At 70.0% G+C, this 54694-nt stretch carries 51 protein-coding genes and 2 tRNA genes (1 of these 53 cut by a window edge); 26 read left to right on the top strand and 27 right to left on the bottom strand.

The window, feature by feature from the left end:
- Nucleotides 1-899: the 3' portion of an MFS transporter gene (locus CIW48_RS02375; RefSeq protein ID WP_149308737.1), read on the top strand. Its footprint begins 409 nt before the window's first position; only the last 899 of its 1308 coding nucleotides appear in the window; its start codon lies off the left edge, out of view; its stop codon occupies nt 897-899.
- A 13-nt stretch (nt 900-912) separates the two neighbouring features.
- Here CIW48_RS02375 and CIW48_RS02370 read toward each other — a convergent pair whose 3' ends face one another.
- Nucleotides 913-1566, bottom strand: coding sequence for a GntR family transcriptional regulator (locus CIW48_RS02370; RefSeq protein ID WP_149308735.1), 654 nt, complete (start codon nt 1564-1566; stop codon nt 913-915).
- Between the two features lie 116 nt (nt 1567-1682).
- On the opposite strand from CIW48_RS02370, the gene tcuA reads away from it, so the two are divergent.
- The 3 genes from tcuA (at nt 1683) to CIW48_RS02355 (ending at nt 7078) form a co-directional block, all read left to right on the top strand.
- Nucleotides 1683-3179, top strand: coding sequence for an FAD-dependent tricarballylate dehydrogenase TcuA (gene tcuA / locus CIW48_RS02365; RefSeq protein ID WP_149308733.1), 1497 nt, complete (start codon nt 1683-1685; stop codon nt 3177-3179).
- 130 nt (nt 3180-3309) lie between these two features.
- Nucleotides 3310-6474: a double-strand break repair protein AddB gene (gene addB / locus CIW48_RS02360; RefSeq protein ID WP_149308731.1), complete on the top strand. Its 3165-nt coding sequence runs from the start codon at nt 3310-3312 to the stop codon at nt 6472-6474.
- 109 nt (nt 6475-6583) lie between these two features.
- Nucleotides 6584-7078, top strand: a complete 495-nt coding sequence (locus tag CIW48_RS02355; protein ID WP_173009156.1) for a VOC family protein — start codon at nt 6584-6586, stop codon at nt 7076-7078.
- 199 nt (nt 7079-7277) lie between these two features.
- Here the strand turns inward: CIW48_RS02355 and CIW48_RS02350 are convergent, their stop codons facing one another.
- From CIW48_RS02350 to CIW48_RS02335, 4 genes are all read right to left on the bottom strand, one after another.
- Nucleotides 7278-8507, bottom strand: a complete 1230-nt coding sequence (locus CIW48_RS02350; RefSeq protein ID WP_091774887.1) for an acyl-CoA dehydrogenase — start codon at nt 8505-8507, stop codon at nt 7278-7280.
- A gap of 112 nt (nt 8508-8619) precedes the next feature.
- Nucleotides 8620-9549 carry an AEC family transporter gene (locus CIW48_RS02345; RefSeq protein ID WP_149308729.1) on the bottom strand — a complete coding sequence of 310 codons (930 nt, stop codon included), beginning with the start codon at nt 9547-9549 and terminating at the stop codon, nt 8620-8622.
- Between the two features lie 121 nt (nt 9550-9670).
- Nucleotides 9671-10150, bottom strand: coding sequence for a hypothetical protein (locus CIW48_RS02340; RefSeq protein ID WP_149308727.1), 480 nt, complete (start codon nt 10148-10150; stop codon nt 9671-9673).
- Between the two features lie 93 nt (nt 10151-10243).
- Nucleotides 10244-11446 carry an aminotransferase class V-fold PLP-dependent enzyme gene (locus tag CIW48_RS02335; RefSeq protein ID WP_149308725.1) on the bottom strand — a complete coding sequence of 401 codons (1203 nt, stop codon included), beginning with the start codon at nt 11444-11446 and terminating at the stop codon, nt 10244-10246.
- A 107-nt stretch (nt 11447-11553) separates the two neighbouring features.
- Between CIW48_RS02335 and CIW48_RS02330 the strand changes: the two genes are divergently transcribed.
- The gene (locus CIW48_RS02330; RefSeq protein WP_149308723.1) at nt 11554-12072 is read left to right on the top strand and encodes a TspO/MBR family protein; all 519 of its coding nucleotides are present in this window, start codon (nt 11554-11556) and stop codon (nt 12070-12072) included.
- 15 nt (nt 12073-12087) lie between these two features.
- Here CIW48_RS02330 and CIW48_RS02325 read toward each other — a convergent pair whose 3' ends face one another.
- The 4 genes from CIW48_RS02325 to CIW48_RS02310 form a co-directional block, all read right to left on the bottom strand.
- Nucleotides 12088-12615, bottom strand: coding sequence for a phosphate-starvation-inducible PsiE family protein (locus CIW48_RS02325; RefSeq protein WP_091775672.1), 528 nt, complete (start codon nt 12613-12615; stop codon nt 12088-12090).
- Between the two features lie 117 nt (nt 12616-12732).
- The gene (locus CIW48_RS02320; protein ID WP_091774876.1) at nt 12733-13290 is read right to left on the bottom strand and encodes a DUF4337 domain-containing protein; all 558 of its coding nucleotides are present in this window, start codon (nt 13288-13290) and stop codon (nt 12733-12735) included.
- A 231-nt stretch (nt 13291-13521) separates the two neighbouring features.
- On the bottom strand, nt 13522-16659 hold the full coding sequence (locus CIW48_RS02315; RefSeq protein ID WP_149308721.1) for an efflux RND transporter permease subunit: 3138 nt from the start codon (nt 16657-16659) through the stop codon (nt 13522-13524).
- A 9-nt stretch (nt 16660-16668) separates the two neighbouring features.
- Nucleotides 16669-17952, bottom strand: coding sequence for an efflux RND transporter periplasmic adaptor subunit (locus CIW48_RS02310; protein ID WP_149308719.1), 1284 nt, complete (start codon nt 17950-17952; stop codon nt 16669-16671).
- A gap of 176 nt (nt 17953-18128) precedes the next feature.
- Between CIW48_RS02310 and CIW48_RS02305 the strand changes: the two genes are divergently transcribed.
- Entirely contained in the window at nt 18129-18311 is a 183-nt protein-coding gene (locus CIW48_RS02305) for a hypothetical protein (RefSeq protein WP_091774868.1), read from the top strand.
- A gap of 115 nt (nt 18312-18426) precedes the next feature.
- Here the strand turns inward: CIW48_RS02305 and CIW48_RS02300 are convergent, their stop codons facing one another.
- The 3 genes from CIW48_RS02300 to CIW48_RS02290 all read right to left on the bottom strand — a co-directional run bounded on the left by CIW48_RS02300 (nt 18427) and on the right by CIW48_RS02290 (nt 21752).
- Nucleotides 18427-19461, bottom strand: coding sequence for a glycosyltransferase (locus CIW48_RS02300; RefSeq protein ID WP_149308716.1), 1035 nt, complete (start codon nt 19459-19461; stop codon nt 18427-18429).
- Complete coding sequence (locus tag CIW48_RS02295) at nt 19458-20552, bottom strand: glycosyltransferase (RefSeq protein WP_149308714.1); 1095 nt, start codon at nt 20550-20552, stop codon at nt 19458-19460. Before CIW48_RS02295 ends, CIW48_RS02300 begins: the two co-directional genes overlap by 4 nt.
- Before the next feature lie 105 nt (nt 20553-20657).
- Entirely contained in the window at nt 20658-21752 is a 1095-nt protein-coding gene (locus CIW48_RS02290) for a glycosyltransferase family 4 protein (RefSeq protein ID WP_149308712.1), read from the bottom strand.
- Between the two features lie 334 nt (nt 21753-22086).
- On the opposite strand from CIW48_RS02290, the gene CIW48_RS02285 reads away from it, so the two are divergent.
- Together CIW48_RS02285 and CIW48_RS02280 are read left to right on the top strand one after the other, a co-directional pair.
- Nucleotides 22087-23067, top strand: a complete 981-nt coding sequence (locus CIW48_RS02285) for an SPFH domain-containing protein (protein WP_149308710.1) — start codon at nt 22087-22089, stop codon at nt 23065-23067.
- A 6-nt stretch (nt 23068-23073) separates the two neighbouring features.
- Complete coding sequence (locus tag CIW48_RS02280) at nt 23074-23529, top strand: NfeD family protein (protein ID WP_149308708.1); 456 nt, start codon at nt 23074-23076, stop codon at nt 23527-23529.
- 21 nt (nt 23530-23550) lie between these two features.
- Here the strand turns inward: CIW48_RS02280 and CIW48_RS02275 are convergent, their stop codons facing one another.
- Together CIW48_RS02275 and CIW48_RS02270 are read right to left on the bottom strand one after the other, a co-directional pair.
- Nucleotides 23551-23922: a DUF393 domain-containing protein gene (locus CIW48_RS02275; RefSeq protein WP_149308706.1), complete on the bottom strand. Its 372-nt coding sequence runs from the start codon at nt 23920-23922 to the stop codon at nt 23551-23553.
- Between the two features lie 75 nt (nt 23923-23997).
- Nucleotides 23998-26877, bottom strand: coding sequence for a phosphoenolpyruvate carboxylase (locus CIW48_RS02270; protein ID WP_149308704.1), 2880 nt, complete (start codon nt 26875-26877; stop codon nt 23998-24000).
- 129 nt (nt 26878-27006) lie between these two features.
- Here CIW48_RS02270 and CIW48_RS02265 point away from each other — a divergent pair, with 129 nt between their 5' ends.
- Together CIW48_RS02265 and CIW48_RS02260 are read left to right on the top strand one after the other, a co-directional pair.
- Nucleotides 27007-27309, top strand: coding sequence for a hypothetical protein (locus CIW48_RS02265; protein WP_149308702.1), 303 nt, complete (start codon nt 27007-27009; stop codon nt 27307-27309).
- The gene (locus CIW48_RS02260) at nt 27306-27992 is read left to right on the top strand and encodes a hypothetical protein (protein WP_149308700.1); all 687 of its coding nucleotides are present in this window, start codon (nt 27306-27308) and stop codon (nt 27990-27992) included. Before CIW48_RS02265 ends, CIW48_RS02260 begins: the two co-directional genes overlap by 4 nt.
- Before the next feature lie 3 nt (nt 27993-27995).
- Here the strand turns inward: CIW48_RS02260 and CIW48_RS02255 are convergent, their stop codons facing one another.
- Nucleotides 27996-28355 carry a helix-hairpin-helix domain-containing protein gene (locus CIW48_RS02255; protein WP_149308698.1) on the bottom strand — a complete coding sequence of 120 codons (360 nt, stop codon included), beginning with the start codon at nt 28353-28355 and terminating at the stop codon, nt 27996-27998.
- A 225-nt stretch (nt 28356-28580) separates the two neighbouring features.
- Between CIW48_RS02255 and rpmF the strand changes: the two genes are divergently transcribed.
- Nucleotides 28581-28769 carry a 50S ribosomal protein L32 gene (gene rpmF / locus CIW48_RS02250; protein ID WP_003601373.1) on the top strand — a complete coding sequence of 63 codons (189 nt, stop codon included), beginning with the start codon at nt 28581-28583 and terminating at the stop codon, nt 28767-28769.
- Nucleotides 28770-28788: 19 nt separating this feature from the next.
- Here rpmF and CIW48_RS02245 read toward each other — a convergent pair whose 3' ends face one another.
- Nucleotides 28789-29091: a hypothetical protein gene (locus tag CIW48_RS02245; RefSeq protein WP_149308696.1), complete on the bottom strand. Its 303-nt coding sequence runs from the start codon at nt 29089-29091 to the stop codon at nt 28789-28791.
- 95 nt (nt 29092-29186) lie between these two features.
- On the bottom strand, nt 29187-29777 hold the full coding sequence (gene phaR, locus CIW48_RS02240; RefSeq protein ID WP_149308694.1) for a polyhydroxyalkanoate synthesis repressor PhaR: 591 nt from the start codon (nt 29775-29777) through the stop codon (nt 29187-29189).
- Between the two features lie 325 nt (nt 29778-30102).
- Between phaR and CIW48_RS02235 the strand changes: the two genes are divergently transcribed.
- The 4 genes from CIW48_RS02235 (at nt 30103) to CIW48_RS02220 (ending at nt 33289) form a co-directional block, all read left to right on the top strand.
- Nucleotides 30103-31287, top strand: a complete 1185-nt coding sequence (locus CIW48_RS02235) for an acetyl-CoA C-acetyltransferase (protein ID WP_149308692.1) — start codon at nt 30103-30105, stop codon at nt 31285-31287.
- A gap of 114 nt (nt 31288-31401) precedes the next feature.
- On the top strand, nt 31402-32130 hold the full coding sequence (gene phbB / locus CIW48_RS02230; RefSeq protein ID WP_149308690.1) for an acetoacetyl-CoA reductase: 729 nt from the start codon (nt 31402-31404) through the stop codon (nt 32128-32130).
- Between the two features lie 403 nt (nt 32131-32533).
- Nucleotides 32534-33028: a hypothetical protein gene (locus tag CIW48_RS02225; protein ID WP_149308688.1), complete on the top strand. Its 495-nt coding sequence runs from the start codon at nt 32534-32536 to the stop codon at nt 33026-33028.
- A gap of 21 nt (nt 33029-33049) precedes the next feature.
- The gene (locus tag CIW48_RS02220; RefSeq protein WP_149308686.1) at nt 33050-33289 is read left to right on the top strand and encodes a hypothetical protein; all 240 of its coding nucleotides are present in this window, start codon (nt 33050-33052) and stop codon (nt 33287-33289) included.
- 168 nt (nt 33290-33457) lie between these two features.
- Here the strand turns inward: CIW48_RS02220 and CIW48_RS02215 are convergent, their stop codons facing one another.
- Complete coding sequence (locus tag CIW48_RS02215) at nt 33458-34684, bottom strand: glycerophosphodiester phosphodiesterase family protein (RefSeq protein ID WP_149308684.1); 1227 nt, start codon at nt 34682-34684, stop codon at nt 33458-33460.
- Nucleotides 34685-34781: 97 nt separating this feature from the next.
- Here CIW48_RS02215 and CIW48_RS02210 point away from each other — a divergent pair, with 97 nt between their 5' ends.
- Entirely contained in the window at nt 34782-35696 is a 915-nt protein-coding gene (locus CIW48_RS02210; protein WP_149308682.1) for an EamA family transporter, read from the top strand.
- On the opposite strand, the gene CIW48_RS02205 is transcribed toward CIW48_RS02210, so the two are convergent.
- On the bottom strand, nt 35693-36121 hold the full coding sequence (locus CIW48_RS02205; RefSeq protein ID WP_091774812.1) for a cupin domain-containing protein: 429 nt from the start codon (nt 36119-36121) through the stop codon (nt 35693-35695). The two genes, CIW48_RS02210 and CIW48_RS02205, sit on opposite strands and share 4 nt — an antisense overlap.
- Before the next feature lie 100 nt (nt 36122-36221).
- On the opposite strand from CIW48_RS02205, the gene CIW48_RS02200 reads away from it, so the two are divergent.
- Complete coding sequence (locus tag CIW48_RS02200) at nt 36222-36845, top strand: ribonuclease D (RefSeq protein ID WP_149308680.1); 624 nt, start codon at nt 36222-36224, stop codon at nt 36843-36845.
- Nucleotides 36846-37006: 161 nt separating this feature from the next.
- On the opposite strand, the gene CIW48_RS02195 is transcribed toward CIW48_RS02200, so the two are convergent.
- Together CIW48_RS02195 and glnA are read right to left on the bottom strand one after the other, a co-directional pair.
- The gene (locus CIW48_RS02195; RefSeq protein ID WP_149308678.1) at nt 37007-37645 is read right to left on the bottom strand and encodes a VOC family protein; all 639 of its coding nucleotides are present in this window, start codon (nt 37643-37645) and stop codon (nt 37007-37009) included.
- A 219-nt stretch (nt 37646-37864) separates the two neighbouring features.
- Nucleotides 37865-39274 carry a type I glutamate--ammonia ligase gene (gene glnA / locus CIW48_RS02190; protein ID WP_149308676.1) on the bottom strand — a complete coding sequence of 470 codons (1410 nt, stop codon included), beginning with the start codon at nt 39272-39274 and terminating at the stop codon, nt 37865-37867.
- 336 nt (nt 39275-39610) lie between these two features.
- Between glnA and CIW48_RS02185 the strand changes: the two genes are divergently transcribed.
- On the top strand, nt 39611-40645 hold the full coding sequence (locus tag CIW48_RS02185) for a glutamine synthetase beta-grasp domain-containing protein (RefSeq protein WP_012322031.1): 1035 nt from the start codon (nt 39611-39613) through the stop codon (nt 40643-40645).
- A gap of 298 nt (nt 40646-40943) precedes the next feature.
- Here CIW48_RS02185 and CIW48_RS02180 read toward each other — a convergent pair whose 3' ends face one another.
- Complete coding sequence (locus CIW48_RS02180; protein ID WP_149308674.1) at nt 40944-41123, bottom strand: DUF2735 domain-containing protein; 180 nt, start codon at nt 41121-41123, stop codon at nt 40944-40946.
- Between the two features lie 184 nt (nt 41124-41307).
- Nucleotides 41308-41646, bottom strand: coding sequence for a P-II family nitrogen regulator (locus CIW48_RS02175; RefSeq protein ID WP_003600526.1), 339 nt, complete (start codon nt 41644-41646; stop codon nt 41308-41310).
- 194 nt (nt 41647-41840) lie between these two features.
- Here CIW48_RS02175 and CIW48_RS02170 point away from each other — a divergent pair, with 194 nt between their 5' ends.
- On the top strand, nt 41841-43343 hold the full coding sequence (locus CIW48_RS02170) for an NAD(P)H-hydrate dehydratase (RefSeq protein ID WP_149308672.1): 1503 nt from the start codon (nt 41841-41843) through the stop codon (nt 43341-43343).
- Here the strand turns inward: CIW48_RS02170 and CIW48_RS02165 are convergent.
- Nucleotides 43336-44838 carry a multicopper oxidase family protein gene (locus CIW48_RS02165; protein WP_149308670.1) on the bottom strand — a complete coding sequence of 501 codons (1503 nt, stop codon included), beginning with the start codon at nt 44836-44838 and terminating at the stop codon, nt 43336-43338. The genes CIW48_RS02170 and CIW48_RS02165 overlap by 8 nt on opposite strands.
- A gap of 148 nt (nt 44839-44986) precedes the next feature.
- On the opposite strand from CIW48_RS02165, the gene CIW48_RS02160 reads away from it, so the two are divergent.
- The 7 genes from CIW48_RS02160 to CIW48_RS02130 all read left to right on the top strand — a co-directional run bounded on the left by CIW48_RS02160 (nt 44987) and on the right by CIW48_RS02130 (nt 52439).
- Nucleotides 44987-45071, top strand: a tRNA-Leu gene (locus CIW48_RS02160).
- 131 nt (nt 45072-45202) lie between these two features.
- Entirely contained in the window at nt 45203-46624 is a 1422-nt protein-coding gene (gene tig / locus CIW48_RS02155; RefSeq protein WP_149308668.1) for a trigger factor, read from the top strand.
- Between the two features lie 126 nt (nt 46625-46750).
- Entirely contained in the window at nt 46751-47377 is a 627-nt protein-coding gene (locus CIW48_RS02150; RefSeq protein WP_012322036.1) for an ATP-dependent Clp protease proteolytic subunit, read from the top strand.
- Nucleotides 47378-47561: 184 nt separating this feature from the next.
- Entirely contained in the window at nt 47562-48833 is a 1272-nt protein-coding gene (clpX, locus tag CIW48_RS02145) for an ATP-dependent Clp protease ATP-binding subunit ClpX (protein ID WP_091712519.1), read from the top strand.
- 248 nt (nt 48834-49081) lie between these two features.
- On the top strand, nt 49082-51508 hold the full coding sequence (lon, locus tag CIW48_RS02140) for an endopeptidase La (RefSeq protein WP_149308666.1): 2427 nt from the start codon (nt 49082-49084) through the stop codon (nt 51506-51508).
- Nucleotides 51509-51579: 71 nt separating this feature from the next.
- Nucleotides 51580-52302: an aspartate/glutamate racemase family protein gene (locus CIW48_RS02135; RefSeq protein ID WP_149308664.1), complete on the top strand. Its 723-nt coding sequence runs from the start codon at nt 51580-51582 to the stop codon at nt 52300-52302.
- Nucleotides 52303-52363: 61 nt separating this feature from the next.
- Nucleotides 52364-52439 (top strand) — tRNA-Val (locus tag CIW48_RS02130).
- 156 nt (nt 52440-52595) lie between these two features.
- Here the strand turns inward: CIW48_RS02130 and CIW48_RS33775 are convergent.
- The 3 genes from CIW48_RS33775 to CIW48_RS02115 all read right to left on the bottom strand — a co-directional run.
- Nucleotides 52596-52916 (bottom strand): hypothetical protein, encoded by a 321-nt coding sequence (locus CIW48_RS33775; RefSeq protein ID WP_246695098.1) that lies wholly within the window; start codon nt 52914-52916, stop codon nt 52596-52598.
- A 278-nt stretch (nt 52917-53194) separates the two neighbouring features.
- Nucleotides 53195-54208, bottom strand: coding sequence for an SDR family oxidoreductase (locus tag CIW48_RS02120; RefSeq protein ID WP_149308662.1), 1014 nt, complete (start codon nt 54206-54208; stop codon nt 53195-53197).
- A gap of 128 nt (nt 54209-54336) precedes the next feature.
- A partial coding sequence (locus CIW48_RS02115) for a cupin domain-containing protein (RefSeq protein WP_149308660.1) occupies nt 54337-54694 on the bottom strand: 358 nt, incomplete at its 5' end.

Below are 54694 nucleotides of genomic sequence, written 5' to 3'. Positions count from 1 at the left end.
TCGGCGGCGTCTCGATTTACCTGTTCGAGATCGCCACGCCCGGGCGGCGCGGCTTCTACACGTCGTTCCAGTCGGCGAGCCAGCAGGTAGCGATCATGTTCGCCGCCCTGATCGGCTACGGGCTGAACGCGTACCTGACCAAGCAGCAGATCGGCGATTTCGGCTGGCGTATCCCGTTCCTCATCGGATGCCTGATCGTGCCGTTCATCTTCTTCATCCGGCGCTCGCTCCAGGAGACGCAGGACTTCGTCAAGCGGACCCGCCATCCGACCACGCGCGAGATCCTGACCACGGTGGCCGCCAATTGGCGGATCGTGCTGCTCGGCATGATGCTGACCACGATGACGACGGTGACCTTCTACATGATCACCGTCTACACTCCGACCTTCGGCAAGAACGTCCTCAAGCTTACCGAGACCGACAGCCTAATCGTGACGCTCTTCGTGGCGATCACCAACTTCATCTGGCTGCCCGTGGGCGGGGCCCTGTCGGACGCGATCGGGCGCAAGCCGGTGCTGCTGACGATCTCGACCCTGTCGCTGCTGACGACCTACCCGGCCCTGCATTGGCTGGTGGCCGACCCGACCTTCGGCAAGATGCTCGCCGTCGAGCTGTGGTTCTCGTTCTTCTTCGGCGTCTATAACGGCGCGATGGTCGTCTCGCTCTCCGAGGTGGTGCCGGCCCATGTGCGGGCCAGCGGCTTCTCCCTGGCCTACAGCCTCGCCACCGCGCTGTTCGGCACCGCCACACCGATGGTCTCGACCTACCTGATCGAGAGAACCGGCGACCGGGCGGCGCCGAGCTACTGGCTCATGGCGGCGGCGGCCTGCGGCATCGTCGCGACGCTCGCCCTGTTCCGGGGCCGCCCGGGCGTGCAGCGCGTTCCGGCCCACGCCTGAGTGCCGGCGCCGCTCACGCCTCCTGCCAGATCCGGATCCGGGCCTTGAAGGCGGCCCGGATATGCGTCCGGGCCGCGGCCTCGGCGCCGTCCCCGTCATGTGCGCGGATCGCCGCCACGATCGTCGCGTGCTCCGCCAGGGATTCGGCGGCGCGATCCGGCGCCGCCAGGGTCGTGGCGCCCGGCAGCAGCACCAGCGACAGGCGCATCGTCTCCAGCGTGCTCTGCAGGAAGCGGTTGCGTGCCGCCCCGTGGATCTGCCGGTGGAACAGGCGATTGGTCCGCGCCAACGCCGGCGCGTCGCCCAGCAGCGTCCGGTCGCGGGCGACCATCTCCTCCAGGATCTCGGTCTCGACCGCGCTGGCGTGGATCGCCGCGAGGCGCGCGGCCGTCCCCTCCAGCACCTCGCGCAGGTCGTAGAGTTCGCTCACCTGCCCGTAATCGAGCTGCGCCACGCTGGCGCCGCGGTGCGGCTCGTGCGCGACGAGGCCCTGCGCCTCCAGCCGCCCGAGCGCCTCGCGCACCGGGGTGCGGCTGATCTGGAATCGCTCGGCGAGTTCGGCCTCGCGTAAGCGACTGCCGGGCACCAGCTCGCCCTCCTCGATTGCCCGCAGCAGCCGTTCATAGGCGCCGGCGCCGCTGGAGCGCTCCGCGTCAGTGGCCTTCATTCCCGGCTCTCCTCGGCTCGGCCATAGCGCGAAACCGGGGACGCCGAAACGCTTGCCGTAGATTGCATGCACTCGTATACAATGCGGCGAGATCGATCGGCAAAGGGGAGGCAGGCATGCAGCGTCCGGACGATGCGCGTTGGGATGTCGTGGTGGTCGGGTCCGGCAATGCGGCCATGAGCGCCGGCCTCGCCGCCCTGGAGTGCGGCGCCTCGGTGCTGATGGTCGAGAAGGCCGGGCGGGATCTGGCCGGCGGCAACACCGCCTACACGGCCGGCGCCATGCGCTTCGTCTACGCGGGCAACGACGACCTGGTCCCGTTGCTGGTCGACCCTGAGGATCCGCGCCTGTCCCGCACCGATTTCGGCGCCTACACAGCGCAGCAGTTCGAGGAGGACCTGCTCGGCTTCAACGATGGGCGGCCGCTGTCGCGCGAGCAGCGCATCCTGATCGACGAGAGCGGCGCGGCCCTGCGCTGGCTCGCGACGCAAGGGGTGAAGTTCGAGCCGATCTATTCCCGGCAATCGTTCGAGAAGGACGGCCGCTTCGTGTTCTGGGGCGGCCTGACGCTCGCCACGCACGACGAGGGCTTCGGCCTCGCCCGGGCGGAGCTGGAAGCCTTCACCAGGGCCGGCGGTGAGATCCGCTACGGCTGTCCGGCCACCGGCCTAATCGTGGAGGACGGACACGTCGTCGGCGTGGAGACGCCGCAGAGCGCGTTCCGCGCCAAGGCCGTCGTGCTCGCCTGCGGCGGCTTCGAGTCGAACGCCGCCCTGCGCACGCGCTTCATCGGCGAAGGCTGGGACAAGGCCCGGGTCCGCGGCACGCCCCACAACCAGGGTGACGGGCTCCAGATGGCTCTGGATCTCGGCGCGAAGGCCCACGGCTTCTACGGCGGCTGCCACGCGACGCCGATGGACCTTCACACCCCCGATTATGGCAACCTCGACCTGCCGCACGGCGAGCGCAAGCACTACCGGAAGATCTGCTACTTCCTGGGCCTGATGCTGAACGCGAACGGCGCGCGCTTCGTCGATGAGGGCAAGAATTTCCGCAACTACACCTACGCCCAGTTCGGCCGCTCGATCATGGAGCAGCCCGGGCACGTGGCGTGGCAGGTCTTCGATGCGAAGGTCGATCACCTGCTCTACAGCGAGTACCGGTTCCACGACGCGCATTTCATCGAGGCCGACACCCTGGACGGGCTCCTCGACAGGCTCGAGGGCATCGACCGCGCGGCGGCCAAGCGCACCATCGCGGATTTCAATGCCGCCGTGGACGAAAGCGTGCCCTTCGACCCGACCGTGAAGGACGGGCGCGGCACGAAGGGTCTCGCTCTGCCGAAGTCGAACTGGGCGCAGAAGATCGAGACCGGGCCGTTCAAGGCCTATCCGGTCACCGGCGGCATCACGTTCACCTACGGGGGCGTCGAGGTCGGCGACGACGGTGGCGTGAAGCGCGCGGACGGCAGCACGATCACCGGCCTGTATGCCTGCGGTGAGATGGTGGGCGGCGTGTTCTTCAACGGCTATCCGGGCGGCTCGGGGCTGACCTCCGGCGTCGTTTTCGGCCGCCGCGCCGGCTACGGCGCCGCCGCGGGGGCGCGCGGGTAAAGGCATCGCCTGAGCGCGCCGCTCTCTTTCCCGCACAGACGGGAGGGCAGCGCGTGATGAGGCATCCGGATCGCGCCAGCGGCCCATCGCCCCCTGTCCGGAACCCACGCGCGGGCGTAGAAGCCCGACCATGCCCCCCCGACAGGCCGTCTTCACCATCTCCCGCGGCGCCCCGTTTTTGCCGACGCTCGCCGAGGCGCTGCTCTCCGGCCGGCTCGTCGGGCCGGTGGCGGACGACCCGCTGGCGCTCGCCGCCGTGACCATCTACCTGCCGACCCGCCGCGCGGCCCGGGCGCTCGGTGCGATCCTGGCCGAGAGGCTCGGCCGGGACGCGCCCGGGCAAGCCACCCTGCTGCCGCGGATGATCCCCCTCGGCGAGGCCGACGAGGCGGAACTCGACCTCGCCGCCGAGCCTCTGCTGGAGGAGAATGCCGACCCCCTGAGCGTCCCGATGCCGCCGCTGGAGCGCCGGCTGATCCTGGCCCGACTCGTCCAGGCCTGGGCCAAGAGCGTCGACCGGACCCTGCTGCCGCTGGATGCCGAGGTGCCGTTCCTCGTGCCGTCCTCCCCCGCCGACGCGGTCGGGCTCGCCGGCGATCTCGAACGGCTGATGGATGCGCTGACCGTCGAGGGCCTGCCCTGGTCGGAGATCGGCGCTGCCGTCGAGGCCGAGTATTCCCGCTATTTCGGCTTGACCCTCGACTTCGTGAAGATCGCCGCCGAGAACTGGCCGAAGCTCCTGGCCGAGCGAGGCCTCGCCGATCCCGTCGCCCGCGCCCGCGGCCTCATCCTCGCCGAGGAGCGGCGCCTGTCGCGCGGCGCGACCCCGGACCCGGTGATTGTCGCCGGCTCGCTGGGCTCCGTGCCCGCCACCGCCCGCCTCATCGCCGCCGTGGCCAAGCTGTCGCGGGGCGCCGTGGTGCTACCCGGACTCGACCTCGATCTCGACGCCGCCGGCTGGGACGGCATCGACACCGGCGAGGGCTTTTCCCGCGTCATCGCCCACGGCCATCCGCAGGCGGTGCTGCACCGGCTGCTGGGCCCGGAGAATCTCAACCTGAGCCGCACGGAGATCGCCGCCCTCGGCGAGCCCGATTCCGGGCAGGCCGCGCGGGCCACGCTCCTGTCGCAGGCCCTGCGGCCGGCCGACACCACCGACGCCTGGGCCGCCCTCGACCCGGTCGAGCGCGACACGATCGCGCGGTGCGGTCTCGACGGCTTGGCGCTTGCCGAGGCCGCCGACGAGCGCGAGGAGGCCCTGGTCGCGGCGCTGGCTTTGCGCGAGACCCTGCAGAATCCCGGCGCCACCGCGGCCCTGGTCACGCCCGACCGGGGCCTTGCCGGCCGGGTCGCCGTCGAACTGCTGCGCTGGGGCATCGTGGCCGAGGATTCCGCCGGGCTGCCGCTCGCCGGCAGCCCGGCCGGGCGGCTCGCCCGGCTCACGGCGGAACTCGCCGCCGACCTCGCCCGCAACCAGGCGGACGCGATCCCGGCGCGGCTGATCGCACTGCTGTCGCACCCGATGGTCCATCTCGGCCTGACGCGTCCGGACGTGGTCCGGGGCGCCGCGGCCCTGGAGATCGGGCTGCTGCGCGGCCCGGTCCCGGCCCCCGGCTTCGACGGCCTGCGCAACGCCCTCGCGGCCGAGCGCGCCGGACCGCCCGAGCATCGGCCTCGAGCCAAGCGCCGCCTGAAGGATATCGACTGGGCGCTGGCCGCGGATCTGCTCGACCGCCTGGATCTGGTGTTCCGGGATTTCCCGGGCCCGGACGGGGCGGGCGAGTGCGACCTCGTCACCACGGCCACACGCCACCGGGAGGCCTGCGACCGGCTGATCGCCGGGCCGGAGGACGCGCCCGAGACGGAGATGGACGGGTCACTGTCCTGCCTCGACGCCCTGTTCGACGACCTGGAGATGGCCGAGCCGGGCCTCATGCCGGGGCGCTTCGACGATTACGCCACCTTCTTCACGTCGCTCGCCCGGGAGCGCACTGTCGCCTGCACCGGCGAGGCGCCGCATCCTCGGCTGCGCATCCTCGGCCTTCTGGAGGCGCGACTCCTGTCGGTCGACCGCGTGGTGCTCGGCGGGCTGGACGAGGGCGTCTGGCCGATGCGCACGCTGACCGACTCGTTCCTCAACCGGCCGATGCGCGAGCGGGTTGGCCTCAACCCGCCCGAGCGCCGCATCGGCCAGATGGCCCACGACTTCGTGCAGGCGCTCGGCAGCCGGGACGCGGTGATCACCCGGGCGCTGAAGCGCGAGGGCGCGCCGACCGTGCCGTCGCGCCTGATCCAGCGCCTGCGCGCACTCTCGGGCGATTCCCGTTGGGAGACGGTCCTGGAGGCGGGACGCCGGTTCACCGGCCTCGCTGCCCGCCTCGACGCGGCGCCGCCGGAGCCGCGACTGAAGCGGCCGGCACCGAAGCCGGACCCGGCCCTGTTCCCGCGCTCGCTCAGCGTCACCGAGATCGAGACGCTGGTGCGCGATCCCTACAGCATCTTCGCCCGCCACGTGCTCGGGCTCGACCCGCTCGATCCGCTGGCTGCGGCGCCGGGCGTCGCCACACGCGGCTCGCTGGTGCACGACGTCTTCGCGGAATTTGCCAGCCGCCATCCCAAGGACCTGCCGCCGGATTCGGCGGAGCGGCTGCTGAACCTGGCCGTGAACGCCTTCGCCGATATCGAGGCGGAGTACCCGAACCTCTACGCCGAGTGGTGGCCGCGCTACGAGCGCATGGCCTCGTCCTATCTCGAATGGGAGGCGCAGCGCCGGCCCGGCCTGACCCGGGTCTACCCGGAGGTCTCCGGGCGCTGGGTGATCCCGATGGGTCGCGAGACCTTCACGCTGCGCGCCAGGGCCGACCGGATCGAGCTGCGACCGGACGGCACCGCCTGCATCGTCGATTACAAGACCGGCGCGCCGCCCTCGGCGAAGATGATCTTCTCCGGATTCTCGCCCCAGCTGACCCTGGAGGCGACGATGCTGATGCACGGCGCCTTCGCGGATCTGCCGGCCGTGAAGGCGACGCCGGACCTGCTCTACGTCCACGCCTCGGGCGGCCGGAAGCCATTCCTGCCGATCCCCGTGAAGCCGCCCCGGGGCGAGGCGCGCGACGTCGCGACGATCGTGGCCGAGCATGCCGAGCGGCTGCGGGGGCTTGTGGCCCGGTTCATGACCGGAGAGGCGGCCTACACGGCGCGGCCCTATCCGCAATTCGCGAGCAAGTATGGGGCCTACGACCACCTCGCCCGGGTGCTGGAATGGTCATTGGCCGGGGAGGAAGGCGGGGAATGAGCCAGGGTTCTCGCGAATCGCGGTAGGATCAGGGTCGGCCCGGGCTGCGGTTGCGGGAATGCCAGCCTTGCGCCGCTCCTGGCCACCCGATGCATGCCGGAGCGTTTCGATGACCGACGAGGTGAAGCTCCTGACCGATCCCGCCGCCCGGGCGCGATCCCTCGGTACGGGTACCGCGCCTCAGGGTGGCATCGGAGCGCTCGTCCCGGAACTGTACGTGACGAACCTTGATGCGAGCCTGCGCTTCTGGTGCGAATTGCTCGGCTTCGCGATCGCCTACGATCGCCCGGCCGCGCGCTTCGCCTTCCTGACGCGCGGCGCAGCGCAGGTCATGCTGTGCCAACGCAACGGCACCTGGGAAACCGCCGCGCTGGACTATCCGTTCGGCCGGGGCATGAATCTGCAGACGATGATCGAGCCGCTAAATCCAGTCCTCGCTGCGCTCGAAGCGGCAGGCTGGCCGCTGTTCGAGGCGCCGACTGAAGCTTGGTACAGAGTCGGAGACGCGGAACACGGCCAGCGGGAATGCCTTGTGCAGGATCCTGATGGCTACCTCGTCCGCCTCGCGGAGGACTTGGGAGTCCGCGCTCCGGCAGGGGGTTAAGGCGTTCGCGCCGGCGGATCCGGCCAGCCATTTTCTCTTCCCCTTGTGGGAAGGGGCCAGGGGTGGGGGGGCAGAAGGCACCGGAACGATCCATCCTGCATCACCCCCATCTCCAACTCCTCCCCACAAGGGGGGAGAGAGCTCGGCAGCCAGCGATGTGTGAATAACAAGCCCACACGCAAGAAGGGCCCGTCAAACCTCAGAAGAACGCCTGCAGACCCGTCTGCGCCCGGCCCAGGATCAGCGCGTGGACGTCGTGGGTGCCCTCGTAGGTGTTCACGGTCTCGAGGTTCTGGGCGTGGCGCATCACATGGTACTCGCCCATGATGCCGTTGCCGCCGTGCATGTCCCGGGCGGTGCGGGCGATGTCGAGCGCCTTGCCGCAATTGTTGCGCTTGACGAGCGAGATCATCTCGGGCGCCATCCGGCCCTCGTCCATCAGCCGCCCAACCCGGAGCGAGGCCTGGAGGCCGAGCGCGATCTCGGTCTGCATGTCGGCGAGCTTCTTCTGGACGAGCTGGGTCTGCGCCAGGGGGCGGCCGAACTGCTTGCGCTCCAGCGTGTAGCTGCGGGCGCGGTGCCAGCAATCCTCTGCGGCGCCCATCGCGCCCCACGAGATGCCGTAGCGCGCCCGGTTGAGGCAGCCGAACGGCCCCTTCAGCCCCGAGACGTTCGGCAGCAGCGCGTCCTCGCCGACCTCGACGCCCTCCATGACGATCTCGCCGGTGGTGGAGGCCCGCAAGGAGAGCTTGCCCTTGAGCGTGGGGGCGGACAGGCCCTTCATGCCCTTCTCGAGGACGAAGCCGCGGATCGCGCCCTCGTGCGCGTCGGACTTCGCCCAGACCACGAACACGTCCGCGAAGGGCGCGTTCGAGATCCACATCTTGGCACCGGAGATCCGGTAGCCGCCGTCGATCTTCTCGGCCTTGGTCTTCATTCCGGCCGGGTCCGAGCCGGCATCGGGCTCGGTGAGGCCGAAGCAGCCGATCCACTCCCCCGAGGCGAGCTTCGGCAGGAATTTCTGGCGCTGCGCCTCCGAGCCGTAGGCGTGGATCGGATACATCACGAGGGAGGATTGCACGCTCATCATCGAGCGGTAGCCGGAATCCACCGCCTCGACCGCCCGCGCCACCAGCCCGTAGGCCACGTAGGAGGCGCCGGCGCAGCCGTACTCCTCCGGGAGCGTCACGCCGAGGAGGCCGAGCTCGCCCATCTTCCGGAACAGGCCGGGATCGGTCTTCTCGGTGGCGTAGGCCTCGACGATTCCGGGGAGAAGCTGCTCCTGCGCGAAGCTCTGGGCGACATCGCGGATCGCCCGCTCGTCCTCGGTGAGCTGATCCTCAAGCAGGAAGGGATCGTCCCAGACGAAGCGAGCCGAGGCCGGGGCCGACGGGGAGGCGCTGCCCGGAGGGCGCATCGGAGCGTTCATCGAAATTCCTCGCCTGCAGGTGAGCGCAGTCTTCGAAGCCCGCGCGGTTGGGCCTACCCTAGACCCGCGCGGCGCCCGGTCCAACGCGCTCGGTGACGCCGGGGCTCCGCCGTCACGCCCGGCCGAGGAGCATCAGCCACGCCAGGGTGGTGAGCGGCGCCAGCAGGGTCGAGACCAGCACCGAGGCGGCCACCATCCCGGTCTCGGTCTTGTAGCGCGCCGCCAGCAGGTAGGCGTTGATCCCCACCGGCATGGCGGCGAACAGGGTGGCGACACCCGCATAGGCGGGCGGCATCGCGAAGACGTGGAAGGCCAGGATCCAGACCGCCAGCGGGTGCAGGAGATTCTTCAGGAGCGCGATCACCAGCGCGCCCTTCAGGTCGAACAGCACCCGGTAGCGCTTCAGGCCCGCGCCCAGAGCCACCAGCGCGCAGGTGGAGGCAGTCCCCGCGAAGGCGTCGATCAGAGACCGCACGATGCCGGCCGGCGCGAGTCCGAACCCCTTCATGGCCATGCCGATGAGCAGCGCCACGAAGATCGGGTTGCGGAGCAGCACGAGGACGAGCCCACGGATCCGCGCCAGGACCGGCAGGCCGGAATCGGACTCGATCAGGAAGGTGGCGCTGCCCATCATCAGCGGCAGGTGGACGGCGAGCAGCATGAACAGCGGGAAGGCGCCCTCCTCGCCATAGGCCTGGAGGATCATCGGCACGCCCACGAACACGGTGTTCGACTGGCTCGCCGCGAAGCCGTGCAGGATCGCGCCCCGCCGGTCGATCCCGGCGCGACGCCGCGCGATCAGCGTGCCGACGAACCAGGAGATGCCGGCACCGCCGAAATACGCGACCCAGTAGGACCACGCGACGGTCCCGCTCATGCCGGGCTTGGTCAGGGTGGCGATGATCAGCGCCGGCACCGCGACGGCGAAGACGTATTCCGACAGGCCGTCGCTCACCTTGTCGGAGAGGAGGCCAGCGAGGGCCGCCGCCCAGCCGATCAGGACGATCCCGAAGATCGGGGCGATGATGGCGAGGGCGTTCACGGGTCCTGGCGGCGTGCGGGGCGGCGGGAGGTCCGCCCATAGCATGCCGCCGCACTCTCAAGCGTCGGCGCCCGGTGAATGGGTCGGCGGCGCGCCGCGGCGGTGCGCCCCGAGGCTTGCCCTACTTGTTCTCCAGCACCTTGATCGGATCCGTGCGCTGGCTCGCTGGCGGCTCCTTGGTGAGATTGGCGCCGCCCTCCCGCTGCACCTTGACGTCCCGCGGCGAGCCCGGACCGCCCACCGCGCGGCCGCCGTCGCTGTTCTGCGTCGGCACGGTGCCGGAGGCGAGTTCCAGGCACGTCACCATCTCGACGTAGGACGGATAGCCGCCCGCCTTGAACTGGCTCTCGCACTGGCGCTTGGCGGCGGGGGTGTAGCTGCTCCAATGCCGCTCGGCCTCCTTCTTGGCATCGCGCTCGGAGCGGAGGCAGCCGTCGTAATTCGCCTTGTCGCTGATCGTCGTGTTGGCGACCTGCGCCGACTGGCAGGTCCGCTCGACGTCGAGATCGGGCACCGCGTCGGCGCGGGCGGAGACCGGCGCGAGCGCCAGGGTGAGCAGCACGAAGGTGCCGGGAACCATCGTGCGGATACGGGTCGTCATGTCGTCAGGCTCGTCATCTGTGGCGCCCAAGCGCCGCTGGATCTGGCGGCACAACGCGCCAGGACCGCCCTCGGCACCATGCGGGGGCGTCAATCAGCCCCCGTGTGCGGCGCGCAGCGCCTGATCCAGGTCGCCGTATAGGTCGTCCGTGTCCTCGATGCCCGTGGAGAGGCGCAGGAGATCCGGCGGGCAGGGGCTGCCGGGACCCTCCACCGAGGCGCGGTGCTCGATGAGGCTCTCGACGCCGCCGAGCGAGGTCGCCCGCTTCCAGAGCCGCACCCGCGCCGCGGTGGCGACGGCGCCGGCCTCGCCGCCTACCACTCGGATCGACAGCATGAAGCCGAACCCGCCCCGCATCTGCCGGCGGGCGACCGCGTGCCCGGGATCGTCCCGCAGCCCCGGATAGAGGACGTGGCTCACATGCGGGTGCCCGGTGAGGCGCTCGGCAAGGCGCAGGGCGCCTGCCGCCTGCGCCGCCGCCCGCAGGTGCAGGGTCCGCAGCGAGCGCATCAGCAGATAGGCCTCGAACGGCCCGAGGATGCCGCCGCTGCCGGCCCGGATACCCTGGATCCGCCCCCAGAACGTGTCGGGCGTCGCGCCCGCCAGCACGCCCGCCACCACGTCGGAATGGCCGTTCAGGATCTTGGTGGCCGAGTGCATCACGATGTCGGCGCCGAGTTCCAGGGGGCGCGTGTGGACCGGCGAGGCGGCGGTGGAATCGACGGCCAGACGTGCGCCCGCCGCGTGGGCGATCTCCGCCGCGGCGGCGATGTCGGTGACCGTCCAGAGCGGGTTGCCGGGGGTCTCGATCCAGACGAGCTTCGTCCGGCCGGGCTCCACCGCGGCGCGCAGGACGTCGAGGTCGTCCGTGTCCACGAAGGTCAGGGTGAGGCCTCGCCGGGGCGCCTCCTCGCGCAGCCATCGCTTCAGCGCCCAGTACATGACCGTTCCGGCGACGACGTGGTCGCCGGGCTCCAGGGCGCCGAACACCGCGGTCGCCGCCGCCATCCCGGAGCCGAACAGCAGCGCGCCGGCGCCGGCGCCCTCCAGCATCGCCAGGACCGCCTCCGCCTCGCGCACCGTGGCATTGTCGGGCCGCGCGTAGCTGTAGCCCGAGCTGTAGCCGTTGTCGGGATCGCGGATGAAGGTGGTGGAGACGTGCAGCGGCATCACCACCGCCCGCGTCTCGGGCTCGATCCGGCCCATCGCCTGGGCGGCGAGGCTCCGCCGGGTGAAATCCGGCGCTTCGTCGGTCCGGGTATCCGTCGGCCCCTGCGGCGCGGTAGGCTGTGACATCTGGCGATTCTCGGCGGATGGAGACGGGCGCGTGCCACGGCGCGTGGGCCCCGGCAAGCCGCGCGCCCGAGCCCTCTCCGAAGCCATGCCCGTGGAGACCATCGACCATGACTGCCGCCACACGCGTCCCCGAGCGACCGCCCCTGCCGCCCTGGCTGCGCCTCGCGGCCGCGATCCTGCCGGTGGCGGCCACCGCGGCCATCGGCTCGCTGGCGACCCAGGCCGAGATCCCGGGCTGGTACGCGAGCCTGAACAAGCCGGTCTTCAACCCGCCGAACTGGGTGTTCCCGGTCGCCTGGACGATCCTCTACACGATGATCGCGGTCGCGCTCTGGCGGCTCCTCGGCGCCATGCCGCGCACCGGGCCGAGCCGCCAGGGCTGGTGGCTCGCGCTGGCCGCCTTCCTGGTGCAACTCATTCTCAATGCCGCCTGGACGCCGGTTTTCTTCACCGCCCACGCAATCGGCGCGGGGCTGATCGTCGTGGCGATGCTGCTGGTGATGGTGCTCTGGACCATCCGCCTGACTTGGCGTTTCGATAGGATCGCGGCCTGGCTCCTCGTGCCCTACGCCGCCTGGGTCGCCTTCGCGACGCTCCTCAACGCTGCGATCCTGCGGATGAACTGATCCCGCATCCGGGCATCAGGCCTCGCCGGCCGGCTTCTCCTCGCCGGCCGGTCTGCCGTCGTCGCGGGCCCGGTGGAGGAGGAAGATCGCGAAGACCATCGTGACGATCAGGCCCGCCAGGACGCCGAGTTCGATCATCGAGGCCTGAAACAGCGCCTGCTTCTCGGGCGACCAGTCCTTGGCGTGGGTGATCTCCGAGGATTGCAGGGTGATGACCAGGACCCGCCGGATTGAGGCAATCAATCCGACGATCAGGAACGGTTCGCAGGTCAGCGCCCCGGACCGCATCGAGACCCGCACCGTGTGCAGGATCTCGATCAGCATCAGCAGGAACAGCAGCCGGTCGATCACCTCCAGGATCTGTGCGGCGCCGCCGAGCGCCCGCATCGCCGCCCAGGTCAGCCCCGCGGCATCGACCAGCGCGATGAGGGCGGTGAGCGCCAGCAGGAGGCCGAGGGCCGCGTAGATCGCGTGTTCGGTGTGCAGGAAGATCGCGCTGGCGATCTTGGTCAGGCGTCCCTGTTCTTCTGATGGGTCCGACATCATTCCCCCCTGGAACGGGCCGAGACGATCAGCTTCCGGCGTGCGCGTCCAGTCCGGCGGCGCGCAGGTTCGATCGATCGGGGCTGGCGTTACACCGCTCCCGGCCCGGGACGTCGCTTAGTGGAAGAACGGCAGCGCGTGCGGTGCGAGATAGCCGAAGCCGAGGAGGGCCGCCCCGGCGAGACCCAGGAAGCCACCGGCGAAGACCAGCAGGGTGATGCCGGTGATGACCTCAGCCGAGGCCAGCACGATGCCGATCTGGAAGGCCGCCGAGGCCAGCTCGTAATGGTGGTAGCGCAGCAGCGCGAGGTCGCGCCGCTCCTCGGAGGCCCGCGCCTTCGCGGTCAGCTCCTTGCGGCCCTCGCCCGTGGCGGGCTCCGACTCCCACCGTGCCAGGGTCTTGGCCCACTCGGCGCGCTTGGCCGCGATCGCGTCCTGGTTGGGCCCGGGCGGAACGAGCGCCAGGGCTTCGTCGGCGGTCTTGAGCACCGTCGAGCGGATCGTGCGGGCCTGGAAATAGGCCCATTGGTTCGCGGCCTCGACATTGGCCCCGATCGAATCCGTCTGCGACGCCTTGCCCAGCGTCTCGCTGAACGCGAGGAACAACGCCAGCACCGAGATCAACAGCGCCACGCGCTTGTTCGACCCCTCGATCGCCCCGTGACCACCCGACATCGTTTCGCGCGTCTCCGTTGATTCGACGGGGGCGAGTCACAGCCTATTGCGGCGCTGCGCGCAATGCGCGCCGCCGACTCAAGGGCCAAGAACGCCGATCTGCCCGCTCAACCTCCTCGATTGGCGTATCGACGTCAGTCCGGGCCCTGCTTCGCGGCCCTGGGATGACGGTGTGGATGAGACTGACCGACGGCCTGCGGCCCCCGCCTGCGTGGCCCCCGCTGATCCGCTCTATTCCGCGGCGATCCGCGGCGGCGCGGGCCGCCCGTCATTGGCCGGATCCCCGGGCGCGTACGCGGGTTCATCCTCCGGATCGTCCCGCTGGCCCACGAAGCGGCCGAGCAGCCGCCCGAGAAACCGGGACAGATCGTCCATCAGCACGAAGATCGCGGGCACGAAGACCAGCGACAGCACGGTCGAGACGATCAGGCCGCCGATCACCGCCACCGCCATCGGCGCGCGGAACTCGCCGCCGATCCCGTAGGCCAGCGCGGAGGGTACCATACCGGCAGCCATCGCGATGGTGGTCATCACGATCGGTCGCGCGCGCTTGCGGCCGGCATCGACGATCGCGGTGTTGCGGTCGACGCCGGCGCGGATCTGCTCGACGGCGAAATCCACCAGCATGATGGCGTTCTTGGTCACGACGCCCATGAGCATCAGGATGCCGATCACCACCGGCATCGAGATCGGCATGTGGCAGATCAGCAGCGCCAGGATCGCGCCGCCGATGGAGAGCGGCAGCGAGAACAGGATGGTCAGCGGCTGCAGGAAGTTGCCGAACAGCAGGATCAGGACGCCGAACACCATCATCAGGCCGGCGCCCATGGCCAGGGCGAAGCCCTCGAAGACCTCGCCCATCACCTCGGCGTCGCCGGTCTGGCTGATCGTCACCCCGGGCGGAAGGTTCTTGGCGGTCGGCAGGTTCATCACCTGGGAGATCAGCTCCGCCAGGGCGTCGGTGCCCTGCATGTCGCCCTCGAGGGCGACGCGCACGGCGCGGTCGTAGCGGTCGATGCCGGTCGGCCCCTGGCCGAGGCTGATGTCGGCGACGGTGGCGAGCGGCACGGCGGCCCCGCCCTTCACCGGCACCTTCAGGGTCTCGAGTTCGGAGAGCCGGCCGCGCAGGCTCTCGGGGAGCTGCACGCGGATCGGCACCTGCCGGTCGGTGGCGTTGAACTTGGCGAGGTTCATGCCGATGTCGCCGATCGTGCCGACCCGCACGGTCTCGGCGATGGTGTCGGTGGTGACGCCGAGATCGGCCGCCACGCCGGGCTTCGGCCGGATCCGGACCTCGGTCCGGTCGAGCGGCGCCGTCGACATGACGTTGACGAGGTGCGGGACCTGCTGGGCTTCGCGCTGGAGCTTGGCGGCTGTCTCGGCCACCACGGCCTTGTCGGGGCCGGCGATGATCAGCGCGAGATCGCGCTGGCCGCCCTCGCGCAGGGCCCAGAAGCGCAGGTCCGGCTCCTCCCGCAGGATCGCCGCGACCTCCGCGTCGACCTGCTTCTGGGTTTTGTGGCGGGTGTTCTTCGGGGTCAGGTTGATGGTGAGGCTCGCGAGCCGCACCTCCTTCTTGGCCGGCAACTGGCGGCCGCCATCCACGAACACGCTCTTCACTTCGGGCAGCGCGCGGATCTTGTCGACGATCCGGTCCGCCACCCGGACGGTGTCGGGCAGGCGGGCGCCCGGCGGCAGCTCGACCACGAACAGGGTGCGAGCCTGATCCTCCGCCGGGAGGAAGCCCGCGGGCAGCAGGCCCGTGGAGGCGATCGACGCGGCAAAGCACGCGATGCCGAGCACGAGCGTGATGAACTTGTGGCGCACCGACCACGCCACGAGGCGGGTGTAGCCCCGCATCACGAACCCGTCGCGCTCGTGGTCCGGCCCGTGGTCGCGCAGGAAATAGGCGGCGAGCAGCGGCGTGATCAACCGCGCCACCAGCAGCGACATGAACACGGCCGCCGCGATGGTGAGGCCGAATTGCTTGAAATACTGGCCGGCGATCCCGCCCATGAACGAGACGGGCGAGAAGATCGCGATGATCGTCGCCGTGATGGCGATGACCGCGAGCCCGATCTCGTCGGCGGCCTCGAGCGACGCGCGGTAGGGCGACTTCCCCATCCGCATGTGCCGGACGATATTCTCGATCTCCACGATCGCGTCGTCCACCAGGATGCCGGTGACCAGCGTGATCGCCAGCAGGCTGACCGCGTTGAGTGAGAAGCCCAGCGCGCTCATCACCCAGAAGGTCGGCAGCACCGAGAGCGGCAGCGCCACGGCGGCGATCAGCGTCGCGCGCCAGTCGCGCAGGAACAGCAGCACCACCACGACCGCCAGCGCCGCGCCCTCGATCAGGCCCATCATGGCCGAGTGGTAGTTGCCGATCGTGTTCTCGACGCTGGTGTCGATCAGGTCGAAGCGCACGTCGGGATTCGCCGAGTGCAGCGCCGCGATCTTCTTGGCGACACCCACCGACACGTCGGCGTCGCTGGCGCCATTCGCCCGGGAGATCGCGAAGGCGACCACCGGTTCGCCATTGAAGCGCGCGAAGGTGCGGGGCTCCTCGGCGGTGTCCGACAGGGTCGCCAGCTCGTCGAGGCGGACCTTGCGGTTGCCCGGCACCACGATCGACGTCTTGGCCAGGGTTTCCAGGCTCGCCGAGGCGGCAAGCGCCCGGATCGACTGCTCCTGGCCGCCGACCTCGGCCCGGCCGCCGGCCATGTCGGCCGAGGTCAGGCGCAGCTGCCGGTTCACGTCGGCGGCGGTGATGCCCAGCGCCAGCAGGCGGTCGGGCTTCAGGGTGACGCGGATCTCGCGGGCGACGCCGCCGAGGCGCTCGACGCCGCCGACGCCCTTCACGCTCTGCAGGCCCCGGGCGACGACGTCGTCCACGAACCACGACAGGTCCTCGGGCGTCATGGCGGGCGCGGAGGCGCCGTAGACCATGATCGGCAGGCCGGCGATCTCGACGCGGGAGACGATTGGCTCGTCGATGGTGCGCGGCAGGTTCTGCCGGATCTTGGCGATGGCGTCCTTGACGTCGTTGGTCGCCCGATCCTGGTTCACCTCCAGGCGGAACTCGATCGTCGTCGTCGAGGTGCCTTCGGTGATCGTGGAGAGGATGTGCTTGACGCCCTTCACGCCGGCGACCGAATCCTCGACCCATTTGGTAACCTGGGTCTGAAGCTCCGCGGGCGCGGCGCCCGACTGGGTGATCGTCACCGAGACGATCGGGATGTCGATGTTGGGGAACCGGGTGATCGGCAGGGCGCGGAAGCTCACCAGCCCCAGGATCATCAGGACCAGGAACAGCACCACCGACGGCAGCGGCTTGCGGATCGCCCAGGCGGAGACGTTGAGGCGCATGGCTCGGTCCTACCGCGGGGCCGCGTCGGCGATCGGCGTGCCGGTGTTCGCCGGCACCGGGCGCACCCGGTCTCCGTCGCGCAGGAAGCTGCCCGCGCGGGCCACGACGCTCTCGCCGGCGGCGACGCCTGCGCGGATCTCCGTGAAGCCCTCCGCGGAGAGGCCCGTGGTCACGGGCCGCGCTTCGACGCGCCCATCCTTCGCCACGAGGACGCTGGCGCGGCCGTCGGCGGCATAGAGCAGGCTGGAGACCGGCACGGCAACGCCCGTGCGGCGCGCGACCTCCACGTTGCCGCGCGCGAAGGCGCCGATGCGCAGGACCGGATCGTCGCCGAGGCGGATGCGGACCTTGCCGAGCCGCGTCGCCCGGTCGACCTCCGGGTAGACCCGGCGCACCTTGCCGACGAGGCGGCGGCAGTCATCGAGGTCGAGGCTCGCCGGGTTGCCGACCTGGATGCGCGCCAGGGAGGTCTCGGGCACCTCGCCTTCCAGCTCGATCTCGCCCCGGGCGATCAGCCGGAACAGGGGCTCGCCCGCCGCGGTGGCGGCGGCGCCGATCCGGGCGGTGCGGCGGTTGATGATCCCGGCCTCGGGCGCCCGGATGTCGGTGCGGGCGCGCCGCAGGGCGATCTCGGCGCCGGCGGCGCGCGCCGTGGCGAGGTCGGCCTGGGCGGATTGCAGGCCGCCCTTGGCGGCGGCGAGGCGCCCCTCGGCACCCTGCGCCGCCGAGACGCGCTGCTCCAGCACGGCCGCGGTGGCGTTGCCGGTCTTCGACAGCGCCTGGGCGCGTTCCAGGGATTGGCGTGCCTCGACGTTGGCGGCCTCCGCCTGAACGATCTGGCTCTGGGCCTGCACGATGGCCGCCTCGGCCCGGGCGATCGCCGCCGCGTTGGAGGCTTCCTGGGTCACGATCATTTCCAGCGACAGCTTGGCGAGCACCTGACCCTTGGTTACGCGGTCGCCCTCCTCGACGAGGAGATCGGTGATCCGCAGGCCCTCGACCTCGGGGGAGACGAGGATCTCGTCCCGGGGCACCAGCGTGCCGGTGACGACGGCCCGCTCGACGATCTCGCGGCTCTCGGCCGGCACGACGGTGACCGCGGGTGCGATGGCGGCGGCGTCGGGGACCGCGGCAGTCTCGACGGCCCGGGCCGGTGACGCGACGAGGATCGCGAGCCCGCACAGGACGCTGAGGCGGGAGGCGCGCCAACGGACGTATTTCACGGTGGGGGCCTCGCAATCGGCGCTAAGCTGGTATTGCCTCTCTCTCGCTGCGCAGGTCGGCGTTTTCATGGCGAGCCATCCCGGATCGGATGAGCATAGCGCCATCGGGCGAGGCCGTCGCCGGGTCTGGCGCCGCATGGCGTCGCGGCTGCCGGAGCGCGGCCGTTTCCAGCGATCAACCTGCAACCACCCGGGTATAGCGACGTTAGCTCCGCGATGGTCTTGTCGCGACCGGGGAGGGATCGATGAGTATTTTCCAGATCAGACAAAAGAAGAGCGGCGCCGTTCTCTGGACCGGAGCGGCCGATGACGAACAGACGGCCCTCGACGCCATGGCGCGAGAGGCCGGGTACCGGGATTTCTCCGCGATTCCAGACGCGATCCGGGGCGACGGGATCGAGGCGGCCAAGCTCGACCTGATCTCCTGAGGCTCGGCCGCTAGGGAGGCTGCCGGAGCGGGCTTCGCTACGGCGGACTTGCGTTCGAGGGTAAGACTTTGGCCGGTTGCTCGGCCGGTAGGGTCGGGCAGCCGGACGCCAATCGTCAGGATCGCCTGACGAGCGCCTCGATCTCCTCCGCGCATCGGCAGACCGCGTCCGGATCGTGCAGCCCGCCGATCACGGTCGGATCGAGGGCGAGACCCGCTCGAATCAGGCCGGGCCAGTCGGAGGCCGCGGGCCAGCCCGGGTGTGCGATGGCGGCACCGAGCTGCGCCAGCGCCTCGGCTTTCTCGCTCTGCTCACCGTAGGCCCGCGCCTCTGGCAGGCAGAGGAAGCGCTTCCCCTGCGCAGCCGCCAGCGCGACCACACCATCGCCGCCGCCGCCCACCAGCAGCGCCGCCCGCGCGACCCGTGCCTCGACGTCGGGGACCCAGCCGTGCAGATGCAGATTGTCGGGCTTGGATCCTGATCCTGAGACCGGCCCCAGGACGTGCCAGGGCCTGTCGGGGACCGCCCGCGCCGCCGCCGCGAGATCCGCGAGGCTGCCGCCCGCCCCGCCGCGGCCGAACACCACTACGATGTCGCGGCTCGCCGCGGTCGGGCCCTGCGCCGGTGTGCCGAGGAAGCCCGCGTAGAGCGTCTTGCTCCGGACCCAGTCCGGCACGCCCACCCCGTCGAGGGCGGCGGGAAAGGGGGCCAGCAGCCGCGTCGCACTGCGGAAGGCTTCCAGATGCGGCCGGTCGGTCCGGGTGCCGGCGAGCCGCACCACCAGGGTCGGCACCGACAGGAGGCGCGCCAGGAGCGCCACCTCCACCGAGACGTCGACGACCATCAGGGCCGGATCGGTCCGTTCCGCCCAGGCGGCGATGCGCGCCATCCGCGCCCGAATTCCCGGATGGTTCAGGGGGGCGTAGTGCAGCGCCTCGGGCCGCTCGGCCGCGCCGTCCCGGCCGTCGAAGGCTGCCGTGCCGAGGGGGCGGTCATCGGGCAGGTCGACGATGTCGAGTCCTGCGGTGTCGAGGCCGGTGAGCGTTCCGAGGATCGTGCAGGGGCGGGGCAGGGCGGAAGCGACCGCCCGCGCCCGCTGAAGATGGCCGGCGCCCTGGTGGTGGACGTACCAGCCGATGCCGCGGGTCACGCGGCGTCCCTCAGCGCGCGCGCGAGGGCGTCGAGATCGGCGACCGCTTGATCGAGGGCGCATTCCCGCGCCGGCGGGCTGCGCGATTCGAGGATCCGGTCGGCCCGCTCCACGAAGGCGATGTCGTTGGGGCAGGCGCCGATGGAGGCGAGATCCTCCGCGTCGAGCCCGAGCTTCGCGCAGGAAGCGGCGCGAGCCTCCGGCCCCAGATGGAAAGCCCGCCGCAACGCCGCCCGGCGTAGGATCAGCGCCTGCCAATGGGCGGCCACCGGCAGCAGGTAGGCTTCCCCGTCGAGGACGCGGGTGCGGCGCAGCATCTCCGTGGCCATGCCGCCCGAGACCCGGCCCTGGTGCCGGGACGAGACCAGCACGTGCACCTCCGGGCAATGGCGCAGGCGTGCGCCGTTGGCGCGCAGCAGCCCGACAAGGGCATTGTCCTCGCCGCAGGGCAGCGCCGGCAGGCCCCCGACCGCCCGGTACAGGACGGCCGGAACGGCCAGGCTCGCTCCGGTATGGTCCCCGTGGCGGGGCGCGGGATCGTGCGGCGGCGGGTCGAGGAGGTCCTCCAGGCGGCGGACGCCGGACCAGTAGCGCTCGATGCGCGCGTGCAGGTCGGCGAGGTCCGGATCCGCAGCACCGTCATCGTCGATCACCAGCCGGCCACCGACGACGTCCGCGGCCTCGAGGGCACGCAGGTTCGCCCCGACCCAATCGGCCGGCAGGCGGGCATCGGCGTCGGTGGTGAGAAGGATTCCGTCCGGCTGTTCCTCGGCCGCGAGCCAGTCGGCACCGGCATCGAGCGCCATGCGCCGGGCGGTGCCGACATGGGCCTCCGCGCCGACGAGTTCGGCCTCGATCAAGCGGAGGGAGAGGGTCGCGAGGATGCCCGAGGCTTCGACCTCCCGCACCGCCTGGACGGTCCCGTCCGTACAGTTGTTGGCGAGCACCACGACTCGCAGGGGCGCCCGTGCCGAGACGCCGTTCTGCGCCGCCAGGGAGGCGAGCAGGCGGGGCAGGCGCTCGGCCTCGTTGCGGGCGGGGATGCAGACGACGCAGGGTAATGGGGCCGGATGGTCGGCGTCCGTACTCATGGCAGGTCTCCCGTGGCACCCGCATGCGCCGCGGAGGTCAGGGCGGGGCGTCACGCCGCCAAGCTCCGGGCTCGGGTGCGGAATTGCGGCGCGGATCCGCGCCGTTCAGCCGCGTCCTCCGGCGACCCGCAGGGTCGGTCGCGCCCGCTCGGCGCAGCGCGCGATCACGGCGTCGTAGGCTTCCAGATAGCGTCCGGTCATGGCGGTGGCGTCGTACAGCGCCTCGGCCCGGTCGCGACAGGCCCGGCGCGACAGGCCGGCGGCCTGACGAATCGCCACCGCGAGATCCTGCGCATCGTCCGGGCGGGCAAGGCGGCCGCAGGACGCGTCCAGGATGTCCGGCATAGCGCCGCGGCGGAAGGCGGCGACCGGCGTGCCGCAGGCGAGCGCCTCCGCCACGACGAGGCCGAAGGGCTCCTCCCAGCGGGGCGAGACGATCGCCACCCGGGCGCGGCCGAGATGATGGGCGAGATCGCGGTGCGAGAGATGGCCGAGATGCGTCAGGTCCGGCCCCAGCCGCGGGGCGATCTCGGCGGCCCAGTAGCCGGGATTGAGCTTGGGGCCGGCGAAGGTCAGCGGCAGCCCTGCGGCGCGGGCCGCGTCGATCGCGAGGTGAAGCCCCTTCTCGGGCACGATCCGGCCCGACCAGAAGGCGTAAGGCGGTGCGTCGGCAGCTTCCGAGAACGCGAAGGTCGAGAGGTCCACGCCGTTATCGACCACCTGCGCGCCGGGCACGAGATGCGCCCATTCCTGCGCCAGCGACGGCGAGACCGCGAGGAAGGCCATGTCGGGATCGGCCTGAACGACGCCGCCGACCAGGGATTCGAAGGGCGGCGTGTGGAGCACCGTGATCCACGGCAGGCTCAGCCGGGCGCTCTCGCGCAGCGGCAGGGCATGCAAGGAGTTGTTGTGGACGAGATCGAAGCCTCCGGCCGCGACCATCTCCATCATGCGCCGGTAGGCGTCCTCCTCAGTTCGGTCGATCGCCTCCTCGCGCTCCGGGTCGAGGAGCGCGTCCCCGGTCGGATCGCAGAGCATCACCGGATCGAGCGCCGGGTCCGATCCGCGGCTGGCGAACAGCGTGACATCGTGGCCGTGCCGCTTCAGCGCGACGGTGAGGAGATGCGTGTGCATCTCCAAGCCGCCGGCATAGGGCTGGCCGATCGGGTATTTCAGATGTGCGAGGACAGCGATCTTCACGCGCGCACCGAGTCCGGTTGGGTGGGGATTTCTGCCGCCCGCAGCGGCGCGAAAGGACTTCTTTCCGCGGCGAGGGTGGCGGGGATCATGCCGAATGTTTCTTCAACAAGCGTTGCGACGTCAGGTCTGGAGCGACGACAAACGCGACGCTTGCCGGCTTCCTAAGCGCCGCGGCCTGAACCAATGATGATCGAGATGAGTGGCAGGCCGTTCACGCCGGCGCGCGGCGGGCCGGCGGGTTGCAGGCCCCGGCGCGCAGTCGCGGCGCCTCCACCGGCCTGTTAGGCTCGCGTGGCCGCGCCGCACGGGCGGCCGGCAGGGGAGGGGGTTGTCGATGGGGCTTCCGTTCGGGCTGAGCGTCTTCGCGGTGATCGTGGCGGCGCTGGCCGTCATTACACTGGCGGCGGGCGTGAAGATCGTCCCGCAGGGCTACGTCTACACGGTGGAACGCTTCGGCCGCTACGCCCGCAGCCTTGAGGCCGGCCTCGGTCTGATCACGCCCTTCGTCGAGCGTGTCGGCCGGCGGGTCAACGTGATGGAGCAGGTCATCGACGTGCCGAGCCAGCAGGCCTTCACCCGCGACAATGCCGGCGTCACCATCGACGCCGTGGTGTTCTATCAAGTGCTCGATGCGGCGCGCGCCTCCTACGAGGTCTCGAACCTCGACCTCGCCGCTACGACCCTGACCATGACCAATATCCGCACGGTGGTCGGCGGCATGGATCTCGACCAGCTCCTCGCCCACCGCGACGAGATCAACGAGCGCCTGCTCCGGGTGATGGATGCGGCGGCCTCGCCCTGGGGCGTCAAGATCAACCGGATCGAGATCAAGGACATCGTGCTTCCGGCCGATCTCGCCGGGGCGATGGCCCGCCAGATGAAGGCCGAGCGCGAGAAGCGCGCCTCGATCCTGGAGGCGGAGGGGCAGCGTGCCGCCGAAATCCTCCGGGCCGAGGGGCGTAAGCAATCGGCGATCCTGGAGGCGGAGGGCCGGCGCGAGGCCGCCTTCCGCGACGCGGAGGCGCGCGAGCGCTCCGCCGAGGCCGAGGCGGCGGCGACCGGGATGGTCAGCCGGGCGATCGCCGAAGGCGACATCGCGGCGGCGAATTTCCTCGTGGCCGAGAAGTACGTCGATGCCGTGCGGGCGATCGCCACCGCGCCCAACCAGCGGGTCGTCGTGGTACCGATCGAGGCAGCGGCGCTTGCCGGCACCCTCGGCGGGATCGGCGAACTCACCCGCACGGTGTTCGGCGATGGCGCGGCAACGCCCCGGCGCATGGGGACGCCGCCCAACGTTGCCCAGCCGCGGGCCTGACGGGCGATGATCACCCAAGTCCTCGACGCCGTGGCGGCGCTCGGGCCCGCCTGGAGCTGGGTGATCGCCGGATTGGTCTTGGCCGGGGCCGAGATCCTGGCGCCCGGCGTGTTCCTGATCTGGCTGGGTCTGGCGGCCCTGGCCACCGGCCTCGCCGCCGCCGCGCTGCCTTTGCCCTGGCAGGGTCAGGCTCTGCTGTTCGCGGGGCTGGCCGTCGGCTTCGTCGCCGTCGCGGCGCGCCTTCAGCGGGGCGGTGCCAGACCGCCGGCACCCGCGCTGAACCGGGCCGACAGGGGCCTCATCGGGCGCGAGGGCGTGCTCGACGCGCCGATCGTGCAGGGGGCCGGCTGTATCCGCTTCGACGACACGCTCTGGCGGATCGAGGGACCCGACCTGCCGGCCGGCGTACGGGTACGGGTGATTGCTGTCGGCGGGACGATCCTGCAGGTCGAGGCCGCGTGAGCGCGTCTCGGCGGATGCCCCTCAGGCTGAAGCCCGGGGCCGTTCGAGCCGCCGGGCGAGGTGCTGCAGCCGAGGCCTGACCCTCAGGAAAGCGCTGTAAAGCCGCTCGAGGGCGTTCAGGACGAGGCCCGACCGCGCGAGGAGCCCGAGCGGTCGTAGAACCGGGATCGCGCGCCACATCGCCGCGAAGGCCGCGGCGCCGGTCACGATGCGCCCGCCCTCGCGGGCATGGAAGCGCGCCAGCATGTCCGCCCGCGAGGCCCGGCAAGTGCTCGCATCCTCCGCCACGTCGACGAAGGTGATCGCGCCGCATCGGTCGAGCCGGCGCATCAGCGCGATCTCGCGCCGGCAGAGAGGGCAGCCTCCATCGAACCAGACGACGACCTGTTCCATGGCCGGCGATATAGGCCGCGCCACAGGCCGGGCCAGATTGCGCCCCGGCACCCGGCCTGCGGGACGGCGTCGCCGTCAGCCGAACGCCCCGACCTCGTGCTGGATCATTCCGGAAATCTCGCGGACCTGATCGAACATCCGCCGGATCGGCTGGAACAGGTTGGCGTGCTCGGCCTCGTAGGTGCCGACATCGCGCGGCCCTGCCGGCTCGCCGAAATTGAGGCCGAGCGTCGGATCGGGCGTGATCGGGAAGATCGCGTCGAGGAGCTTCAGGCAGCCCTCGATGTCCAGGCGCAGGAACCGCTCCAGCAGCTGTTCGCGGGAGATGCCCGCCTGCGGACGGAAGCCCGGGATGTGCACCGCCAGGAACCAGATCCGGTGGATCAGCGCGAGGCGCAGGGCGTGGAGCAGCGTCAGCCGCGCCGACATGGTCGGGAGGTCCGGGGCGGCCGCGGTCAGGGCGAGCCAGTCGCGGGTCAGACGTCCGAACAGGTTCCGGAGCGCGGGGGCGAGATCGAGGCGCTCCAGCGCGCCCGAGATCACCACCAGCTCGTCCCGACGGAAATCCTTCTGCGTGCGGCGCGCCCGCTCCAGCCACACGGCCGGGTCGAGGGTGTCGATATAGGCGCGCAGCACGTCGAGGTCGCCCACCGAGGCGGCGTGCTGCACCAGCCGGAAGGCTCGCGAGAAGCGCACCGAATCGCGGCGCATGTCGCGGAACAGGTCCGGTCCGCGCTGAGCGGCCCGGCCGATCCCGTGCAGGGAATTCGCCAGGAAGCCGAGCTGGTGCAGGATCGCGTTGTTGGGGATCGCCCGCATCTGGCGCGGATGGGTGATCCGCGCCGGGCCGCCATTGTCGGTCTGGCGCGCCACCGGGCGCGATCCGGTCCGGTCGATCAGGCTCGGTCCGAAGGTGCCGAGCAGGGCGGCGTAACCCGGGTCGTCGACCAGCGCCTCCATGTCCTGGCGGGCCGCGGTGAAGAATTCGAGGGCGAAATCCGGTTCGGCATAGATCGGATCGACCTTGGCGTCGGCTGCCTTGGGACGATCGTTCAGGGCGTAGTCCGGGAAGGAATCTTCCTCCGTCACGTCGAGCGCGTAGACGTGCTCGGCGATGCGGGCGACGCTGGCCCGGGCCAGCGCCTCGGTGCCGTAGAGCAGGTAGCCGTCGGTACCCTGGAAGCTCGATTCGAGCCGGACCCGGATGCCGGCCTTGCGGGCGCGATCCCGTGCATCCTCGGGGGCGAGATAGGCGAGCCGGTCGCGCAGGGAGGTCGGATGGGCGCCGCGCCCGATCGACTCGCCATGCGTGTCGAAGATCGCGAGCTCGACGTCGGACAGGCCGTTCTGGACCAGCATCTCGGTGATGCGCAGCCGCAGCCGCTCGATCCAGAAGGTTGCCGCCAGCTGGCCGACATAGCGGCCCGAATCGGAATAGCCGAACTGCACGGTCAGCCGGCCGATGCGCTTGAGATACTGGCGCCAGTGCGGGTTGCGCAGGGCGTCGTCGAGCACCCGGATGCCCTGCTCGAGGGCGCTCGCCGTCTCGAAGAGCGGCGTGATCTCCAGCTTGTCGGCGATGCCGTAATGGCGCGCGAGCCAGAGGGCCGCGAGCAGGGTGTAGCCGGTCTCGGTCTCGGCGATAAGGAAGCGCACCGGATGGGTGCCGTCCACGTGCTTGAGGATCTGGGCGATCGTCATCATCAGCCGGGCGGCCGAGGCCCGCTCGGCGGCGAGCGCCCCGAAATCGACGGCGACCGGGCGGACGTCGTTCAGCAGGGTGTGGATCGTCGCGAGGTGCGAGCGGCGCCGGGCCGCGTCCGTGGGCTCGCCCTCCAGGTCGATCACCCGGCGGACCGCGTTGTGGATCTGGCTGGCGTTCAGCCGGAAATGCGGCAGGGCGTTCGACAGGCCGTGCGTCGCGACGCCCGCGCGCAGGACGGCGATCCGCCGCTGGTCGCCCGCGTCGTCTGCGGTCTCGAGGGCCGTGGTCAGCGCGGCGATCAGCGCACCCGCATCGGTCTGGGCGCGCTCGCGCTCGATGATCAGAGCCAGGGCGAAGCGATGGACTGCCTCAAGGGAAGGCTGGTCGCCGAGCCGCGGCGCTACGGTGAGCTGGCGGTTCACGGCCGCGAGCGCGTTCTCGGCGAGGGCGCGCACCTCGCGGCAGGCGGGGATCTCGGGCAGGTCGCGCATCACCCGGTCGAACTGCATGCGCTTCGAGATCAGCCGGTAGCGCAGGGTGTCCCACCAGCCGATATCGGTGCGTCCGTCCGTGTCGCAGCCGACCCAGCTGGCGATGGCGAAGGGGCGGGGCGTCAGCTCGGTCCAGCTTTCGGGCCAGCGGGCGCGGGCCGCGTCGAGCAGGGCGCCGTTGAACGCGTCGAGGGCGAGCCGCCCGTTATTGGCCGCCGCGCAGGCCTGCTCGAACTCCACATCCAGGGTGATCGGCGCATCCGGCCGGGTGGACAGGGCCGCCGCCCGTTCGATCAGTCCGGCGCGGTCCGCGGCGTCGGGCAGGCTCGCCGCCTCGGCGAGGAGGGCGGCCACGGCCCGGGGCATGCCGAAGGTGGGGTGGGCCGTGAACACCACCGCGAAGGCGGTGCGGTGGATCAGGGCCGCGAAGGCCTCGACGCTGTCCGACCGGTCGGGAAATGCCGCCACGAGCCGGGCCGGGATCCCCGCCTCGCGATCCGCGGATCCGGACTCGAGCCCGACATAGGCCCGCAGCCGCTCCGCCCGGGCCGAGAGAGATGCGGCGCGCAGGCGCACGAACAGCCCGTCCAGGTCGCCGGCAGAGATCTCGTTCCGGTCGAATCGCCGGGTGATCGCCAGGGTCACCGCCAGGACGGGATTGCGGAACGGGTCCTCCCGGGCCTGGTCCCGGGCGGCCTCGATCAGTCCGAGGAGGTGCGCCTCCAGCTCCTCGGGCTCACGGCTCGGCTCGTGCTGCATCGGTCGGTCCCGGCTCCGGTCTGCCCGCATCTACCCGGTCCGGCGGCCCACGCAAGGAGCGTTCCGCGCCCGATCGGGGCCGCGATGGGGTGGCGGCGGCCTGAACCGCAGGTTAGAGCTTGCCTCCTCATGGAGCGCCTGTTCATCATCCTGGCTATCCTGGTTTTCGCCGTCGCCATCGTCGCCGTCGCCGGGATGGCGGCCCGCGGCCGGCGCGAGCCTCTGCGCATGGGCTCCGAACTCGACGTCGAGGACGAGGATCTGTTCATCGGCTCGGTCGGACCGCGCAAGAGCCCGATCGACCGCAGCGCGCAGGTGCTCGACCCGCGGGTGCTCGATCTGGAAGCGATTGAATTGGAACCGATCCGTGCCCTCGACCGGACGCAGCGCAGCGAACCGCTCCGCGGCGATCCGCCCGGAGCCGGCCGATGAAGCCGAGCCTGCGCGGGGCGGCCGGTCTGCTGCTGGCCGGCCCGCTCTGCCTGTCGATAGTCCAGCGCGCTCCGGCCGTGCCCGGCGGAACGCCGCCCGCGCCGGCCGTTCCGGCGCAGACCGTGCCCGCTGCACCGGCACCGGTCCCGACGCCGGAGCCGGGCGCCCCTCAGGCGACGAGCCCCATGCCGGCGGCCGGCCCGAGCCTCGCGCAGCCCTGCGGGACGCAGGCCGCCCGTTTCGAGAGCGGCAAGGGCTTCAAGATGGTGATCACGCGAGCCGGGCAGATCAACACGACGAACCCGCTCAGGCCGCTGACGCCCGAAGTGAACGAGGTTCTCCAGGTCGTGATCGCCGGCAAGGTCGCCACCGCCTACGGGCCGGACTTCACGACCCTGCGGCGCGGCGGCGCCCCGGCGGGGATCGAGGCGATGCTGGGCGGCCCGATCCACTGGCAGCCGACGCTGCCGACCTTCCCCGATCCGGTCGCGATCGTCACCGAGGACGGGATGCCCCTGGCGCAGCTCACCTTCCGCGCCTGCGAGGCGCCGCCCGCCGTGAAGGCGCCCAAGGTGCCGAAGGCCGAGGCCCGCAAGAAGGCGCCCCGGCACGCGGCCCCGAAGGCCGCGGCCGAGAAGACGCCCCCGGGCTTCTCCATGCCTCAGGGGGCGATCTCAGAGTAGCGGCTACTTCTGCTTGGCGATGACCTTGTCCTTGATGCCGTCATAGACGGTCTTCGGGATGATCTTCTTGGCGACGAGGTCGTCCTTCCCGCGATACGGCCGGCCCTTGATGATCGCGGCCGCCCGCGCCGCGCCGATGCCGGGCAGCGCGTCGAGTTCCTCGGCGCTCGCGCTGTTGAGGTCGATGAGCGCGCCCTTGGCGGCGTTCGGCGATCCGGCAACCGGTGCGCTCGGGGCCGCGGGCCTCGCGGGGGCCGTCGGCGCCGCGGTCGTCGGCGCCTGGGGCGCCTGCGCCAGGGCAGGTGCCGCGACGAGGCTGGACAGCAGGGCGAGGAGGGCAAGGGTCTTGGTGGAGGAAGCCATGGCGTTCTCCCGTGAGGGGCGGCCCGATCCGCGGTGCCGTCTCCGCAGACCTGCACCGCCCCGCTTGAACCCACGCTTAACGGTTGTGGTCCCGCACCCCTAGCCACGGGCCGGCGCCGGGTCTATAAGCCCGCCCTCATCCGTATCCCGCGGTGTGCGTGGCGATCCTCGATCGAGGAGCCGCCCGCGCGCCGCTTTGTCCGCGGCGTCACGAAGGATCCAGCCATGGCCGTTCCGAAGCGAAAGACCTCCCCCTCCCGCCGCGGCATGCGCCGCTCGGCCGACGCCCTCAAGGCGCCGACCTATGTCGAGGACAAGGATTCCGGCGAGCTGCGCCGTCCGCACCACATCGACCTGAAGACCGGCATGTATCGCGGCCGTCAGGTCCTCAAGGTGAAGTCCGCCGAGGCCTGAGCCTCGCGAAGGCGGCGCCTCAGGCGAGGCGTCGCGCGGCCTCCGCGTAGCGCGCGGCGGCCATCTGGGTCCGCGTCAGGCGCGACGGCAGCAGCGACGGATCGTCGGCCGTCAGCAGCTGTGCGATGAAGCCGGCGCGCGGTTTTCCCGCGGCTGCGCGCGCCGCCGGCCGACCCGTTGATTGCCCTTCGGCCCGACCCCCATCGATCAAGACGAGCGCCTGCGCCGGCTCCGGCGATTCGTCCGTGTCCGGGATCGGATCGCGCCGAGTGGCGCGGACCTGTGTCGGGCCGAGACGGCTGACTGTTCCGATACGCACCATGCGCACATTCTCCGCACGTTTCCGTGCCTGTGTCGCAAAGGTGGGGCCGGCGTTTACTAATCGTCAACCCTTTATCCAGCCGTGCCGGCCGGAAATTACTTTTTCGCAAGCGCCTCGAGGCGCTGCTGCATCTCCAGCATCTGGCGCTTGAGATCGTCCAGCTCGCCGCCGGCATAGGGCGTGGGCTGAGTCGGCGCCGGCGGCTGCGCTCCGGGGGCGGGCGGCGCGAACCCCGTGAACATCTTCATGGCGTCGCCGAAGAAGTTCATGTTGGTGCGCACCTGCTGCTCGATCGCGTTCTGGAACGCCGACGGACCGAAGCTGTGGGCGAATTTCTCGCGCAGTCCGTCCTGATCCTTGGCGAAATTCGCCATGGAGAATTCGAGGAAGCTCGGCACCATCGTGCGCATGCTGTCGCCGTAGAAGCGGATCAGTTGGCGCAGAAAGGCCACCGGCAGCAGATTCTCGGCGCCGGCCTTGTTCTCCTGCTCGAAGATGATCTGCGTCAGGACCGAGCGGGTGATGTCGTCGCCGGTGCGCGCGTCGTACACCACGAAGTCCTCGCCGTTCTGGACCATCGTGGCGAGGTCCTCCAGCGTCACGTAGGTCGAGGTGCCGGTGTGATACAGGCGCCGGTTGGCGTACTTCTTGATGACGGTCTGGGTGGCCTTGACGGTATCCGCCATCGGGAACGGCCTTTCTGGACTCGGGACCGGGGGGCGTTGCAGGCGCGCGATGCTGCCTGACGGAGGCTGTCTTCGCGCCCGCAACACGATCCTTAAAGCCTTCCCCGGGCGCAGAAAACAGCAAACTGCACCTCGTCAACGCAGAATAATGCAGTGTGGCCGGGGCGGTTGCGCCATTTCAGTCTCGCGTTCGCGTCATCGGCGCGTTTTGGCGCCCGGATGCACAACCTTGACTTCGCCCACCTCAAGCCCTTCATCCCAGGGCCGGCACAGAGCGCGCCCGGGACGTGGAAGGCGCGCCGGCTCGCGAGAGGAGAACGTTCACATGGCAGGCAGCGAAGAGATCGTCATCGTCGGGGCCGCGCGCACGCCGGTCGGCTCGTTCGGCGGCGCCTTCGGGGCGGTGCCGGCCCACGAACTCGGCGCGACCGCAATCAAGGCCGCCCTGGAGCGGGCCAAGGTGTCGCCCGATGAGGTGGACGAGGTGATCTTCGGCCAGGTCCTCACCGCAGGCGCCGGCCAGAACCCCGCCCGTCAGGCCGCGATCAAGGCCGGCATCCCCGAGAAGGCGACCGCCTGGGGCCTCAACCAGGTCTGCGGCTCGGGGCTGCGCACGGTCGCGATCGGCATGCAGCAGATCGCCAACGGCGACGCAAAGGTCATCGTGGCCGGCGGTCAGGAGTCGATGTCCCTGTCGCCGCACGCGCAGTACCTGCGCGGCGGGCAGAAGATGGGCGACGTCAAGCTCGTCGACACCATGATCAAGGACGGGCTCTGGGACGCCTTCAACGGCTACCACATGGGTCAGACCGCCGAGAACGTCGCCCAGGCCTTCCAGCTCACCCGTGAGCAGCAGGACCAGTTCGCGACCCGCTCGCAGAACAAGGCCGAGGCCGCCCGCAAGGAGGGCCGGTTCAAGGACGAGATCGTCCCCGTCACCGTGCCCGGCAAGAAGGGCGACACGGTCGTCGACAGCGACGAGTACATCCGCGACGGCGCCACCATGGAGGCGATGGCCAAGCTGAAGCCGGCCTTCGCCAAGGACGGCACCGTGACGGCCGCCAACGCCTCGGGCCTCAACGACGGTGCCGCCGCTCTCGTTCTGATGTCGGCCTCGGAAGCCGAGCGCCGCGGCCTCACCCCACTCGCCAAGATCAAGTCCTGGGCGACCGCGGGCGTCGATCCGAAGGTGATGGGCACCGGCCCGATTCCCGCCTCCCGCAAGGCCCTGGAGAAGGCTGGCTGGAAGCCGTCCGACCTCGACCTGATCGAGGCCAACGAGGCCTTCGCGGCCCAGGCGCTGGCGGTGAACAAGGAAATGGGCTGGGATGACGCGAAGGTGAACGTCAATGGCGGCGCCATCGCCATCGGCCACCCGATCGGTGCCTCGGGCGCGCGCGTCCTCGTTACCCTGCTGCACGAGATGAAGCGGCGCGATGCCAAGAAGGGCCTCGCCACCCTCTGCATCGGCGGCGGCATGGGCGTGGCGATGTGTGTCGAACGGACCTGATCGGTCTGTCACGTCAGTATCGGCTCACAACATAGACTTAAGGCCGAAGTCAGAAAAAATCGCGTGCGGACGCCATCCGCACGCGGCATCAAGTGATGCGAACAGGAGGAAACAATGGCTCAAGGACGCGTCGCCCTCGTGACGGGCGGCACCCGCGGCATCGGCGCGGCGATCTCGAAGCGGCTCAAGGACAAGGGCTACAAGGTCGCCGCCAATTACGCCGGCAACGACGAGGCGGCCAACGCCTTCAAGGCCGAGACCGGCATCCCGGTCTTCAAGTTCGACGTGGGTGATCTCGCGAGCTGCGAGGCCGGCATCAAGGCGATCGAGGCCGAACTCGGCCCGATCGAGGTGCTGGTCAACAATGCCGGCATCACCCGCGACGGCGCCTTCCACAAGATGACCTTCGACAAGTGGCAGGCGGTCATCAAGACCAATCTCGATTCGATGTTCACCTGCACGCGGCCGCTGATCGAGGGCATGCGCAGCCGCAACTTCGGGCGCATCATCATCATCTCGTCGATCAATGGCCAGAAGGGCCAGGCCGGGCAGACCAACTACTCGGCCGCCAAAGCCGGCGTGATCGGCTTCGCCAAGGCTCTGGCTCAGGAGAGCGCCGCGAAGGGCATCACCGTCAACGTGATCGCGCCGGGCTACATCGCCACCGAGATGGTGATGGCGGTGCCTGAGGAGATCCGCAACAAGATCATCTCGACGATCCCGACCGGCCGGCTCGGTGAGGCCGACGAGATTGCCCATGCGGTCGAGTATCTCGCCAGCGACGAGGCCGGCTTCGTGAACGGCTCGACGCTGACCATCAACGGCGGCCAGCACTTCGTCTGATCGCCGTCGGGCACGCCGGCCGCAGCCGGCGTGCCCGCCACACGGCCGAGGTCCCTGCGCGGCCGGCCGATCTCCCGCCCGATGCCGGCTATGCCGGCCGCGTGGAGCTGCCCCGGCGGCCGCGCCCGCCGATCCACGGAGCGCCGGACGCCCCCGCGCAGATCCTGCGGGTCTGTCGGGCCGGCTGCGTCCGCGGGCTCAAGCGCGCCAGCCCGGCAAGCCTGACGGAAGTCCTTCCCGGCCCGTGAGCTCGGAGGATGCAGGGATAACGGGCATTGCGGGCAGTGATCGACCTGACTGGCCACGTGCTCTGAGACACGAACAATTCGAGCGGCCTCGTATAGGTCTCCTTCCATCGGCGCAGGGATAGTCCGGCCGATAGAAGTCCGAGGCCCCGATCGTCATGAACAACTGGTTTCACGGTAAATTCGGCGTTCAGTTTATCGGCAAGAACCAGATCTGTTCTTCGCGCGATGTGGCGGTACCGAATGGCCGTGTCGAGAATTCGCGCGGCCGCAGGCTGTCCGCCGTCGCCAAGCTTGGCCTCGCTGCGGCCTGTGTTCTGGGGCTCGCCGCCTGCGTCACGCCGCAGGAGCGGCACGCGATCGATCAGAACCAGTGCTACGCCTTCGGCTTCGAGCCCGGCACCGACGCCTTTGCCGAGTGCATGATGGGCCTGCATCAGCAGCGCGCCGTCGCCCAGGCCAACACCAATCTGTACTGGCAGGCGCAGCTCGCTGAGCAGAACCGTCGCCGCGAGGCGCGGCAGGATCTCTACAAGATCGCCAGCCTGCAGCGGAGCGGCGATCCCCGCTTCCCCGTGTGTGGCGCGTCGTCCGATGGCGGCATGGATCGCCGGACCATGACTTGGTACGGCCCGAACTGTCGCGCCCGCTGACCCCGATCAGGAGAGAAGACGATGTCGGACGTCACCACGAAAGTCCCGGGAAATGCGAGCAAATTCATCTTCGCCACGACGGCGATGTTTGCGGCCACGATCGGGATGGTTACGCAGGATTGGCGGTGGTTCTTCATCGCGATGCTTGGCAGCGCCGCCGTTCAGTGCGTGGTTTACTTACCGCTTCAGAGACGGTTCGGATGGAAGCCGCTCGATTTCGGCCATCTGGGTTATCTCGTCCTGCTGCTGTTCCCGTACTGAGCCACCCAAAAGCGGCGGCGCCCCGAGAGGCCGCCGGCCCTGCTGATCCATCACGCCGAGACACCAACCATGACGCTTGCCCTGATCATCACCGGCTTCCTCATCGTCAATTTCATGATGGCGGGCATCTTCTCTCTCGTGGCCCTGTGGGCCGACTGAGCCGTCTTCCTAAGGCGCACCGACGCAATTGGCGTAGAAGGTCGTGGTTGCGGGCCAATCGGAGAAGACGCCCAGCACACCGACCTGACCGTGCAGCACGTCGAGCAGCCGCAGGATGTCGCCGTCGCCGGTCACCACCGGCTTGATCGACTGATAATAATATCCGCCGCCGCCCTTCAGGGGACCCGAGCGCTCCAGGGACCACGCGATCAGCCCCAGCCCGGCCTTCTTCGCCTCCCGCGCGTAGGTCGAGGGCTCGATCGTCCCGTCCGCCCCCGGCCGGACCAGCATCCAGAGCGGCGGTGCCAGGATCTTCACGCCCTTCTGCGCCAGCTCGGCCATGCCGGGCTGCCAGGTGGCGGGCTTCTCCGGGTCGAAGCCCTTCGCGGTCTCGTCGCGATCGTCGAGGAAGATCGCCTGCCGGCCGAAACCCGGGTCCTTCTCGAGCCAGTAGAGGATGTCGCGCAGCTGGAAGCTCTGGGGATAGACGTCGGAGGCCGGGATCCCCGCCTCCTTGTATTCGTCGATCAGCTGCTGGGCGTACATGTCCTGCGTGTAGGTGCCCTGGAACGGCATCGCGACCTGCGGTGCTTTCAGCTCGGGGGTGAACTTCCGCCCCATCTCCTTCACCAGCGCGATATACTCCTTGTGGGACATCAGCGTGCCGCTGCCGGCGTAGAGATCGGTGCGCCAGCGCGGGGTCGCGTTCATGTAGGCCGAGACGCTTGTCGCATCCGGATCGGCCGCGTCCATCTTCCCGTTCAGCGATTTGAACTCGTCGAGCGTCAGGTCGCTGGTGCAGCACTTGGCCGAGGCCTTGCGGCCGGTGGCCGCGTCGGCCGGCGTGAAGCCCTGCGTGCATTTTGCCGCAAGTTCGGGCCGGGCCAGGATGTCGGTGGTCGTGTGCAGGTCGCACTGGCTGTGCCGGCAGACGAGCTGGCGGTCCTTGGTGAAGGCGACATCGCACTCGATGATCCCGGCGCCCATCCGGTCCGCGGCGCGCAGCCCCTCCCTCGTATGCTCCGGGAACATCAGCGGCGCGCCCCGGTGCGAGATCGAGAAGGTCCTGGGCGTGTAGGTCCGGTCGATCCCGCAGGCGGCGAGCTTGTCCTTCAGTGGCCCCGGCTTCAGCTGGTCGACGAGGTAGAAGGGCCGGGGCCCGAGCTGGGCGGCCTCGCCGGCGAGGCCGGGGCCCGTGCCCAGCAGCAGCGCCAGCCCGATCATGATCGCACGCATCGCGAACCTCCCGTTCCAGGTCGCCGGTAGAGCGCGGCGATGACAGGGCCATGACCCCGGTCTCGCCGACTCGGAAGCCGCATGATAGCCGCAGGCCATGAGCGCGCCTGCATCGATCTTCACCCTGCGCCCGCGGAGCGCGAGCGCCACAGTCGCGGGCTTCGGCGCGATTCTGCTGTGGTCGCTGCTCGCCCTGTTCACCGCCGCCTCCGGCACGGTGCCGCCGTTTCAGCTTGCCGCCCTGACCTTCCTGATCGGTGGCCTCTGCGGCTGCGTCACGTGGATCGCCCGGCCGGGCCGTGCCCGCGCGCTGATCCAGCCCTGGCCGGTCTGGCTGCTCGGGGTCGGGGGCCTGTTCGGCTACCACGCCCTCTACTTCAGCGCCCTGCGCCTTGCGCCCCCCGCCGAGGCCGGGCTGATCAACTACCTCTGGCCGCTGCTGATCGTCCTGCTCTCCGCCCGCCTGCCGGGCTCGGGCGGGCTGCGCCCGGGCCATCTCGCCGGGGCCGTCCTGGGCCTCGCCGGCGTCGCGGCCCTGTTCGCCGGACGGGGCGATCTCGCCTTCGAGGCGGGCGCGCTGCCGGGCTACGCGGCCTCCCTGACGGCGGCCTTCGTCTGGGCCGGATATTCGGTGCTCTCGGCCCGGGTCGGGCAGGTGCCGACGGACGCGGTTGCGGGGTTCTGCCTCGCCACGGCGGCACTCAGCCTCGCGTGCCATCTGGCCTTCGAGGCGACGGTCTGGCCGGCCGATGCGGTGCAATGGGGCGCGGTGCTTCTGCTCGGTCTCGGACCCGTGGGGGCGGCCTTCTACCTCTGGGATATCGGCTGCAAGCGCGGCGACGTCCGACTCCTCGGTGTCACGGCCTACGCGGCGCCGGTCCTCTCGACGCTGATCCTGGTGGCATCGGGCTATGCCAGCCCGAGCCCCACCCTGGCGGTCGCCTGCCTGCTCATCGTCGCAGGCGCGCTCACGGCGGTGCAGGCTTCGCGGACGGGGTCGAAGCGAGGCTAACGCCGCGGCGTCGGCCGCCAATCCGGCGGCGCCATCTCGAACCCTGAGAACTCGAAGCCCGGTGAGACCGTGCAACCGACGAGCGTCCACGCCCCGAGGCTGGTGGCCGTCTGCCAATGGCCCGCCGGCACGACGCATTGCGGGCGCTGGCCGGCGGCGAGATCCGGCCCGAGATGCCGGGCGGTGGCGTCGTGCCCGTTCGGGCTCGTGGTGATCACGAGCGGCGCGCCGGCGTGCCAGTGCCAGATCTCGGTGGCGTCGACCCGGTGCCACGCGGAGACCTCGCCGAGATCCAGCAGGAAGTAGATTGCGGTGCCGACCGAGCGCCCGTCGACGTTGCGGGGATCGCGGAACGTCTCGCGGTAATGCCCGCCCTCGGGATGGGGCTCCAGCCCCAGGGTCGCGATCACCTCGGCTGCCGTCATGTCCAGCTCCCTGTCCGTCCCGTCCGCGCGACTCGTCCGCGGCTTGCCGGCCCTTGGCCCCGATGCTACCGGCCGAAAAACCCCGCAAGGTCCGAGAACGATGCCGAGCCCCACCGTCCGTCTCCACCGCGGCGAGCTGCCCGCCGATTACGCTGCGGGCCGGGCGGTGGCCATCGACACCGAGACCCTCGGGCTCAACCCGCACCGGGACCGCCTCTGTGTCGTGCAGCTCTCCACCGGCGACGGCACGGCCGACGTGGTCCAGATCCCGCAAGATGGGCCGGAGCCGGTCGTTCTCAAGCGGGTCCTGGCCGATCCCGGGATCCTGAAGATCTTCCACTTCGCGCGGTTCGACGTGGCGGTCCTGTACAAGGCGCTCGGGGTGATGCCGAGCCCGGTCTACTGCACCAAGATCGCCTCGAAGCTCGCGCGGACCTACACCGATCGGCACGGCCTGAAGGACGTTGTCCGCGAACTCGTCGGCGTCGACCTGTCGAAGCAGCAGCAATCCTCCGACTGGGGGGCCGAGAGTCTGTCGCAGGCCCAGCTCGATTACGCGGCCTCGGACGTCCTCCACCTCCACGCGGCCCGGGCGCGGCTCGACACCATGCTGGCCCGGGAGGGCCGCACCGACCTCGCGGCCGCCTGTTTCGCCTTCCTGCCGACCCGGGCCCGGCTCGACCTCGAGGGCTGGCCCGAAACCGACATCTTCGCGCACACCTGAGGCGGAGGAGCCTGCGCACTTCCGGTGCCGAGTGAGACTTTCCTGTCACCGCACCGCGATGTGTCGCTGGTAGGTTGTGGTCGCCGGTGCTTCCGAGTCCCGGCCAGTCCCTCCTCGCCGGTCACCCACCCGATCAGGCCGGCGAGGAGGGTCCGTCGCATTCAGGTCAGCGTCCGGATGCCCGACGGCGTCGTGATGCGGGCCGTGAACCGGGGGAGGGTGCCCCGTGCGAGGCGCGGCGGGTCGCCGAGGCCCAGCCGCGCATGGAGCGCGCCCACGCCATCGGGATCCGGATGCGCCAGCTCCACCGCCGCGAGACGGGCTCCCAGATCTGGCATCGTCCGGGCGGGATTGCCGGCCGGTCCCCAGGCCATCGCACAGGGCGCAGCACCGTCCGCCGGCCATCCCCCGTCCGGGGGCAGGGCGAAGCGCCAGGACAGGTCGCCGCGGGTCATGGTGGCCGCCGCGCCGAGGAGCGCGCCGTGGGCGGTGAGAACGCTGTCGAGATCGTCCGTGCGGGCGACGAAGCCGCGCAGCCGCCGTCCCGAATCCCAGTCTGCCCGCACCCGCGCGGCGTCGCCGAGGCCGAACCAGCGGGTGCGGGACGGCGGCGGCGCGTCGGGATCGACGGCGATCACCTCCAGGAACAGGGCATCGCCGAGGCGGAGAAGGTGGTTGCGCGTGCCCATCTCGCGGTGGCGGCCCCCCTCCGGCATGGCGAGGCCGAGGCAGTCCCGGACATGCGCCACGCCCTCCGCGAGATCGGGCGCGACGACGACAAGGTGATCGAGGGTGAGCATCGGGCAGGATCCGTGTGACCGCTTGCGCCTCCGCGGCCGGCCGTCGGGCATTCCCCGGACCGCGCGGATCCCGACCCGGCACCCGTCCTGACGGGCGCGCCTCGGATCAGGAGAAGTTGGATGGTGCCGGAACGTCCCCAAGAAAAAGGCCGGGGCCCCGCGAGAGGCCCCGGCCCGGAGAGGGCGCCGGGCCGGGCACCGGGCCCGGCCGCTCTCACCTCACAGCGAGTAGTACTGCACGAACTCGATCGGGTGCGGGGTCATCTCGTAGCGCAGCACCTCGGTCATCTTCAGCTCGATGAACGAGTCGATCTGGTCGTCCGAGAACACGCCGCCCTCCTTGAGGAAGGCGCGGTCCTTGTCGAGGCTGTTCAGCGCCTCGCGGAGCGACCCGCAGACGGTCGGGATCTTCTTCAGCTCCCGCGGCGGCAGCTCGTAGAGATCCTTGTCCATGGCCGGGCCCGGGTCGATCTTGTTGCGGATGCCGTCGAGGCCGGCCATCAGCAGCGCCGAGAAGGCGAGGTAGGGGTTCGCCATCGGGTCGGGGAAGCGGACCTCCACGCGCTTGGCCTTCGGGCTCTTGGTCCACGGGATGCGGCAGGAGGCCGAACGGTTGCGCGCCGAGTAGGCGAGCAGCACCGGCGCCTCGTAGCCCGGCACCAGACGCTTGTACGAGTTGGTGGACGGGTTGGTGAAGGCGTTGAGCGCCTTGGCGTGCTTGATGATGCCGCCGATGTACCAGAGGCACTCCTGGGACAGGCCGGCATACTTGTCGCCCGCGAAGACCGGCTTGCCGTCCTTCCAGATCGACTGGTGGACGTGCATGCCCGAGCCGTTGTCGCCGTAGACGGGCTTGGGCATGAAGGTCGCGGACTTGCCGTAGCTCTGCGCGACGTTGTGGATGCAGTACTTGTAGATCTGCATGTGGTCGGCGAGCAGGGTCAGCGTGTCGAACTTCATGCCGAGCTCGTGCTGGGCCGAGGCCACCTCGTGGTGATGCTTCTCGACCTTCACACCCATCGACTGCATGGCGGCCAGCATCTCGCCGCGCATGTCCTGGGCCGAATCCTGCGGCGGGACCGGGAAGTAGCCGCCCTTGGTCTGGACCCGGTGGCCGAGGTTGCCGCCCTCGTAATCGGTGAAGCCGTTGGTCGGCAGCTCGGTGGAATCGAGCTCGAAGCCGGTGCGGTAGGGGTCGGCAGCGAACTTCACGTCGTCGAACACGAAGAACTCGGCCTCGGGCCCGACATAGATCGTGTCGCCGATGCCGGTCTGCTGCAAGTAGGCTTCGGCGCGCTTGGCGGTGCCGCGAGGGTCGCGGCCGTATGGCTCGCCGGTCGCCGGCTCCAGCACGTCGCACACGATCGACATGGTCGCGGCGGAGAAGAACGGGTCCAGGGTGGCGGTCACGGGGTCCGGCATCAGCAGCATGTCGGACTCGTTGATCGCCTTCCAGCCGGCAATCGAGGAGCCGTCGAACATGGTGCCCTCGTCGAAGATCTCCTCGTCGATGAGCGACACGTCGAACGTGACGTGCTGCCACTTGCCGCGTGGGTCGGTGAACCGGAAGTCCACGTAGCGCACGTCGTTGTCCCGGATCGTCTTCAGCACCTCGGCCGCAGTGGTCATCGTGGGCATCCTCCAGGGATCTTTCAAATCGTCTCTCGGGGCGCACCCGCACGCGGTCGCGTGCACCGGCAAGCGGGGCTTGATATCCGGCGCGGGCGTGCCTTGCCACCCGCCGGGCACCGGAATCGGCTGTCGGATAGAACGATCGACCCGCGAGTTTGCGCGATCTCGCAAGCGTGATCGCGCAATCCCGTTTCTAGGGCAGCGTTGTTCTCCGGCAATGGCCCCTCTGGCACGATCCATGCGAAGGCGGCCGCAGCCGTCGACGAGGCGGCAAGCCGTTCGCGTCTTCCCGGGTTGCCCAGGTCGCGCATCGATACGGACGAGAGAACCGGAATGACCAAATATAAGCTCGAGTACATATGGCTCGACGGGTACACGCCGACCCCGAACCTCCGCGGTAAGACGCAGATCAAGGAATTCGACAGCTTCCCGACCCTCGAGCAGCTCCCGATGTGGGGCTTCGACGGCTCGTCCACCAAGCAGGCCGAGGGCGGCAGCTCCGACTGCATGCTGAAGCCCGTGCGCCATTTCCCCGATCCGGCCCGGAAGAACGGCGTGCTGGTGATGTGCGAAGTGATGATGCCGGACGGCGTGACCCCGCACGAGTCCAACAAGCGCGCGACCATCCTGGACGATGCCGGCGCCTGGTTCGGCTTCGAGCAGGAGTATTTCCTGTACAAGGACGGCCGCCCGCTCGGCTTCCCGGCCTCCGGCTACCCGGCGCCGCAGGGCCCATACTACACCGGCGTCGGCTACTCGAATGTCGGCGACGTCGCCCGCAAGATCGTCGAGGAGCACCTCGACCTCTGCCTCGATGCCGGCATCAACCACGAGGGCATCAACGCCGAGGTGGCCAAGGGCCAGTGGGAGTTCCAGATCTTCGGCAAGGGCTCCAAGAAGGCCGCCGACGAGATGTGGATGGCCCGCTACCTCCTGCAGCGCCTCTGCGAGAAGTACGGCATCGACGTCGAGTACCACTGCAAGCCGCTCGGCGACACCGACTGGAACGGGTCGGGCATGCACTGCAACTTCTCGACCGCGTTCATGCGCGAGCACGGCGGCAAGGCCTATTTCGAGAAGCTCATGGAGGCGTTCAAGAACGCCCGTGAGGAGCACATCGCCGTCTACGGTCCGGACAACCACATGCGCCTGACCGGCAAGCACGAGACCGCCTCGATCCACGAGTTCTCGTACGGCGTGGCCGACCGCGGCGCCTCGATCCGCGTGCCGCATTCCTTCGTCAACAACGGCTACAAGGGCTACCTTGAGGACCGCCGCCCGAACTCCCAGGGCGACCCCTACCAGATCGCCTCGCAGGTGCTGAAGACGATCGCTTCCGTGCCGACCGAGGCCGCCGCAGCCGCGTAAGACGCGACGGGGAGCGTCAGGCTTCCAGACAGAACCGACGAAGCCGGGCCCTCGGGTCCGGCTTCATCGTTTCCGGGACCAGGGAAGGGCCTGGTTCCGACAGGGCCTCTGCGATCAGCGCCCTCATTCCGGGGCGCCGCAGGCAAGCCCCGAACCGGAATGGCACGCCGGTGGCGCGCGACCCGGAACCGCTATGCGTGCAAGGATCCAGCCTGTCTCCGCGTCTGGATCCCGGGCGACGCTGTGCGGCCCCGGGAGGACGGGGCGGTGTCCGGGTTCGGGCGCAGGGTCGCCCGCTTCAGGACCGGCGCGGACGCTCGTCCTCGCGGATCGCGGCCTCGTGGTACCACGCGCCGCCGCCAAAGCTCGGAACGGGTGCGGGCTTCGCGTCCGGAGCGGTCCGGGCAATCCCGCGTGCGCGCCGGAACGCGGACAGATCGTAGATCTTGGCGCTCGCGCGCGGGTCCGTGTCGGCCATCGCACATCCTCCTACATCGGGTTCAAGCGGCCGATCAGGCCGGCCGTTCCCAATGATGTGGGGTGCGGACGACGGCGCTCCAGGGCAGAACGCGCCGATGCCGGACATTCGCGCAGTGCGAAATCTTAGGCAGATGACGAGGGATGAGCCTGCCGGCGGCCCCTGAGCCGCGGAAAGACGGTCGTCAGATCGCGTCCGTGCCGGTCTCACCGGTGCGGATGCGGATCGCCTCCTCGATCGTCGAGACGAAGATCTTGCCGTCGCCGATACGACCAGTCTGGGCCGACTTGCGGATCGCCTCCACGGCGCCCTCGACCAGAGCATCGGACAGGACGATCTCCAGCTTCACCTTAGGCAGGAAGTCGACCACATATTCGGCGCCCCGGTAGAGCTCCGTATGGCCCTTCTGGCGGCCGAATCCCTTCGCCTCGATGACGGTGATGCCCTGGAGACCGACCTCCTGGAGCGCCTCCTTCACCTCGTCGAGCTTGAAAGGCTTGATGATCGCTTCGATCTTCTTCATGCCGCTCGGGCCTGCGCTGCAATGCCTGGCATTTCTAACATCCTCGTGACGCCTCCGCCATGCCGTTTTCGCGGTGTGTCGGACCATAGTGCCTATTTCATGTGCGTTATACGCACATCCTTAGGGCGCTTCCCGGTATTATGGCGCGGATTTAGTCAAGGCTGACCGGTGTGCGGGCAAAAGCGGAGACGGACATGCGGGTGCTGACGGTCGCGGCGATGAAGCGGGTCGATGCCGCGGCGATCGCGGGCGGGGTACCGGGTATCGCGCTGATGGAGGCGGCCGGCGCCGCGGTGGCCGGCCGCGCCCGGGCTCGGCTGCCGGCCGGGGGCCGGGCCGTGGTCCTGTGCGGACCGGGCAATAACGGCGGCGACGGCTTCGTCGCCGCGCGCCTGCTGGCCGATGCCGGCTACGGCGTCGAGCTGTTTCTCCTCGGCGACCGCTCGGCGCTGACGGGGGATGCCGCCCGCGCGGCCCAGGCCTGGACGGGCCCTGTCCAGCGGCCCGATAGCGGCGCGGTCCCGTCCTGCGACCTCGTGATCGACGCTCTGTTCGGGGCCGGGCTGTCGCGCGACCTCGACGGAGCCGCCCGCGCGCTCGTCGAGGCGGTGAATGCCGCCGGGCTCCCGGTGCTGGCCGTCGACGTGCCGAGCGGGGTCGACGGCGACACTGGCGCGGTGCGCGGCGCCGCGATCCGGGCGGTGGAGACCGTGACCTTCGTGACCTACAAGCCGGGCCATCTGCTCGAGCCCGGGCGCAGCCTCTGCGGCCAGATCAGCCTGGCCGATATCGGGACCGGGCCGGAGGCCCTGGAGGCCGGCCTGGCCGCCTGCGCGCCGCTCTTCCGGAACGGCCCCGAACTGTGGGGCCGCGCCATCCCGCATCTCACCGGGGCCAGTCACAAATACACCCGCGGCCACGCCCTGGTCCTGTCGGGGCCGGCCACCAAGACCGGCGCGGCCCGGCTTGCCGCCCGCGGTGCCCTGCGGGTCGGTGCCGGGCTCGTGACCGTGGCGTCACCGGCCCCGGCGCTCGCCGAGAATGCCGCCCACCTCACGGCGATCATGCTGCGGCCCTGCGAGAGCGCCGACGATCTCGACGACCTGCTCACCGACGAGCGCCTGAACGTGATCCTGGCGGGGCCGGGGCTCGGCACCGGCGAGCCGACCCGCGAGCGCGTCGCGGTGGCGGCGGCGGCCGGGCGCGGCCTCGTCCTCGACGCCGACGCGCTGACGAGCTTCGCGGGCCAAGCGCCGCTGCTCGCCGCCCATCTCGCGGATGGCGATGCCCGCGCCGTGCTGACGCCGCATGCCGGCGAGTTCGCGCGGCTGTTCGAGAAGACGGGCGCGGCGGCGGAGGGCGCCGACAAGGTCGCGCGGACCCGCGTCGCGGCCGCGCTCACCGGAGCCGTCGTGGTCCTCAAGGGAGCCGATACAGTGATCGCCAGCCCGGACGGGCGCGCGGCGATCAACGACCATAGCAGCCCCTATCTCGGCACCGCAGGTTCGGGTGATGTGCTCGGCGGCCTGATCGCCGGCCTGATGGCGCAGGGCATGCCACCTTTCGAGGCCGCCGCCGCCGGCGTCTGGCTGCACGGCGATGCCGGCCTGCGCCACGGCCCCGGCCTGATCGCGGAGGACATCCCCGAGCTGATGCCGGCGGTGCTGCGGGACCTCCTTGAGGTCGTCCTCAGGTAACCTCGAACAGGGTCCAGAGGCCGGTATCGAACCGCTCCAGCACGGTGGCACTGATCAGCCAGCGCCCCGGATTGTCGGCCAGGAAGCCGATCCGGGCGGTCCGGCCCTCCAGGAGCTGGAACGTGTCGAGCCAGTAGGGCTCCCAGCCGTCGTCGAGGGGGTGGAGCAGGCGGAAGCAGTGGCCGTGCAGGTGCAGGGCCTGCGGGAAGGCGGTCTCGTTGCGCAGGGCTAGGACCACGACCTGGCCCCGCTTCACCGAGAAGATCGGCTGCAGGCCCGTGACGCCGCTCGCGCCGTTCACCGACCAGATCTTCTGTGGATCGCCCGTGTAGACCGGATCGGCAGCCGGGCCGTCCTTGATCCCGTCCTTGGCCCCGTCCTTGGTCTTCGGCACGAAGGCGCCGCCGGTGATCACCACGTCGCGGCGCAGGGCGTTCTGGAGCTTGATCTCGGCCGGCAGGCGCTTGTTCTCGCCGATCGGCCCGATCGGCGGCCGCTTCTCGGTGATCCGGGCGCCCTTGGTGGTGACGCTCGCGAGCGTCAGGCCCTTCCCGACCAGCGCCTCGATCGTGCATCGGGCGCCTTCCTCCTCCGGCAGGTCGACCATCAGGTCGTAACGGGTGCCGGGCGGAAACGGGAGGGTCGCCCGCAGCGGCTCGAACGTGTCGGTGGGCTGACCGTCGACCGCCGCCACGTAGACCTTCACGCCCTCGAAGCGGAGGCGCGTCGCCCGGGCATTGCACGCATTGCCGAGGCGCAGGCGGACGCGGGCACCCGGACGGGCCTCGAAGGCACCCGGCACGGACTTGCCGTTGACCGTGACGAGGTTGCCGAGGCGCCCATGCGTGGCGGCGAGCGCCGTCTGCCCGAACGGCATCAGGGTGCCGTCATCCTGGAGCCGCCAATCCTGCAGGACGACGCTGACATCGGCATCCACGGCCGGCGGGCTCGTCTCCTCGACGACCAGCATGCCGGCGAGGCCCCGGCCCGAGGGCTCGCTCGCCCCTCCGACGACGAGGGGCCGGATGAGATAGGAGCCGGCATCCGGCGGCGTGAAGACGTAGAGGAACTCGCCGCCCGGCGCGATCGGCGCCTGGGTGACCCCGCCGACGCCGTCCATGGCGTTGACGTTGCGCACGCCGTGCCAGTGCAGCGACAGGGGCTTGTCGGTCCGGTTCTCGACCTTCAGCCGCACCGCCTGCCCGAGCTTCACCCGGATCACGGGCGGCAGGGCCTTTCCGTCGAAGCACCAGACCGGCGTCTCGGGCGCTGGCTCCGGCCTGAACCGCGCCGTGCCGGGCGCTGCCGGAAGAGCGGCGGGGTCCGGTTGTACGGGGGGCGGCACGGGGGCGGGGGCAGCCGGCGTCGCGCCCGGAGCCTGGGCCCGCGCCCCGTCCGGCACCAGCCCGAAGGCGGCAGCCGTGGCGAGAAGCGTCCGGCGCGACGGCGAACCGGCGCGCGAATCGGTCGGCGGCACAGGGCGGGATGGCGGCATGGGATCTCGGCTGCGGCTCGCGACGGGTCCGCTCCTTAGCGGCGCGCGGGCTCCCGCGCCACAGGGGCAAGTTTTTTGCTGCGGGCCCGCCGGCCCATGCTATAGGGCGCGCTTCCGGCGGCCGGCGATGCGCCGGATGTCGGCGCGCGCGGGCGTGGCGGAACTGGTAGACGCGCTGGATTTAGGTTCCAGTGTCGCAAGACGTGGGGGTTCGAGCCCCTCCGCCCGCACCAGGACGTCTGCTGAGGTTGCGGTCCCATCGGGACCCTCCGCCCCGTACCCGACATCTCGGCATCCCGGTCCGCGCGAGCACGATGCCGGTCCGGCCGGCGACCCCAGGTTTCTTTGAAGAGCGACGACGACGATGCAGGTGACCGAGATCAACGCCCAGGGGCTGAAGCGCGAGTTTCAGGTTCTGCTGGCCGCTCAGGAACTCGAGGAGCGCCTGACCACCGAGCTGTCCGGCATGAAGGACAAGGTGCAGCTCAAGGGCTTCCGCCCCGGCAAGGTGCCGGTCGCGCACCTGCGCAAGGTCTATGGCCGGTCGGTGATGGCCGAGGTGGTGCAGAACGCCGTCAACGAGGCCAACCGCCAGATCGTCACCGATAACGGCCTCAAGCTCGCCCTGGAGCCGCAGGTCGAGTTCCCGACCGACCAGGCCGAGGTCGAGAAGGCGCTCGACGCCAAGGGCGACCTCGCCTTCAAGGTCGCCCTGGAGGTGATGCCGAGCTTCGAGCTCGCCGACCTTTCCGACGTCAGCCTGACCAAGCGCGTCGCCAAGCCGTCCGACGCGGAGGTGAACGAGGCGCTGGAGCGGATGGCCGGCCAGAGCCGTCCGTTCTCCGAGCGCGACGAGGGCGCCGAGGCGCAGAGCGGCGACCGGGTGACCATCGATTTCGTCGGCCGCATCGACGGAGAGGAGTTCCAGGGTGGCAAGGGCGAGGGCATCGACCTGGAGCTCGGCTCCGGCTCGTTCATCCCCGGCTTCGAGGAGCAGCTCGTCGGCGCCAAGGTCGGCGACAAGCTGCTCGTGAAGGTGACCTTCCCAGAAGCTTACGGAGCCGAGAACCTCGCCGGGAAGGATGCCGAGTTCGACGTGACCGTCACGAAGATCCAGGCGGCGGGCGAGGCCAAGATCGACGACGAACTCGCCAAGTCGATGGGCATGGAATCCCTGGAGAAGCTCCGCGAGGCCGTGTCGGAGGCGATCGGGCGCGACTTCGAGGCCGCCACGCGCCGCCGCCTCAAGAAGGATCTCCTCGACGCGCTCGACGGCAAGTACGCCTTCGAGCTGCCCCCGTCCCTGGTGGCGCAGGAATTCGCCGCCGTGTGGGCCCAGGTCGAGCAGGACCTCAAGACCCGCGGCAAGACCTTCGAGGACGAGGACACCACCGAGGAGAAGGCCCAGGCCGAGTACCGGAAGATCGCGGAACGGCGCGTCCGTCTCGGTCTCGTGCTTGCGCAGGTCGGCGAGAGCGCCGATATCAAGGTCTCGGACGAGGAGGTGAACCAGGCCCTCATCGCCCGGGTCCGGCAGTTCCCGGGCCAGGAGCAGCAGGTCTGGGACTTCTACCGGAAGAATGCGCAGGCGCTCGCGGAACTCCGCGCGCCCCTGTTCGAGGAGAAGGTCGTCGACCACGTCCTCGGGCAGGTCAAACTCGTCGAGGAGCCCGTCTCGAAAGAGGCGCTTTTCGCAGACGAAGATGACGACGACACGACCGGCGAGAAGCCGGCAGACAAGGCCGAGGCCAAGGACGAGTCCAAGACCGAAGCCAAGGCCGACTGAGTCCCGCTCTGTCCCAGGACGGCGGGCAAGGGTTAGGCGATGGTTAAGCATCGCCGGTGTTCGCTGACATGCCCGGGGCTGCCCTGATTCGCGGCAGCCCCGGGCCTCACTCCGGGGCAGGACGAGATGAGAGATCCGATCGACGTCTACAACAACGCGCTCGTGCCGATGGTCGTCGAGCAATCGAGCCGCGGCGAGCGCGCCTTCGACATCTACTCCCGCCTGCTCCGCGAGCGCATCATCTTCCTCACCGGCCCCGTGGAGGATTACGGCGCGTCGCTGATCGTGGCCCAGCTGCTGTTCCTCGAGGCGGAGAATCCGAAGAAGGAAATCTCCTTCTACATCAACTCCCCCGGCGGCGTGGTCACCTCCGGCCTGTCGATCTACGACACGATGCAGTTCATCCGCTGCCCGGTGACGACGCTCTGCGTCGGCCAGGCCGCCTCGATGGGCTCGCTCCTGCTCACCGCCGGCGAGCCCGGCCACCGCTTCGCCCTGCCGAACGCCCGGATCATGGTCCACCAGCCGTCGGGGGGCTTCCAGGGGCAGGCGACCGACATCCTGATCCACGCCCGCGAGATCGAGGCGCTGAAGCGGCGCCTGAACGAGATCTACGTGAAGCATACCGGCCGCGACTACGACACGATCCACACGGCTTTGGAGCGCGACAACTTCATGACCGCCGACGCGGCCAAGGAGTTCGGCCTCATCGACGAGGTGATCGAGAAGCGCCCGGAACCGGCGGCCGCCTGAGCGCCCCGCGACCCCTGACCGCCGCGGCGTGGCCTTGATCCCGCCGCGGCAGCGTGTTTGCATCCGAGACCGGGCCCTTCGGTCAAAGGCGCGCAGCACACTGTTTCTTTAAACGGGCCCCCTACATTTAAACGATGCGCGTGCGCCCCTAGCCGGCGGCGGACGCGAGGAATCGGAGACCGATATGAGCAAGACTGGCGGCAACGATTCGAAGAGCACGCTGTATTGCTCGTTCTGCGGCAAGAGCCAGCACGAGGTCCGCAAGCTGATCGCCGGCCCGACGGTGTTCATCTGCGACGAGTGCGTCGAGCTGTGCATGGACATCATCCGCGAGGAGTCGAAATCCTCGCTGGTGAAGAGCCGCGACGGCGTGCCGACCCCCAAGGAAATCCGCCGCGTCCTCGATGACTACGTCATCGGCCAGGACTTCGCCAAGAAGGTCCTCTCGGTCGCGGTGCACAATCACTACAAGCGGCTCGCGCACGCGACGAAGCACAACGACGTCGAGCTGGCCAAGTCCAACATCATGCTGATCGGGCCGACCGGCTCGGGCAAGACCCTGCTCGCGCAGACGCTCGCCCGGATCCTCGACGTGCCGTTCACCATGGCGGACGCCACGACGCTCACCGAAGCCGGCTATGTTGGTGAGGACGTCGAGAACATCATCCTCAAGCTGCTCCAGGCCTCGGACTACAACGTCGAGCGGGCGCAGCGCGGCATCGTCTACATCGACGAGATCGACAAGATTTCCCGTAAGTCCGACAACCCGTCGATCACCCGCGACGTGTCGGGCGAGGGTGTGCAGCAGGCGCTCCTGAAGATCATGGAGGGCACGGTCGCTTCCGTCCCGCCCCAGGGCGGCCGGAAGCACCCGCAGCAGGAATTCCTGCAGGTCGACACCACCAACATCCTGTTCATCTGCGGCGGCGCCTTCGCGGGGCTGGAGCGGATCATCTCGCAGCGCGGCAAGGGCACCTCGATCGGCTTCGGCGCGACCGTGCAGGCCCCCGACGACCGCCGCACCGGCGAGATCTTCCGCTCGGTCGAGCCGGAGGACCTTCTGAAGTTCGGTCTCATCCCTGAGTTCGTCGGCCGTCTCCCGGTCCTGGCGACGCTCGAGGATCTCGACGAGGCCGCGCTGAAGAAGATCCTGCAGGAGCCGAAGAACGCCCTGGTCAAGCAGTACCAGCGGCTGTTCGAGATGGAGAACGTCGACCTCACCTTCCAGGACGACGCGCTGTCGCTCGTCGCCCGCAAGGCCATCGAGCGCAAGACCGGCGCCCGCGGCCTGCGGTCGATCCTGGAGACGATCCTGCTCGACACGATGTACGACCTGCCGGGCCTCGAGTCCGTGGAGCAGGTTGTCATTGGCCCGGAGGTGGTCGAGGGCAAATCGCGCCCGCTCTACATCCACGGCGACCGCAACAAGGACGCGCCCGCCAGCGTCAGCGCGTAAGCGCTTGGTAGGGTTGCGTTAAGCGCCCGGCTCAGGCCGGGCGCGCTGCGGGGAACATCTTGAAAACGCTGCACCCCGCAGCCACCTCAGGCTCAGCGCGGTGGCCGCACGCTCCTTCGAGGTCCGGTCCGCGTCGCCAGCCGCAAAGTTAGCGAAATCCCGACCCTCGCGGCCCGGTCGGCCCCTGGCTGTAGGCGCGCCCCATGCATGGAGGCGTCGAACCCGGGCGTCCCTGAGAGGAAGTCAGCATGTCACAGTCGAAATCGCGCCAGCCAGTGGTCCCGGGCACGACGGGCTCCTATGCCGTCCTCCCTCTGCGCGACATCGTCGTCTTCCCGCACATGATCGTGCCCCTGTTCGTGGGGCGTGAGAAGTCGATCCGCGCCCTCGAGGAGGCCGTGCGCACCGACCGCCATATCCTGCTCGCCACGCAGATCAACGCGGGTGACGACGATCCGGCGACGGATGCGATCTACAAGATCGGCACCCTTGCCTCCGTCCTCCAGCTGCTGAAGCTGCCCGACGGCACCGTGAAGGTGCTGGTCGAGGGCGTCGGCCGCGCCAAGGTCACGGGCTTCACCCGCTCGGACGAGTACTACGAGGCCACAGCGGAAGCCCTGCATGACGAGCTCGGCGACCGCGTCGAGGCCGAGGCGCTCGCGCGCTCGGTGCTCTCGGAGTTCGAGAACTACGTCAAGCTGAACAAGAAGATCTCGCCCGAGGTCGTCTCCGCCGTGACCCAGATCGACGAGCCCTCGAAGCTCGCCGACACGATCGGCTCGCACCTGCTCGTCAAGATCTCCGACAAGCAGGGCATCCTGGAGACGCCCACGGTGGCGCAGCGCCTCGAGCGCGTGCTGTCGCTGATGGAGAGCGAGATCTCCGTGCTCCAGGTGGAGAAGCGCATCCGGACCCGCGTCAAGCGGCAGATGGAGAAGACCCAGCGCGAGTACTACCTGAACGAGCAGATGAAGGCGATCCAGAAGGAGCTGGGCGACTCCGAGGATGGCCGCGACGAGTTGGCCGAGCTGGAAGAGAAGATCGAGAAGACCAAGTTCACCAAGGAGGCTCGCGACAAGGCGACGGCCGAGCTGAAGAAGCTGCGCCAGATGTCGCCGATGTCGGCCGAGGCGACCGTCGTGCGCAACTACCTCGACTGGATGCTCGGCATCCCGTGGGGCAAGCGCTCGAAGATCAAGAAGGACCTGCTCGGCGCCCAGGCGCTTCTCGATGAGGACCATTTCGGTCTCGACAAGGTCAAGGAGCGGATCGTCGAGTACCTCGCCGTGCAGCAGCGCGCGAACAAGCTCACCGGCCCGATCCTGTGCCTCGTCGGTCCCCCCGGCGTCGGCAAGACCTCGCTCGGCAAGTCCATCGCCAAGGCGACGGGTCGCGAGTTCGTGCGCATGTCGCTCGGCGGCGTGCGGGACGAGGCCGAGATCCGCGGTCACCGCCGGACCTATATCGGCTCGATGCCCGGCAAGATCGTTCAGTCGATGCGCAAGGCCAAGACCTCGAACCCGCTCATCCTGCTCGACGAGATCGACAAGATGGGCATGGACTTCCGCGGCGATCCGTCGGCGGCGCTCCTCGAGGTGCTCGACCCTGAGCAGAACAGCACCTTCAACGACCACTACCTGGAGGTGGATTACGACCTCTCGAACGTGATGTTCGTCACTACGGCCAACACCCTCAACATCCCGGGCCCGCTCATGGACCGGATGGAGGTGATCCGTATCGCCGGATACACCGAGGAGGAGAAGGTCGAGATCGCGCGCAAGCACCTGATCCCGAACGCCCTGAAGAAGCACGGGCTGGGGACTCACGAGTGGTCGATCGACGACGATGGCTTGATGATGCTGGTCCGCCGCTACACGCGGGAGGCCGGCGTCCGCAACCTGGAGCGCGAGCTGTCCAACCTAATCCGCAAGGCGGTGAAGGAGATCCTGATCACCAAGACCAAGTCGGTCGCGGTGACTCCGGAAACCCTTCCGGTCTTCCTCGGCCCGCCGAAGTTCCGCTACGGCGAGATCGACGCGGACGATCAGGTCGGTGTGGTCACCGGTCTGGCCTGGACCGAGGTCGGCGGCGAGTTGCTGACGATCGAGGGCGTCATGATGCCCGGCAAGGGCAAGATGACGGTCACCGGCAACCTGAAGGACGTGATGAAGGAGTCGATCTCGGCGGCCGCATCCTATGTGCGCTCGCGGGCCATCGATTTCGGCATCGAGCCGCCGCTCTTCGAGCGTCGCGACATCCACGTCCACGTTCCGGAGGGGGCGACCCCGAAGGATGGTCCGTCGGCCGGCATCGCCATGGCCACCGCGATCATCTCGACGCTGACCGGGATCCCGGTGCGCCGCGACGTCGCGATGACCGGCGAGGTGACGCTCCGCGGTCGGGTCCTGCCGATCGGCGGCCTCAAGGAGAAGCTGCTCGCCGCGCTGCGCGGCGGCATCAAGACGGTGCTGATCCCCGAAGAGAACGCCAAGGACATCGCCGAGGTGCCTGACAGCGTGAAGAACGGGCTCGAGATCATCCCGGTCTCGCGGATGGATCAGGTGCTGGAGAAGGCGCTGGTCCGCCAGCCCGAGGCGATCGAGTGGGAGGAGCCGCTGCCGGTGGCCAAGCCCGCCCGGACCGAGGAGGACGGCGCCGCCTTCGTGGCGCACTGAGCCGCCCGACTGATTGAGACGAGCCCCCGGTGCCCTGAGCCCCGGGGGCTTTTTCATGCGCGGAGGTCCGGATGCGCATCCTGCTGATCAACCCGAATACCAGCGCCCATGTGACGGACCTCGTCGCTGGGTCTGTCCAGGCACAGCTCGGCGGTCGTGCGGAGCTGCGCGCCGTCACCGGCCGCTTCGGGGCCCGCTACATCGCGAGCCGCGCCGCTGCGGCCATCGCGGCTCACGCGGCCCTCGACGCCCTGGCGGAGCACGGAGTCGGGTGCGACGCGGTTTATCTGGCCTGTTTCGGCGATCCGGGTCTGCTCGCCCTGCGGGAGCTGTCACGGGTGCCGGTCGTCGGCATGGCGGAAGCGGCCTGCCGTGAGGCTGCCGCAGCCGGCCGTTTCGGTATCGTTACCGGGGGCGCGGCCTGGGAGCCGATGCTGCGGGAATTCGTGGCCACGCTCGGCCTCTCCGAGGTCTTGGCGGCGCTCCACACGGTGGCTCCGAGCGGCGGCGCCATCGCCCGCGACCCGGGCGCGGCCCTGGCGACCCTGGCCGAGGCCTGCCGCGCCTGCGCAGCGTCCGGCGCCGAGCGGGTCATTCTCGGGGGCGCCGGTCTCGCGGGGCTGGCGGCGCGGATCGCTCCGCAGGTGCCCGTTCCCCTGATCTGCTCGGTCGAGGCAGGAACCCGCGCGGTTTTGGCGGCGGCGGGCCCATCCGCGTCGGTCCGGTCGAGCCCAGAACCGATGGAGAGCCTCGGCTTGGCATCGGCTTTGGCGGCGCGGCTCGCCGATCCCTGACGCCGGTTCGAGACACGGACCCTTGCACCTGACGGGTGCTATGCCGTAACGGTCGCCAGCCGGGCGGTTAGCTCAGTTGGTAGAGCGTCTCCTTTACACGGAGAGGGTCGGGGGTTCGAGTCCCTCACCGCCCACCAGCGATCCGGCATCGCCAACTGCCGGAGGCTGCCCCGCTCTCGACAACCACCATTCGGCGGAGGCCTCCGGATACGGCGCGCAGACGCCGCGGTCTGGAAGCTGATCCGTGGGAGCCGAGCCTGAACGATCGGCCTGTCAGGCCTCCGACCGCACCGCTAGGGCCGCCCGCACGACCGCATAGGGCTGGAGAGGTGGTGGAACATGTGGCCGGCGGCCGGCAGGCGCTCGAACCGCGCCCCGGGGATCAGGCTCGCCGCACGCTGGCCGTGCAGCGTGGTGTTGACCACCAGATCGGCGCTGCCGCCCAGGACGTGGACAGGCCGGCGCAGTGACCGATAGCCGAGGGCGCTGCGCGTGAGCCCCGGCCAGAGCCAGCCCGCATCCTCACCCTCCGCGGTGATCTGCGCCGGGCGGCCAGCCCGATCGAAGGGAAAGTCCCGGGCGAAGCGGAGCGGCATCGCCTCAGGGAAGAACATCGCGTTCCACAGGAGCGGCAGGAGCGCCCGGTCGCTGCGCGCGCCCAGCAGGGCGGACAGGGCATTGCCGCCGAACGGACGGGACCGAGCCAGACGTCCTCCAGGTACATCAGCGTGCCGTGGATCCCCGCGAGATCCGGTCCCGTACCGGTCTCAGCGTAGGCGATCGTCCGGTCATCGGCCAGGGATACGATCCGAGGCGGCACGATCCGGGAATCGGCTGCCGGTTCCTGCTCCGGCCGGGTGGGGCCGGGCAGGGTCTCCATCGCGACGGACGCTTACAGGCGCCGCCGGCGTCCAGACGGCGTGCCGAGCACGGCGAAGGCCGTGGCCGCGCCGACGCCGAGGAGGCCGGCCGCCGCTGCAAGAGGATGCAGCGTCGCGCGGGTATAGGCGCTGGTCCGCATGACCGGGACGGGCGGGTCGCCCCGCATCTCGCCCGCCGCCACCGGCGCGTGCAGGGCGCCGTCCGGGTTGCGCGGCGCGCTCTTGCGCTTCTGCAGCGCGATGATCGCCGGGCCGAGATAGTCGTAGGCGCCGGGCGCGAATTCCTTCCCCACCACGAAAGCCTTGCCGGCCCCGCCGACGAAGATGTCGCGCTGCGGGTGAACGGCCGCGTGCAGGATGGCGTTCGCCACCTCCCCAGGCGGGTAGATCGGCGGCGGCAGGCTCGGTTCGCGGTCCATGTAGTTGCGTGCCCGCTGAGGCAGGGGCGTGTCGATCGAGGCCGGCTTGATCAGCGTCACCGAGATCGGCGCATTCTCGTCCATCAGCTCCATGCGCAGGGCATCGGTGAAGCCCTTCACGGCATGTTTCGAGGCCGCGTACATGCCTTGGTAGGGGAAGGCGAGGTCCGAGGCGATGCTGCCGACGTTGATGAGGGCGCCGCCATGCTGCCGCAGATGTTCGGTCGCCACCAGGGATCCGTAGACGGTGCCCCAGAAATTCGTCTGGATCAGGCGCTCGTGGTCGGCGTCGCTGATCTCGCGCAGCCGGCCGTAGATCGAGCCGCCCGCCACGTTCACCCAGGTGTCGAAGCCGCCGAAGGTGGCCGCGGCCCGGTCGGCGACTGCCTGAACGTCGGCCCGCCGGCCGACATCGGCCACGACGTCGATCGCCTTGCCGCCGACGCCCTCGATCTCGGCCCGGATGCGCGCCAGGGCGTCGCCGCTGCGCGCCGCCAGCACCACCCGGGCGCCGCGCGCGGCCGCCATCCGGGCCGTGGCAAGGCCGATGCCCGACGAGGCGCCGGTGATCACGATGACCTGCTCGCGGAGCGGCTTGTGCTTCATGCGGTATCCCCGACGCTGCGGCGCGGCCACACCGGAGCGGCCACGCGCTAGGCTATCGATCGGGGCCGCCGCATGTTCCGGACGTGCATGCGGGTGATCGGGTCGCAGGGGCGTCCGGCCTCGGGCGGCTATCGTCCGTAGATGTCCTCGACGCGGATGATGTCGTCCTCGCCGGTGTAGGAGCCGACCTGGACCTCGATCAGCTCCAGCGGGATCTTGCCCGGGTTGGCCAGCCGGTGCATCGAGCCGATCGGCAGGTAGACCGCCTCGTTCTCGTGGACCAGCACCACCCGCTCGTCGATGGTCACCTCGGCGGTGCCGCGCACCACCACCCAGTGCTCCGCCCGGTGGTAGTGCTTCTGCAGCGACAGCCGCCCGCCCGGCACAACCTGGATCCGCTTCACCTGGAAGCGCTCGCCGAGGTCGATGCGCTGGTACCAGCCCCACGGCCGGTACATCCGCAGATGCGCGTCCGCCTCCGGCGCG

This window comes from Methylobacterium sp. P1-11, assembly GCF_008329595.1.
Lineage (GTDB): Bacteria > Pseudomonadota > Alphaproteobacteria > Rhizobiales > Beijerinckiaceae > Methylobacterium.
This window is presented reverse-complemented; position numbering and strand designations above follow the sequence as displayed.

What these genes read in the sequence shown, in the direction of transcription:
- tig (WP_149308668.1), top strand. Translation starts at nt 45,203, where the DNA reads ATGCAGGTGACCGAGATCAACGCCCAGGGGCTGAAGCGCGAGTTTCAG.
- CIW48_RS02305 (WP_091774868.1), top strand. Translation starts at nt 18,129, where the DNA reads ATGAGTATTTTCCAGATCAGACAAAAGAAGAGCGGCGCCGTTCTCTGG.
- CIW48_RS02120 (WP_149308662.1), bottom strand. Translation starts at nt 54,208, where the DNA reads ATGAAGCACAAGCCGCTCCGCGAGCAGGTCATCGTGATCACCGGCGCC.
- tcuA (WP_149308733.1), top strand. Translation starts at nt 1,683, where the DNA reads ATGCAGCGTCCGGACGATGCGCGTTGGGATGTCGTGGTGGTCGGGTCC.
- CIW48_RS02355 (WP_173009156.1), top strand. Translation starts at nt 6,584, where the DNA reads ATGACCGACGAGGTGAAGCTCCTGACCGATCCCGCCGCCCGGGCGCGA.
- CIW48_RS02200 (WP_149308680.1), top strand. Translation starts at nt 36,222, where the DNA reads ATGCCGAGCCCCACCGTCCGTCTCCACCGCGGCGAGCTGCCCGCCGAT.
- clpX (WP_091712519.1), top strand. Translation starts at nt 47,562, where the DNA reads ATGAGCAAGACTGGCGGCAACGATTCGAAGAGCACGCTGTATTGCTCG.
- CIW48_RS02135 (WP_149308664.1), top strand. Translation starts at nt 51,580, where the DNA reads ATGCGCATCCTGCTGATCAACCCGAATACCAGCGCCCATGTGACGGAC.
- CIW48_RS02285 (WP_149308710.1), top strand. Translation starts at nt 22,087, where the DNA reads ATGGGGCTTCCGTTCGGGCTGAGCGTCTTCGCGGTGATCGTGGCGGCG.
- CIW48_RS02235 (WP_149308692.1), top strand. Translation starts at nt 30,103, where the DNA reads ATGGCAGGCAGCGAAGAGATCGTCATCGTCGGGGCCGCGCGCACGCCG.
- CIW48_RS02175 (WP_003600526.1), bottom strand. Translation starts at nt 41,646, where the DNA reads ATGAAGAAGATCGAAGCGATCATCAAGCCTTTCAAGCTCGACGAGGTG.
- CIW48_RS02215 (WP_149308684.1), bottom strand. Translation starts at nt 34,684, where the DNA reads ATGCGTGCGATCATGATCGGGCTGGCGCTGCTGCTGGGCACGGGCCCC.
- CIW48_RS02195 (WP_149308678.1), bottom strand. Translation starts at nt 37,645, where the DNA reads ATGCTCACCCTCGATCACCTTGTCGTCGTCGCGCCCGATCTCGCGGAG.
- CIW48_RS02315 (WP_149308721.1), bottom strand. Translation starts at nt 16,659, where the DNA reads ATGCGCCTCAACGTCTCCGCCTGGGCGATCCGCAAGCCGCTGCCGTCG.
- CIW48_RS02150 (WP_012322036.1), top strand. Translation starts at nt 46,751, where the DNA reads ATGAGAGATCCGATCGACGTCTACAACAACGCGCTCGTGCCGATGGTC.
- phbB (WP_149308690.1), top strand. Translation starts at nt 31,402, where the DNA reads ATGGCTCAAGGACGCGTCGCCCTCGTGACGGGCGGCACCCGCGGCATC.
- CIW48_RS02270 (WP_149308704.1), bottom strand. Translation starts at nt 26,877, where the DNA reads ATGCAGCACGAGCCGAGCCGTGAGCCCGAGGAGCTGGAGGCGCACCTC.
- CIW48_RS02225 (WP_149308688.1), top strand. Translation starts at nt 32,534, where the DNA reads ATGAACAACTGGTTTCACGGTAAATTCGGCGTTCAGTTTATCGGCAAG.
- CIW48_RS02165 (WP_149308670.1), bottom strand. Translation starts at nt 44,838, where the DNA reads ATGCCGCCATCCCGCCCTGTGCCGCCGACCGATTCGCGCGCCGGTTCG.
- CIW48_RS02320 (WP_091774876.1), bottom strand. Translation starts at nt 13,290, where the DNA reads ATGTCGGGTGGTCACGGGGCGATCGAGGGGTCGAACAAGCGCGTGGCG.
- CIW48_RS02350 (WP_091774887.1), bottom strand. Translation starts at nt 8,507, where the DNA reads ATGAACGCTCCGATGCGCCCTCCGGGCAGCGCCTCCCCGTCGGCCCCG.
- CIW48_RS02295 (WP_149308714.1), bottom strand. Translation starts at nt 20,552, where the DNA reads ATGAGTACGGACGCCGACCATCCGGCCCCATTACCCTGCGTCGTCTGC.
- CIW48_RS02220 (WP_149308686.1), top strand. Translation starts at nt 33,050, where the DNA reads ATGTCGGACGTCACCACGAAAGTCCCGGGAAATGCGAGCAAATTCATC.
- CIW48_RS02370 (WP_149308735.1), bottom strand. Translation starts at nt 1,566, where the DNA reads ATGAAGGCCACTGACGCGGAGCGCTCCAGCGGCGCCGGCGCCTATGAA.
- CIW48_RS02330 (WP_149308723.1), top strand. Translation starts at nt 11,554, where the DNA reads ATGACTGCCGCCACACGCGTCCCCGAGCGACCGCCCCTGCCGCCCTGG.
- CIW48_RS02325 (WP_091775672.1), bottom strand. Translation starts at nt 12,615, where the DNA reads ATGTCGGACCCATCAGAAGAACAGGGACGCCTGACCAAGATCGCCAGC.
- CIW48_RS02335 (WP_149308725.1), bottom strand. Translation starts at nt 11,446, where the DNA reads ATGTCACAGCCTACCGCGCCGCAGGGGCCGACGGATACCCGGACCGAC.
- CIW48_RS02180 (WP_149308674.1), bottom strand. Translation starts at nt 41,123, where the DNA reads ATGGCCGACACGGACCCGCGCGCGAGCGCCAAGATCTACGATCTGTCC.
- glnA (WP_149308676.1), bottom strand. Translation starts at nt 39,274, where the DNA reads ATGACCACTGCGGCCGAGGTGCTGAAGACGATCCGGGACAACGACGTG.
- CIW48_RS02185 (WP_012322031.1), top strand. Translation starts at nt 39,611, where the DNA reads ATGACCAAATATAAGCTCGAGTACATATGGCTCGACGGGTACACGCCG.
- CIW48_RS02210 (WP_149308682.1), top strand. Translation starts at nt 34,782, where the DNA reads ATGAGCGCGCCTGCATCGATCTTCACCCTGCGCCCGCGGAGCGCGAGC.
- CIW48_RS02275 (WP_149308706.1), bottom strand. Translation starts at nt 23,922, where the DNA reads ATGGAACAGGTCGTCGTCTGGTTCGATGGAGGCTGCCCTCTCTGCCGG.
- CIW48_RS33775 (WP_246695098.1), bottom strand. Translation starts at nt 52,916, where the DNA reads ATGTTCTTCCCTGAGGCGATGCCGCTCCGCTTCGCCCGGGACTTTCCC.
- rpmF (WP_003601373.1), top strand. Translation starts at nt 28,581, where the DNA reads ATGGCCGTTCCGAAGCGAAAGACCTCCCCCTCCCGCCGCGGCATGCGC.
- phaR (WP_149308694.1), bottom strand. Translation starts at nt 29,777, where the DNA reads ATGGCGGATACCGTCAAGGCCACCCAGACCGTCATCAAGAAGTACGCC.
- CIW48_RS02340 (WP_149308727.1), bottom strand. Translation starts at nt 10,150, where the DNA reads ATGACGACCCGTATCCGCACGATGGTTCCCGGCACCTTCGTGCTGCTC.
- CIW48_RS02260 (WP_149308700.1), top strand. Translation starts at nt 27,306, where the DNA reads ATGAAGCCGAGCCTGCGCGGGGCGGCCGGTCTGCTGCTGGCCGGCCCG.
- CIW48_RS02170 (WP_149308672.1), top strand. Translation starts at nt 41,841, where the DNA reads ATGCGGGTGCTGACGGTCGCGGCGATGAAGCGGGTCGATGCCGCGGCG.
- addB (WP_149308731.1), top strand. Translation starts at nt 3,310, where the DNA reads ATGCCCCCCCGACAGGCCGTCTTCACCATCTCCCGCGGCGCCCCGTTT.
- lon (WP_149308666.1), top strand. Translation starts at nt 49,082, where the DNA reads ATGTCACAGTCGAAATCGCGCCAGCCAGTGGTCCCGGGCACGACGGGC.
- CIW48_RS02310 (WP_149308719.1), bottom strand. Translation starts at nt 17,952, where the DNA reads ATGAAAACGCCGACCTGCGCAGCGAGAGAGAGGCAATACCAGCTTAGC.
- CIW48_RS02205 (WP_091774812.1), bottom strand. Translation starts at nt 36,121, where the DNA reads ATGACGGCAGCCGAGGTGATCGCGACCCTGGGGCTGGAGCCCCATCCC.
- CIW48_RS02280 (WP_149308708.1), top strand. Translation starts at nt 23,074, where the DNA reads ATGATCACCCAAGTCCTCGACGCCGTGGCGGCGCTCGGGCCCGCCTGG.
- CIW48_RS02265 (WP_149308702.1), top strand. Translation starts at nt 27,007, where the DNA reads ATGGAGCGCCTGTTCATCATCCTGGCTATCCTGGTTTTCGCCGTCGCC.
- CIW48_RS02245 (WP_149308696.1), bottom strand. Translation starts at nt 29,091, where the DNA reads ATGGTGCGTATCGGAACAGTCAGCCGTCTCGGCCCGACACAGGTCCGC.
- CIW48_RS02255 (WP_149308698.1), bottom strand. Translation starts at nt 28,355, where the DNA reads ATGGCTTCCTCCACCAAGACCCTTGCCCTCCTCGCCCTGCTGTCCAGC.